The organism is Marinobacter sp. (assembly GCF_039977835.1).
Taxonomy (GTDB): Bacteria; Pseudomonadota; Gammaproteobacteria; order Pseudomonadales; family Oleiphilaceae; genus Marinobacter.
Map to the genome: position 1 here is coordinate 57,672 of NZ_JBDWCL010000009.1, position 57,671 is coordinate 115,342.

The 57,671-nt window shown below is 54.5% G+C and carries 41 protein-coding genes and 1 tRNA gene (2 of these 42 cut by a window edge); 17 read left to right on the plus strand and 25 right to left on the minus strand.

What is annotated here, in order from left to right; all coding sequences use genetic code 11:
- From ABJM11_RS04180 to ABJM11_RS04200, 5 genes are all read right to left on the minus strand, one after another.
- Nucleotides 1-1,323, minus strand: the 5' portion of a protein-coding gene (locus tag ABJM11_RS04180) for a DUF6351 family protein (protein WP_348293014.1). It extends 1,038 nt beyond the left edge of the window; the window shows 1,323 of its 2,361 coding nt (coding positions 1-1,323); it begins with the start codon at nucleotides 1,321-1,323; its stop codon lies beyond the left edge, outside the window.
- 94 nt (nucleotides 1,324-1,417) lie between these two features.
- Nucleotides 1,418-4,486 (minus strand): EAL domain-containing protein, encoded by a 3,069-nt coding sequence (locus ABJM11_RS04185; RefSeq protein WP_348300279.1) that lies wholly within the window; start codon nucleotides 4,484-4,486, stop codon nucleotides 1,418-1,420.
- 343 nt (nucleotides 4,487-4,829) lie between these two features.
- A complete protein-coding gene (locus tag ABJM11_RS04190; RefSeq protein ID WP_213476822.1) occupies nucleotides 4,830-5,660 on the minus strand; it encodes a trypsin-like serine protease in 831 nt (276 codons plus the stop codon).
- 82 nt (nucleotides 5,661-5,742) lie between these two features.
- Nucleotides 5,743-7,857, minus strand: a complete 2,115-nt coding sequence (locus tag ABJM11_RS04195) for a helicase-related protein (protein WP_213476823.1) — start codon at nucleotides 7,855-7,857, stop codon at nucleotides 5,743-5,745.
- Entirely contained in the window at nucleotides 7,854-8,696 is an 843-nt protein-coding gene (locus ABJM11_RS04200; RefSeq protein WP_213476824.1) for a DUF1837 domain-containing protein, read from the minus strand. Before ABJM11_RS04200 ends, ABJM11_RS04195 begins: the two co-directional genes overlap by 4 nt.
- Before the next feature lie 229 nt (nucleotides 8,697-8,925).
- Between ABJM11_RS04200 and ABJM11_RS04205 the strand changes: the two genes are divergently transcribed.
- The 10 genes from ABJM11_RS04205 to ABJM11_RS04250 all read left to right on the plus strand — a co-directional run bounded on the left by ABJM11_RS04205 (nucleotide 8,926) and on the right by ABJM11_RS04250 (nucleotide 28,564).
- Entirely contained in the window at nucleotides 8,926-9,294 is a 369-nt protein-coding gene (locus tag ABJM11_RS04205; protein ID WP_213476825.1) for a hypothetical protein, read from the plus strand.
- 4 nt (nucleotides 9,295-9,298) lie between these two features.
- Nucleotides 9,299-10,261 (plus strand): DUF932 domain-containing protein, encoded by a 963-nt coding sequence (locus ABJM11_RS04210; RefSeq protein WP_348293016.1) that lies wholly within the window; start codon nucleotides 9,299-9,301, stop codon nucleotides 10,259-10,261.
- Nucleotides 10,262-10,347: 86 nt separating this feature from the next.
- On the plus strand, nucleotides 10,348-11,349 hold the full coding sequence (locus ABJM11_RS04215) for a lambda-exonuclease family protein (RefSeq protein ID WP_348293018.1): 1,002 nt from the start codon (nucleotides 10,348-10,350) through the stop codon (nucleotides 11,347-11,349).
- Between the two features lie 56 nt (nucleotides 11,350-11,405).
- The gene (locus tag ABJM11_RS04220; RefSeq protein WP_213476828.1) at nucleotides 11,406-12,293 is read left to right on the plus strand and encodes a hydrolase or metal-binding protein; all 888 of its coding nucleotides are present in this window, start codon (nucleotides 11,406-11,408) and stop codon (nucleotides 12,291-12,293) included.
- Between the two features lie 273 nt (nucleotides 12,294-12,566).
- Entirely contained in the window at nucleotides 12,567-15,155 is a 2,589-nt protein-coding gene (locus ABJM11_RS04225) for an AAA family ATPase (protein ID WP_348293020.1), read from the plus strand.
- The gene (locus ABJM11_RS04230; protein WP_213476830.1) at nucleotides 15,148-16,617 is read left to right on the plus strand and encodes a DUF262 domain-containing protein; all 1,470 of its coding nucleotides are present in this window, start codon (nucleotides 15,148-15,150) and stop codon (nucleotides 16,615-16,617) included. Before ABJM11_RS04225 ends, ABJM11_RS04230 begins: the two co-directional genes overlap by 8 nt.
- The gene (locus ABJM11_RS04235) at nucleotides 16,607-18,595 is read left to right on the plus strand and encodes a DUF262 domain-containing protein (RefSeq protein WP_213476831.1); all 1,989 of its coding nucleotides are present in this window, start codon (nucleotides 16,607-16,609) and stop codon (nucleotides 18,593-18,595) included. Before ABJM11_RS04230 ends, ABJM11_RS04235 begins: the two co-directional genes overlap by 11 nt.
- An 87-nt stretch (nucleotides 18,596-18,682) precedes the next feature.
- Nucleotides 18,683-21,556, plus strand: a complete 2,874-nt coding sequence (locus ABJM11_RS04240) for an SNF2-related protein (RefSeq protein ID WP_348293023.1) — start codon at nucleotides 18,683-18,685, stop codon at nucleotides 21,554-21,556.
- A gap of 98 nt (nucleotides 21,557-21,654) precedes the next feature.
- On the plus strand, nucleotides 21,655-25,206 hold the full coding sequence (locus ABJM11_RS04245) for a site-specific DNA-methyltransferase (RefSeq protein WP_348293025.1): 3,552 nt from the start codon (nucleotides 21,655-21,657) through the stop codon (nucleotides 25,204-25,206).
- 10 nt (nucleotides 25,207-25,216) lie between these two features.
- Nucleotides 25,217-28,564 (plus strand): DEAD/DEAH box helicase family protein, encoded by a 3,348-nt coding sequence (locus ABJM11_RS04250; protein ID WP_348293027.1) that lies wholly within the window; start codon nucleotides 25,217-25,219, stop codon nucleotides 28,562-28,564.
- Nucleotides 28,565-28,627: 63 nt separating this feature from the next.
- Here ABJM11_RS04250 and ABJM11_RS22455 read toward each other — a convergent pair whose 3' ends face one another.
- Together ABJM11_RS22455 and ABJM11_RS04255 are read right to left on the minus strand one after the other, a co-directional pair.
- Complete coding sequence (locus ABJM11_RS22455) at nucleotides 28,628-29,329, minus strand: inovirus Gp2 family protein (RefSeq protein WP_407069957.1); 702 nt, start codon at nucleotides 29,327-29,329, stop codon at nucleotides 28,628-28,630.
- Nucleotides 29,330-29,527: 198 nt separating this feature from the next.
- On the minus strand, nucleotides 29,528-29,716 hold the full coding sequence (locus ABJM11_RS04255; protein WP_348293029.1) for an AlpA family transcriptional regulator: 189 nt from the start codon (nucleotides 29,714-29,716) through the stop codon (nucleotides 29,528-29,530).
- 389 nt (nucleotides 29,717-30,105) lie between these two features.
- Here ABJM11_RS04255 and ABJM11_RS04260 point away from each other — a divergent pair, with 389 nt between their 5' ends.
- Nucleotides 30,106-30,963 (plus strand): hypothetical protein, encoded by an 858-nt coding sequence (locus tag ABJM11_RS04260; protein ID WP_348293031.1) that lies wholly within the window; start codon nucleotides 30,106-30,108, stop codon nucleotides 30,961-30,963.
- A 17-nt stretch (nucleotides 30,964-30,980) separates the two neighbouring features.
- On the opposite strand, the gene ABJM11_RS04265 is transcribed toward ABJM11_RS04260, so the two are convergent.
- Nucleotides 30,981-32,201 carry a phage integrase central domain-containing protein gene (locus ABJM11_RS04265; RefSeq protein WP_348293033.1) on the minus strand — a complete coding sequence of 407 codons (1,221 nt, stop codon included), beginning with the start codon at nucleotides 32,199-32,201 and terminating at the stop codon, nucleotides 30,981-30,983.
- Between the two features lie 194 nt (nucleotides 32,202-32,395).
- Nucleotides 32,396-32,472 (minus strand) — tRNA-Arg (locus ABJM11_RS04270).
- Nucleotides 32,473-32,559: 87 nt separating this feature from the next.
- Here ABJM11_RS04270 and ABJM11_RS04275 point away from each other — a divergent pair.
- Both ABJM11_RS04275 and ABJM11_RS04280 read left to right on the plus strand, forming a co-directional pair.
- On the plus strand, nucleotides 32,560-33,267 hold the full coding sequence (locus ABJM11_RS04275; RefSeq protein ID WP_348293034.1) for a TIGR04283 family arsenosugar biosynthesis glycosyltransferase: 708 nt from the start codon (nucleotides 32,560-32,562) through the stop codon (nucleotides 33,265-33,267).
- A complete protein-coding gene (locus ABJM11_RS04280) occupies nucleotides 33,254-33,892 on the plus strand; it encodes a TIGR04282 family arsenosugar biosynthesis glycosyltransferase (RefSeq protein WP_348293036.1) in 639 nt (212 codons plus the stop codon). The genes ABJM11_RS04275 and ABJM11_RS04280 overlap by 14 nt, the downstream gene beginning before the upstream one ends.
- A 6-nt stretch (nucleotides 33,893-33,898) precedes the next feature.
- On the opposite strand, the gene ABJM11_RS04285 is transcribed toward ABJM11_RS04280, so the two are convergent.
- Nucleotides 33,899-36,751 (minus strand): insulinase family protein, encoded by a 2,853-nt coding sequence (locus ABJM11_RS04285; RefSeq protein WP_348293037.1) that lies wholly within the window; start codon nucleotides 36,749-36,751, stop codon nucleotides 33,899-33,901.
- 25 nt (nucleotides 36,752-36,776) lie between these two features.
- Nucleotides 36,777-37,076: a hypothetical protein gene (locus ABJM11_RS04290; RefSeq protein WP_348293038.1), complete on the minus strand. Its 300-nt coding sequence runs from the start codon at nucleotides 37,074-37,076 to the stop codon at nucleotides 36,777-36,779.
- A gap of 376 nt (nucleotides 37,077-37,452) precedes the next feature.
- On the opposite strand from ABJM11_RS04290, the gene ABJM11_RS04295 reads away from it, so the two are divergent.
- Entirely contained in the window at nucleotides 37,453-39,438 is a 1,986-nt protein-coding gene (locus tag ABJM11_RS04295) for an SDR family oxidoreductase (protein WP_348293040.1), read from the plus strand.
- 55 nt (nucleotides 39,439-39,493) lie between these two features.
- Here the strand turns inward: ABJM11_RS04295 and rnt are convergent, their stop codons facing one another.
- Together rnt and pyrC are read right to left on the minus strand one after the other, a co-directional pair.
- Complete coding sequence (gene rnt / locus ABJM11_RS04300; protein WP_348293041.1) at nucleotides 39,494-40,150, minus strand: ribonuclease T; 657 nt, start codon at nucleotides 40,148-40,150, stop codon at nucleotides 39,494-39,496.
- A gap of 58 nt (nucleotides 40,151-40,208) precedes the next feature.
- Entirely contained in the window at nucleotides 40,209-41,246 is a 1,038-nt protein-coding gene (gene pyrC / locus ABJM11_RS04305; protein WP_348293043.1) for a dihydroorotase, read from the minus strand.
- Nucleotides 41,247-41,468: 222 nt separating this feature from the next.
- Here pyrC and ABJM11_RS04310 point away from each other — a divergent pair, with 222 nt between their 5' ends.
- On the plus strand, nucleotides 41,469-42,329 hold the full coding sequence (locus tag ABJM11_RS04310; protein WP_348293104.1) for an OmpA family protein: 861 nt from the start codon (nucleotides 41,469-41,471) through the stop codon (nucleotides 42,327-42,329).
- A gap of 29 nt (nucleotides 42,330-42,358) precedes the next feature.
- Here the strand turns inward: ABJM11_RS04310 and ABJM11_RS04315 are convergent, their stop codons facing one another.
- Nucleotides 42,359-43,285 carry a histone deacetylase family protein gene (locus tag ABJM11_RS04315; protein ID WP_348293044.1) on the minus strand — a complete coding sequence of 309 codons (927 nt, stop codon included), beginning with the start codon at nucleotides 43,283-43,285 and terminating at the stop codon, nucleotides 42,359-42,361.
- A gap of 172 nt (nucleotides 43,286-43,457) precedes the next feature.
- Here ABJM11_RS04315 and ABJM11_RS04320 point away from each other — a divergent pair, with 172 nt between their 5' ends.
- Nucleotides 43,458-46,202 carry a GNAT family N-acetyltransferase gene (locus tag ABJM11_RS04320; RefSeq protein ID WP_348293045.1) on the plus strand — a complete coding sequence of 915 codons (2,745 nt, stop codon included), beginning with the start codon at nucleotides 43,458-43,460 and terminating at the stop codon, nucleotides 46,200-46,202.
- Nucleotides 46,203-46,212: 10 nt separating this feature from the next.
- Here the strand turns inward: ABJM11_RS04320 and rdgC are convergent, their stop codons facing one another.
- The 8 genes from rdgC to ABJM11_RS04360 form a co-directional block, all read right to left on the minus strand.
- Nucleotides 46,213-47,142, minus strand: coding sequence for a recombination-associated protein RdgC (rdgC, locus tag ABJM11_RS04325; protein WP_348293047.1), 930 nt, complete (start codon nucleotides 47,140-47,142; stop codon nucleotides 46,213-46,215).
- Between the two features lie 111 nt (nucleotides 47,143-47,253).
- Nucleotides 47,254-47,454 carry a DUF2788 domain-containing protein gene (locus ABJM11_RS04330; protein ID WP_150993899.1) on the minus strand — a complete coding sequence of 67 codons (201 nt, stop codon included), beginning with the start codon at nucleotides 47,452-47,454 and terminating at the stop codon, nucleotides 47,254-47,256.
- A 25-nt stretch (nucleotides 47,455-47,479) separates the two neighbouring features.
- Nucleotides 47,480-48,250: a peroxide stress protein YaaA gene (gene yaaA / locus ABJM11_RS04335; RefSeq protein ID WP_348293049.1), complete on the minus strand. Its 771-nt coding sequence runs from the start codon at nucleotides 48,248-48,250 to the stop codon at nucleotides 47,480-47,482.
- A 12-nt stretch (nucleotides 48,251-48,262) separates the two neighbouring features.
- Nucleotides 48,263-48,496: a glutaredoxin family protein gene (locus ABJM11_RS04340; protein WP_348293051.1), complete on the minus strand. Its 234-nt coding sequence runs from the start codon at nucleotides 48,494-48,496 to the stop codon at nucleotides 48,263-48,265.
- Nucleotides 48,496-49,245 (minus strand): YciK family oxidoreductase, encoded by a 750-nt coding sequence (locus ABJM11_RS04345; protein ID WP_348293052.1) that lies wholly within the window; start codon nucleotides 49,243-49,245, stop codon nucleotides 48,496-48,498. The genes ABJM11_RS04340 and ABJM11_RS04345 overlap by 1 nt, the downstream gene beginning before the upstream one ends.
- Before the next feature lie 21 nt (nucleotides 49,246-49,266).
- Nucleotides 49,267-49,935 (minus strand): HAD-IA family hydrolase, encoded by a 669-nt coding sequence (locus tag ABJM11_RS04350; RefSeq protein WP_348293053.1) that lies wholly within the window; start codon nucleotides 49,933-49,935, stop codon nucleotides 49,267-49,269.
- Nucleotides 49,932-50,660 (minus strand): bifunctional 2-polyprenyl-6-hydroxyphenol methylase/3-demethylubiquinol 3-O-methyltransferase UbiG, encoded by a 729-nt coding sequence (ubiG, locus tag ABJM11_RS04355; protein ID WP_348293054.1) that lies wholly within the window; start codon nucleotides 50,658-50,660, stop codon nucleotides 49,932-49,934. Before ubiG ends, ABJM11_RS04350 begins: the two co-directional genes overlap by 4 nt.
- Nucleotides 50,661-50,694: 34 nt before the next feature.
- Nucleotides 50,695-52,035, minus strand: a complete 1,341-nt coding sequence (locus tag ABJM11_RS04360) for a TRZ/ATZ family hydrolase (RefSeq protein WP_348293056.1) — start codon at nucleotides 52,033-52,035, stop codon at nucleotides 50,695-50,697.
- Nucleotides 52,036-52,194: 159 nt separating this feature from the next.
- Between ABJM11_RS04360 and mtnA the strand changes: the two genes are divergently transcribed.
- Nucleotides 52,195-53,259 (plus strand): S-methyl-5-thioribose-1-phosphate isomerase, encoded by a 1,065-nt coding sequence (mtnA, locus tag ABJM11_RS04365; protein ID WP_348293058.1) that lies wholly within the window; start codon nucleotides 52,195-52,197, stop codon nucleotides 53,257-53,259.
- On the opposite strand, the gene ABJM11_RS04370 is transcribed toward mtnA, so the two are convergent.
- The 3 genes from ABJM11_RS04370 to ABJM11_RS04380 form a co-directional block, all read right to left on the minus strand.
- Nucleotides 53,248-53,970, minus strand: a complete 723-nt coding sequence (locus tag ABJM11_RS04370) for a helix-turn-helix transcriptional regulator (RefSeq protein ID WP_348293059.1) — start codon at nucleotides 53,968-53,970, stop codon at nucleotides 53,248-53,250. The genes mtnA and ABJM11_RS04370 overlap by 12 nt on opposite strands.
- Nucleotides 53,971-54,004: 34 nt before the next feature.
- Nucleotides 54,005-56,170, minus strand: coding sequence for a carboxy terminal-processing peptidase (locus tag ABJM11_RS04375; RefSeq protein WP_407069959.1), 2,166 nt, complete (start codon nucleotides 56,168-56,170; stop codon nucleotides 54,005-54,007).
- Nucleotides 56,171-56,443: 273 nt separating this feature from the next.
- Nucleotides 56,444-57,671, minus strand: partial view of a 3-hydroxyacyl-CoA dehydrogenase NAD-binding domain-containing protein gene (locus tag ABJM11_RS04380; RefSeq protein WP_348293063.1) — the 3' portion only. 923 nt of this gene lie beyond the right edge of the window; the window shows 1,228 of its 2,151 coding nt (coding positions 924-2,151); its start codon lies beyond the right edge, outside the window; its stop codon occupies nucleotides 56,444-56,446.

Genomic DNA, 57,671 nt, shown 5'->3' on the forward strand with positions numbered 1-57,671 from the left:
GAAATGCGGGTTCATCACCAGCGGAGTCAGCCCACGCCAGGCGGGAATACATTCAGTCATACCCGGGGCGGTGCTGTAACCAAGCATTGTTTTGATTTCCGCAAACGGATCCGGATAGCGGTCGTTGGAATTCAGTCCGACAAGCAGGCTGCGGTTTGCGGTGGTTTGCCACTTCGGATTGTTCCGGTCGGTGGCATCCATGTAGTACTCCAGCAGTTCGCAGTCGCCGACGTGGATGATCTGGGTGACCATGTCCGGGTAGGAATACTGGGGCACGCCGCCGTCCAGCAGGTCCGGATGATTCTGGGAGTAGACATATTGCTGGATGCCGCCGCCGGAACCGCCAATGGCAACCGTGTAGTCCGGTACGCCGAAGCGTTTCACGAAGTGCTCCTTCACCATCAGTGCGGTTTCCCCGCCCACCTGGAGATTGTAGTGGGTGCTCGTGCGGGTGCCGCTGGAATAGATAACGGCATAGCCCTTCTGAAGGGTGTTGGGCTGCAGCGCTCTGCTGTTGCTGATGTCCCCCTGGGAGTGGCCAATACCAACGCCCCCATCGAAATGGAACAATAGCCGGCCGTTCCAGTTCTCCGTGGAAGCGTCCCAGGGATCATCACCCAGCTCTGCCAGGGTAGCAAAGCTGTAGATAAAGCGGTTGATGGTGCCGCGCTCCTGCCGGACGATGAAGTCCACTGTACGCCCGTCAGTAAGCTCCGTGGTCGCCATGTCCTCCGGGCGGCTGCCGTCATCCGGCAACGGAGCCCAGTTTCCGTCAGTGGTTCGGTACTGGAAGGTGACAAAAGGCTCGATCGAGCAATCCTTGCTCAGGCCAATCTGGTTGCCGCTTTCGTCCAGTACGGGAAAGCCGGTGTCGCCATCCGTGTCCACAAGTGGCTGCTTGCCCAGTTCCGTTGTCACGGTGCAGACGAAGGGATATTGCTGCGGTCCAGAGAATATCGGGCCGGTGACGGGGTAAGCGGTGAGCGCCAGGGCATCGAGGGGGCCATACTCCGCGTGGTGCACCTCAAAGCGATTGTCGCCTTCCACCAGCCCGGTGACCAGGATTTCAGGGCCATTGCGCCCACGCCGGATGGTGGGCTGAACCTCAGAGTTGTTCAGCCAGAACTCGAGTTGGTCGATGTCGGTAACACTGTCCGCATCGTCGCCGGCCAGCCCGACCAACACATCCTCGCCGCTGACCTGGTCCGGGTCGCTGGAGAGCACTGTGAGGTGAATATCGGGGGTTTTGCCAAAGCAGCCAGTAAGAAGAATTGCTAGCAGGGCCGCCACTATCAGGCGGCTGGTGGTTGTTATCGTAGTCATGGTGGATCCCTCCAGAATCGACGTCGTTATTCGAATATTCCTTTAATGAATGCTAGTACGGTAAGGAGAAAAAAGCAGGTAACGGGGTAATGGATTATGCTGAGTCAATCCTTCGAGCCTTGTGCCAGGATTCGAAATCCTCCCCCGACATGGGCCGGCAGAAAAAGAAGCCTTGTGCCTGCCTGCAACCGCGGGAACGCAGGTAATCCAGTGCTGCGGCCGTTTCGATGCCTTCGGCAACAACTTCAAGTCCCAGAGTGTTTCCAAGAGCCAGCATTGAATCCGTAACGACACGACTGCTTGTGTCCTGCTCAAGCTGGAAGATAAACGACTTATCGATCTTGATTTTATCCAACGGCAGGCGCGTCAGGTGTGCCAGGCTGGAATGCCCGGTCCCGAAATCATCCAGTAAGATGGCAATGCCCAGGGCCCTGAGCCGCGTCAGGACAGCGATGGCCTCGTCAAGATCGTACATTACCGCGGTTTCCGTGAGTTCCAACTGCAACATAGTCGGGTCGATGGCATGCTCCTGAAGGAGCTGCTCGAAGTGGGCGATGAAGTCCCGATCACGGAATTCTACAGCCGAGACGTTAACCGCAATAGGAATGGCTGCCAGCCCGTTGGCAGTCCATGCAATGGACTGGCGGATTGCCTCTTGAAGGACCCAGCGCCCGATGGGATTTATAATGCCCGTGGCCTCCGCAATAGGAACGAATTGCTCTGGGCCTATCTCCTCGTTACCCAGCCGGAGCAGGGCCTCGACACTCACCACCTCCTGGGTATGGATGTCGATTACGGGTTGGTAGTACAGGTGAAAAGCATCCCTATGGAGCGCCATTTTCAGCTCCTGTTCAATGCTGTTCTGTCGATTGATTCCGACGGTAAATGCTGAGGAATAGAACTGGAAATTGTTTCTGCCGTCCTGTTTGGCCTGATACATCGCCGCATCGGCATGGCTCACCAGGGTATCGATGTCTTCGCCATCCCGCGGGAAAATGCTGATACCGATGGAGGTTGAAACAGACAGGGCCAGCTCTTCCACCTGATAAGGCTCGTTGATTTTCCGGATGATATGACGAGCGAGCTCGCCGGCATCGGCAGATGTGCTGATATCCTGCAACAGAACCACGAACTCGTCGCCGCCCATTCGGACCACCAGATCTTCGGCGCGCAGGCTGCGGGTAAGCCTGCTGGATAGCTCCTTGAGCACCTTGTCGCCTACGTCGTGCCCGTGGGTGTCATTAATGGGCTTGAAACGGTCCAGATCAAGAAACAGTACCGCAGCACATTGCGAAGTCCGCAGATTGTGTGGCAATAAATGGGCGGCATATTCGAACAACATGGCCCGGTTTGGCAGATCCGTTAATGGGTCATGCAGTGACGCGTGCCGTATTTCTTCGTCGGCCCGTTTGCGCTCGGTTATATCCCTGAAAAAGACCGCAAGCCCACCATCAAGGGCAGGGTACGCTCTTATCTCAAGCCAGCCCTGATTCCCGTCGGGAGTTCCAAGGGAGAATTCTAGTATGGCCGGTTTTCCGGTCTCTCTGACCCGGACATACAATTCTTCGACTTCCGTGCCTCGCTGCTCAGGCCAAATCTCCCAGTGGTTTCTGCCGACCACATCAGCAGCGCGCAGCTGGCTGATGCGTTCTGCCTCGGCATTGAAGTGGGTCATCGTCCAGTCAACGGATATCGCCGCAAAGCCTTCGGTCATGCTGTTCAGAATGTATCGGCTGTAGTCCCGCTCGCGGCGAAGTTCCGCCTGCGCACGGGCAGATTCGACAGCGGCCCAGGTCCGGTCTACGACGTCTTCGGCCAAGGCAACTTCCTCAGCGGTCCAATGGTGGACTTCCGAGTCATGAAGCCCCAACAGTACCCGCAACGAGCCGGCTTTCATGACGGGGACCGCCAGGACTGCCTTGATGTCCCTCTCCAGATATGCCCCGGCATAATCCGCAGAGCGCTCGTCAGCCGAGACGTCTCCGAGTACAAACACCTCTCCGGCGCGAATCTGATCCGCCACCACCGGGCCAAACTCTTCCAGCGGCAGTTCTTCCCCAACCATCGATACTGCGCCCGGTCTTGTCCACCCAGGCCTCACCGTTACTATTTCTCCGGACTTAGAAACGTCCCCATAGAAAACCCGGGTTACGCCCAGAAAGTGGCCTAATAAGGTCGTGGCCGCAGCCGTAATCTCATCGGGATCAACGAGCGAACGCAGCCTGTCCGTTAATTTCAGACGAAAACTCTTCCGCCGCTCAATCGCTTTCTGGCGCTTCAGTGTGTCAGCCAATTCCCGGTTGACCCGTTCCAGCTCCTCCTGGGTCTGAACCTGATCGGTGACGTCTGTGCCCTCTGCGAAGATGCCGCTGACTTTACCGTCCGGCCCCCAGACGGGTTGGTAGACAAAGTTAAGGATGCGCTCATTAACCGGCCCCCCGGGCGTCACCTGTACACCATACTTGGTGTTTTTTGCCCTGTAGGCAGTGCCGGTAGCGTATACCTGATCCAGAATATCCTCAAAACCCTGCTCAACCGCATCCGGCAGGGCTTCCCGGATGGTTTTGCCCAACACTGGTCGATGACCAATTAACTGGGCATGGCTGGGATTGGCGATTTCGTATCGATGTTCCGGGCCACTCAGATAAACCATGAAAGCAGAGGCACGGTTGAACATCTGCCTCAGAGGATCGAATTCGGGATGGAACACAGGCGGGATACATTTTTGGTCCGTGGCTGCAGTGCAGAAAGCAACAACACCACCAATACCCAAGGGGGCAGTTTCTTCCTCGAGTGGAGTAAGATTGAATGTCCAATGACCGTCTTTCTGCTGGCCGTTGAGGGTATAGGGGAGCTTATAGCTGAGTTGTTGGGCGGCCCCCTGGCCCTTCATAACCTGTTCAACGTCTTTGCCGATGAGCGGCCACGCCTCTTTCCATGCCTCTCGTGCGGGCCGACCCAGGGAGCGGGGGTGTTGTTCGGGCCCAAGCGCTTGCCGGAAGGCATCGTTATAAAGACACGCTGCTTCCCGGCCCCACAAGATCACCATAGGTTGGTCTACGTAAAGCATGATACGCATGGCCGTGCGAAGAGATTGGGGCCACTGGTGAGGTGAGCCAAGGGGGCTCTCGCACCAGTCATGGTGACGTATCAACATACCCATCTCGCCACCACCGGAGAGAAATTCCAAAGCGGAGATTGCAGTCCTGTTTGCGTTATCTGACATAATCCCTTGGGGGTTCTGGGTATGGGCTGTTAACACAGAATAGCATATCGAAACTGGGGCAGAAGTTTACATATTTTAAGAATAGGGGCGTTCTTTAGAGCTTTTTTCGGCAGGTGGGGGTTGGTTCAGATATCGGTTCTGAGGGCTTGGTGGTACCCCCGGCAGGACTCGAGCAAGACAGTAAAGTATTGATTAAATAGAATAAAAATAATCGGATTAAGAAATATACCCCTAAAAATACCCCCAAATTCGTGATATTTCTCGCAGCAGAGGCGTGACGTCAGAAGCGTCCCTTGCCTGCATTTATTAGAGCTGCGTAAATTGTAGAGAGCTTAACGGCCACCAGCACTTTCTGAGCTCTGTGGAATTCAATGAAAATGCCGATCAGCTTACCTTGGCACCAACTGTCGGCACGAATGCTAGCAAAATCTAACCCCTTAATTGAAAAAAGACCACCTCCACTGACTCCTATCGGCGACCAGGAGTTGACTTTGTTACCTTCCTCGTCTTTAGAATACTTACCACAGAAATCTAGGAGTAAATGGCTCGTAGCGCTTGCACCAACGGCGGAGAAAAGGTCGGCCTCGTGCTTGAGGAACGACGAATAGATAAAGGGGACCTCTTTTACAGTTTTTGCGTTCCGATCAAACTTTTTGTTTTTCGAGTTGGGATAGCCCAACGCTAGACAGAATTTTTGTGGCTCTCTTTGGGAATGAGTAAGACATTCTTTCTCATCGATGTAATCCAAATGCCCAAGCGATGCTTCGAAATCCTCGCTCACTTTGTGTACTGCAAAATCCAGTTTGTCGTTACCTCTATGGCCACTTGGAGGCTCAGTAACAAGGAAATCACCCACTATTTCAACCAAATTTTTCTCGCCACTTACATAAAGCGTTGTCTGTTCATTGTTGTCAATTACGTGCGCAGCAGTAACTACGTATTTTGTTCCCCCGAACTCCACTAAAACACAACTACCGATATGTTCCGGTTCGCCATGCTTTGTACTTCCGAATATAGGCCTCACGGAGCGAAGAAATTTTCGTGCAAGCTGATCAGAGCACGTATTCATTCGTTCTCTAGCAATATCTCTTAAAGTGACGACCTGAACCATTCATCTACCTTTTGCTCTTACTGAATTAGCTTACCCTATTAACGATAGTTTGCTAATTAATTCATTACACATTGAAGTGCGCTCACAGCCCAGCTTGGAGATCTTGCAGCATATCTCGCTCAAAGCGGGACAAAAAGGTTAGTTGGCTCGGTTCGAGCTTACGCACTTGATCAAGAGCCTCGTCCAAGTCATCACTTAAGCTGAGAGCCTTCGTTAGCTTTTCACCTATCTGAATAGGTAGCCCGTACTCTTCCATTGCCACTACTGAGGGATTTCTGAATAGGCACTCAAGTTGGTGGGCGAAATAGCTGTAATCGCCGCTATGTGAAAATCGAGCGGTGAACACATGATCTTGGATAGTTGAGAGTGCCATTAAAAGCCTGGGGAGTTCGAATCCAGCCCAGTTTCTATCAAAAGAAAATATCCGTTCCACTGCCTCATTCGCACTCTTGGCAGCATATTGGCCTGGTATGAGTTCGTTTTCTACTCGTTCACGAATGCTTTTTCCCTTCATTAGGTCCCAAGCTTTAAACGTTAGCTGTGGGCCGGAAAATACACCGCTTTTGCCTCGACCTGATGTTAAAAACTGCCAAATTAGTCTACACGCAGTATCAAGTTCTTTATATGCTGGACGACCACTCCATATGAGATCCTTGGTTTTCTCGGGACTGAGTGACCATAAATGCTCAGCTAGCGTTATTTGATCGGCTGGGTCTATAGAGCTATTAATCTTTAAGAGGTCGATTGGTAGGACGCTTTGATCAAGATATCCAGCAATCCGGTTTTTCGACTTAGTGTTTAGGTCGACTTCGTCCATTTGTATTAAAAGACTCTCCGGGACGTTGTCACCTTGAGTAAAAACAGGGAAATCAACTAGGGGCAGCTCCTCCTGAGGGGGTTGGTTAAACAAATATACATTACCTATAAAGTGCTGAAACATTCGTCCTGATCGCCCACGAATGTTGTTAAAAGTAAAAAAGTTATACGGTTGGTTACCGATATTACGGTCGACCACGATAACATTTTTTGCTGAAGTGTTTACGCCCTCAATTAGTGTAGACGTGCAGACCAAGAATTTTATGTGACCTTCATTAAATTCTCTAACAATATATTGCCCTAAGGACCTAGGCAATCTTCCATGGTGCAAGCCAATACCGAACTTGAGAGCTCGCTGAAAAATCCATTCGGGGTGGAAGTGATTAGATAGCCACTCATATTCGTCATCGAAACTTTTTTCCGACGCACTGATACCGGAGTCAACTAAGCTCTCGACAATTTCATTAGCTCGCTTTGGCGATTGACAATAGATAAGCGTCTGGCCGGAGATATCTTCGGCTAGCTTCTTAAGCCGTTCAGTATCATCTCCCTCGCCGTCGACTGTGTGTAACTCTGTTACTACGGTCGAAAAGTCGGTGTGAATAAAGGTGCAATTGAAGCGTGTTTCTACGCCCGTTGGTATCTGTCTGATAGAGGGGCCAAGCAAGTAAAATTGGCCACCTCCTTTGAATAATCGATAGAAGGCTTGATTTAAGGCCACTGTCCTTGTGTCGTCTTCTTCAAGGTTATCTATCTTGTAGAATTCATCTATGACAAAAAAGTCTATTTGCGGGAGATCGGGATAAGCTATTAACCTTTCAGCGGTGAAAACAAAAATATTCGACTCTGACGATCTTTGTGTAACTTGAGTAACTATTTTTTGTTCGTAATTTGCTTCAGCTAAGCGGCGGCGAGTTTCATCGATTAGTGCTATTGTCGGAACGACTACAGCAATATTTTTGTGTCGTCCGGTTGATATAATTGCATCTAAAATGCGGCTTTTTCCAAAACTGGTTGGCGCGCTTAGAATTACATTCTCGCCGACATCTAATCGTCGAAAGACCTCCGCTTGCACTCGGTTGAAGACAATTTCGGATTGGTCTGTTGGTCTGTGAAGTTCATATGCGATTAGATCACGTATATTGAGATTTTCTCGAGTCAAATATGGAAATAGGCCTACTTGCCGCGTGAAAGCGTCTAAGATATGCCGAAATTCACCAAAGGCATCTTTTTTGTCAAGTGCTCGAAGAACCAACTCTCGAGCTACAGTTTCTTCTGCGTCATTATTGATGTATGCGCTTATTTCATGAAGGAGTTCGAACCCACTCGATTGAATGTGATTCCGGTTCGAGAGTGCTTCTACGATTTCGTCGTAATTCATAAGTTTTTCCAAGCTTCCAGCTTTTGATGCAGGCAAGTAACGAGTGACTGCTTGTCACCAAGTGGCATGAGGAAGAGCTCAATGCTTACGTTTGGCAGTGTTTGCTTTGCAAATTTTTCGTAGTGATGGCGAACTTCCGCCTCAAATTGCGCACAATACTCGGAGGAACACGCTTCATATTCTCCAACGCATTTACTGTCGTAGGTGAGGAGTACTGGGATAACCGCTTTTGAGAAAACTTCATCGAGCGAAGTATTTGGAGAGAGCAACGATTTTAACTCTTGAGAATGAGGCCACTCGTCATCGATCTTGCCAGTAATCAATAAAAATTCGTCTTTTAAATAATTGCTCTGTGTGTGGTCGTGTAATTCCTGAACGACATCATTGATCGCTTGGTTTATGTCTTTATAGAATTTTACCTCGCCTAGCCAGAGCTCTAACCCTTCCTCTCCAGGAACCACATGCACTGCATCAAATCCTTTGACGGTGTCATTTCGGGCTGTCTTGTAATAAATTTTGCTTATTGCGGGGAGAGACCCGAAAACTTGACGTACTGCGGCATGGAGAAATAGTTCGCCGAACTCCCCACGTTTTTGAAATTTTTCAGTTGCGTATACGTTTGCAGCTGCATGGCGCATCAGCCGAACGATATTGGATGAATCCATTCCTTCTAGCTCTTTGTGTGTCAGAGCAAACTCTGGCAACCACTCCATTGCATGGTCAGCAAGCTGCTCTGTCCGCCACTCTCCAAGTTCGTAACCTACGCAAAGCCCAAGTAGTCCTGGAGAAACTGCAGCGTCGTGTACCCTGACTTTGAGAAATGGTTCAGGTGTTTTCATGCTTTACTCGGTGATGGGGAAGAAACGAAAAGTAGATTTAACATGTTGATCCTAGGTTAGAATTTCTTCTCCGTCCATTCCTGGAACCCAATCCGTTCGGAGTCGGACAGTAAATGAACAGAACTCACCCTCGTTAGATCTTTCATTCCACTCGGTCTCAAACCTATATCACCTCTGTGAACCAAGGCACCAACGGTGCCTTCTCTCCCAATTCACAGAGGTAATTCCCATGTCCGAACAATGCCCCAGATGCCTGTCCACCCGGATCGGCAAGAACAACTACGGCAAGAAGGCGGCTGGTGTGGTCGGCGCTGCCGCTGGCGTTTATGGCGGCTACGCCTCCGCAATTGCAGGTGCTCGCACCGGTGCTGTCGTCGGAGCGATGGCTGGCCCGGTGAGTGGTATCGGTGGTGCGGTGATCGGCGGTTTGCTGGGCGGTGTCACCGGTGTCTCCGCTGGCATCATCCTGGGCGATGTGCTGGATGAAGTCGTGCTCGATAACTACCGCTGCCTGGAGTGCGGTCACTCGTTCAGCATCGAACCTGACCCGGAAGACGAAGACTCCAGTAATCCTCCCTCCCAATTCCCAAAGGAGTAACCTCATGGCCCATCTGATCGAGCAAATGGCCTACGTTGGCCAAACCCCTTGGCATGGCCTGGGGAATGAACTGACCTCCAATCAACCGCTGGAAGTCTGGGCGAGGCAAGCGGGACTGGATTGGCAGATCGAAGAGAGCCCCGTCCGGTTTGTCACCAACTCCGGTGGCACCCTGGGTGAGATCCTGTCCTACCCGGATTCGAAGGTGCTGTATCGCTCGGATACCAAAGCGCCGCTATCGGTCGTCGGTAATCGCTTTAAGGTAGTTCAGCCGGAAGAAATACTGGAGTTCTACCGGGATCTCACCGAGGTTTCCGGTTTCGAACTGGAAACGGCTGGCGTACTGAAAGGCGGCCGGAAAATGTGGGCGTTGGCCCGCACCGGTCAATCCGGCGTGCTGAAGGGCAACGACCAAACCAATGCCTATGTCCTGCTGGCAACGGCTTGTGACGGCACGATGGCTACGACGGCTCAATTCACCAGCATTCGGGTGGTGTGTAACAACACCCTAGCTGTTGCTTTGAAGGATTCCACGGCAAACGCAGTGAAGGTGAAGCACAACACGGCGTTCGATGCGGACCTGGTGAAGAAACAGCTTGGCATCTCCGTCTCCGCCTGGGATGACTTCATGTATCGCCTGAAAATCCTGAGCGAGCGGAGGGTGAGAACGACCGAAGCCAGAAATTACTTCCTGAAGGTGTTCACGGACGATTCCGGTACCGGCGTTGGCAAAACCAACGAACGCTCCATGGCCAAAGCCCTTTCTCTGTACGAGGGTGAGGGCATGGGTGCCTCGCTGGCTTCGTCTGAGGGAACGGCTTACGGATTGTTGAACGCGGTAACCGAGTTCATTGACCATCAACGCCGTGCGAAAAGCGTTGATCACCGGCTTGATTCAGCCTGGTTCGGTAACGGTGCCGCCATTAAGAACCGCGCCCTCGAACAGGCCGTGTCACTTGTGGCCTGAAGCACTTCTCACAACCCTAAAACCGCCATAAAGCCCACCGGAGCCTCGTGCTCTGGTGGGCTTTTTTATGTCTGGAGGAAAACACCATGGGCATGAGCGCAAACGTCATTTCGAAGCAACGGCCAGCGCTGCGACTGGTTTCAACCAAGGGTCTCAGCCGCGACGAATGGCTGAAAGTCCGCAAACAAGGCATTGGAAGTAGTGATGCCGCTGCGGCAGTGGGCCTGAACCCTTACCAGTCGCAGTTGGAGCTGTGGATGGTCAAAACCGGTCGCGATGCCGGCCTGCCTAAACCCAATTCGGACGATCCGGCATCCCCTGTCTACTGGGGCCATATCCTGGAACCGATTGTGGCTGAGCAGTACCGCCAGCAAACGGGACGTAAGGTTCGCCGTGTAAACGCCGTCTTGCAACACCCTGATCCGGACAAGCAATGGATGTTGGCCAACCTGGATTACTCCGTGGTGGCTGAGGATGAGGTTCAGATCCTCGAATGCAAAACAGCGGGCGAGTTTGGTTCGCGACTCTGGAAAGAGGGTGTGCCGGACTACATCCAGTGCCAGGTACAGCACCAATTGGCCGTAACCGGCAAGCAAGCTGCGGATGTGTGCGTGTTGTTGTGTGGCCAGGAGCTGAAAATCTACCGAATCGAACGAAATGAGGAGCTCATTGAGGCCCTTTATGTCCTGGAACGCCAGTTCTGGGATTTCGTGGAGACGGACACACCGCCACCGGTAGACGGCAGCGATTCCGCTGAGCGGGCGTTACGCCATCTCTACCCCGTGGACAAGGGCGAAACCCTGGACTTCAGCCAAAGCAAGGATCTATCGGCGGCCTTCAATGAGCTGCTTGCTATCCGCTCGGAGCTGGAAGCGCTGAAGCAGACGGAATCCCACCTGAAGCAAAGAATTCAGCGCCAAATGGGTGACGCATCCAAAGCCACATTCCCCGGTGGCAGTGTGAGTTGGAAACGGAGTAAGGATTCCGTTGGGCTGAACGTGAAGCAGCTACTGAAAGACCAGCCGGAGTTGCTGGAGCAATACCCCCTCACCAAGCCGGGTAGCCGGCGATTCCTCATCCACGCCTAATGTCCCATGGCCACGCGGGTAGCGCGTACCCCTTGGCCTTTTTCAGGAGAAGCATCATGATTAAAGGGTTAGCCATCACACCCCCAGTGCTGGGGCGAATTAGCATCGGCCGGGTAATCGAGAAAAACGGCATCCGGCTACCGCAGAAAGACGATCAATTCACCATCACCTCCCAGATCCAGGAAAAAGGCGGCTGGGTACTGCACCCCCTGGACGAAGAGCTGAGAAAGGACGCTCCCACTAGCAAGCTGCGAACCATTCCGGTACGCATGCTGTTCAACGAGGCAGATCTCAACCTGCGCGCTGAATACACCATGTTTGACCGTAAGAGCGGACGTCCCATGTGTGTGGGTGACGGTCATACCTGCAAGCGCCTGACGCAATCCGGTGTACAGTCATTGCCTTGCCCAGGGCCAACGCTGTGCGAGTTCGGCAAAGGTGGTCTGTGCAAGCCCTATGGGCGACTGAATGTGAAGATCGGTGACGACGATGATCTCGGCACCTTTATCTTCCGCACAACGGGTTACAACAGCATCCGGACGCTGGCGGCCAGACTGAGCTACTACCAGGCAGTTTCTGGGGGTTTATTGGCATACATGCCGCTGGAACTGAAGTTGCGGGGTAAAAGCACTACACAGAGTCGGCGAGCGCCAATTTATTACGTGGACTTGGTGATCAAAGAAGAGCTATCACTGAAGGAAGCGGTGTCGGAGGCGAAGGAAAAGGCCGCGCAGGTGGCAGAGGAGGGCATTGATCAGTCGGCGCTGGATGCTGCGGCTGCCAAGGGATTTGGAAACGCGTTATTTGAGTATGATGAGGATGAAATAACTGAAGTTTTGGAGGAGTTTTACCCTCTCTCGTCACATGGAAGTACGACAGAAAGTGCGGTGACAGCCTCTAAACTCATGAAAGGTTTGGAGTCTCAGCACTCGGTAGCAGGATAGAGAGCGACGAGTGGCCCGTTGGGGCCACTCGTCGGAGTACTGGTGAATTTATTTTTTGTTTCAAATAGTGAGAGCCCAGAGATCAAGCTGGATACCGTGGTGTTTACCGTAAATAAGTAGATTGCGGTGGTAGTTTGACCATGTGTGAATTCAAATGCGGTGAGGTTGTCCACCATTTGAGAGGATGGTTACATTTTCAGTACATGTCAGCGTAAACTGGGTATCAGACTGATCGGAAACGACTTTGAAAGCAATACAAGGAGGACGCAGTCTGTGCCTGATGTGGATGAAACAACTATCGAGTGGCTCCATGGTCAGCAAGACTGGCTACAGCAAGCAACCGAGACACTGCTAACTGATGGATGTCTATCCGACGCGAAGCTCGACGAGTTGGTTGCTTATCTAAAAACCTCTGAGGGACAGGAGGTTACGAACCACCGCCAATTCGATGGCCTGACCACTCATGCAGCCGCTACCGGGGAGTTGCGACTCACTGAGATTGGCGACATTAGCGGAATTGAAAATCTGGCACCCAGGCAGCCTCTGAACTTCGGTAAGGGGAACCTTTGTGTGATCTATGGGCATAACGGGTCAGGCAAATCCGGTTACACGCGCCTGCTAACGAAAGTTTGCGGAAAACCACAGGCAAAAGACCTTAAGCCCAATGTGTTTGAAGCGCCGCCTGCTGAGCGCCATTGTAAGGTTAGCTATTCTGAAAGCGGGATAGCAAGCGCTCTGGATTGGCCAGCGAATAGCGCTCCGATTGATGCCCTTCGGTCTGTAGATATTTTCGACGCCGAAACTGCCGTTGCCTATCTCACTGAGGAAACAGCAGCCACCTACACGCCTCCTTCCGTTGCTCTTTTTGAGGAGCTGGCCAGTGTATGTAACCGCATCAAGGAGAGACTTCAATCTGAGCAGGAAGCCCTGTTTAGTGCGTTGCCACGGTTGCCTAACGAATATGCGGCAACGCAGGCGGGCACTGATTATCGCGGGTTGAAGTCGACCATGACCGAGGTAGATATAGAACCCATCATCCAATGGGCATCCCGCGACCAGCGAACCCTGGATCAATTGGACGAGCGTTTAAAAACAGCAGATCCAGGACAGTTAGCTCGCAGCAAACGAAATACTAAACAGCAACTCGAGCAACTCGTGGCGAAGCTCAAAGCTGTGATGGCTGCACTCGGCAAAGACCGCCTCGATTCGATTCGGTCGTTCAGAAGTGAAGCGATCAATAAACGTCGTATGGCGAGAGAGGCAGCTAAGGTAAAGTCTGCCGAGTTGGAAGGCGTCGGCACGGACACTTGGCGTGCATTATGGGAAGCTGCACGAGTTTATTCCCAAACCCCCTATCCTGGGCAACAGTACCCCGTTACAGACGATGCACGATGCGTCTTGTGTCATCAAGAACTGGGGGAGGAAGCGCAGCGGCGGTTACTGGATTTTGAAAGTTTCGTGCAAGGCCGTTTGGAGACCGAAGCTAAGGTAGCGGAAGAATCCTATCGGCAGGCTTTGGCGGCCCTGCCCTCGGGGCTGACAGAGGAACAGTGTGCAACAGCATGCCAAGCGGCCGGGTTGAGCGACGGTCCATGGGAAACACGGCTCATGGAATCGTGGCGTAAGATCGTCAAAACGCGTGCTGTTCTTTTGGACCACGAGGCGAAAAGCAATGCAGAACCCCTGGAATGGCCGACCGATATCATTGAAGAACTGAGCAATCGGATTCAATTGCTTGAACGTGAAGCCGCACAGCACGATGAAGACGCGAAACACTTTGATCGTGCCCAAGCCACCAAAGAAAAGTTGAACCTAGAAGCTCGAAAGTGGACCGCGCAGCAGGCTGCAGCGGTTCGTGCCGAACTTGAACGCCTTCGCAAAGTGGCGCTCTACGAAAAGTGGAAGCGTTCAACGAATTCCCAAGGTATTTCGCGTAAAGCGGCGGAAATTGGTGAGCAGGTTATTACTCAGATGTTCGTGGATCGTTTTAATCGCGAATTAAAAGCATTGGGCGCCTCCCGGATAAAGGTTGAGCTTTACAAATCGCGCACGACAAGGGGGAAATCGCTCCATAAGCTTCGGCTGAAGGGGGCGCAAACCGGCCGAGACTTACCGGAGTCGGTATTAAGCGAAGGTGAGCGTCGGGTTGTGGGGTTGGCAGCGTTTCTCGCGGATGTCGCAGAGCAGCCTCACACTGCCCCCTTTGTCTTCGATGATCCTATTTCTTCACTGGATCATGATTACGAATGGCATGTGGCAGTTCGGTTGGCTCAGTTGGCGCAAACGCGGCAAGTGCTTGTGTTTACACATCGGCTATCGCTATACGGAGCGATGGAAGATGCTGCCAAAAAGGTTGGTGATGCTTGGAAAAATGACCATTTGCAGCAGCTTTGTATCGAATCCTTTTCTGGCACTGCAGGACATCCGGCAGATCAAGCGGTATGGAATGCCAATACCAAGAAAGCCAACAACATCCTATTGCAACGGCTCGATGACGCTAGGAAGGTAGGTGAAGCCTCAGGAGCTGAAGCCTACAGGGGCCTAGCTCAAGGTATATGTAGTGACTTCCGAAAATTGCTGGAGCGGACTGTTGAAGACGATCTTCTGAATCAAGTTGTGAGGCGCCATCGCCGCAGTGTCACGACGGACAATCGGTTAGCCCCGTTGCCGTTGATTAGCCATGAAGATTGTCAGTTTATTGATGACATGATGACCAAGTATTCCTGCTATGAGCATAGTCAGTCGTCGGAGGTGCCGGTCTTTATTCCAGAGGCAGATGAGTTGCGAGCCGATATCGAGTCACTGAAAGCATGGCGTGAGAGCTTTCGAAAGCGCCCCGAAGGAAGCGTTGCCAGTGCCTGAGTCTGGTCCCGTTACGGTAAGCGTGCGAAGTTTCGTCGAGTTCTTTGGTGAGTCTTCTTTGCCGGTGGCAGTCGACACATACCAGCGCGGCTTTGTGTGGGACCTGGAGAAGGTAACGCAGCTTGCGGAGGACCTGGTGGCGTACGAGGAACTGGGTGAGGAGGCTCCACCTTATTACGTAGGCACGGTGCTGGTTCACCGCAGTCCGGCGAAGGGCAAGCGCTTTATTATCGACGGACAGCAACGGTTGACTGCTCTGACCATCCTGTATCGTCAGCTAACCGGTTCCCTGCCGGAACAGTTTGCCATGACGTACTCTTCGCGATCGGCGCGCCGCATTCGCTCGGCGGCAAAAACCTTTCAACAGCTGCGAAAACCCGGCAAAGAGATCTTTAAACGGATTCGGTTCACCATTATCGAAGTCGATCGGGTAGATCTGGCCTTTACCTTCTTTGACACGCAGAACAATCGGGGTGTGCCCTTGCATGCGACCGATTTGCTCAAGGCCTATCACTTGCGTGCAGTAGAGGGTGAAGCGAGAGAACGACTGCAAACGCTGTGTGCCAGCGGCTGGGAGCAAGTCCAGCAAAGCCGCACTGCGCTCGGCCCGGAGGTAGAGGTCAAGGACTCCGCTCCGCGCCTGTTCAACCTGTTTCTGTGGCGGGCAAGGTGTTGGACCGGCAAGCAACTGCGACCTGGTGGCCATGACGCACTAATGGAGGCTTTCCAAAAGGATACCTGGCCGCTGACCGGCCCGGAAGATGGCATTCCGCTCTACCGTTCCCGTCAGAATCGCCTGGGCACCCATCTACGGCTGGGTGAGGCCGGACAACGGGAAATCCAGACTCACCCCATCACCTTGAGTGCACAGGCGGCCGACCTGCCTTTTGCTATTCGTCAGCCAGTGCACAAAGGGATCGGTTTTTTCCTCTATGCGGAAAAGTATGGTGCCTTGTTGCAATGGATGCTGGTGGACGAAACCTCTTCTTCGCAGCGGGTCTGTTTTCGGAGAATCCACACCGACCTCATGAGGGCGAACTCAGTTTATCTTCGGGAAATTTTCGTTCTCGGGGCGCTGATGTATGCGGATCAATTTGGCGAGGAGCAGCTGTGGGAGTTTGCACTCTGGTATGAACACGCGCTTGGAGCGATCCGACTGGAGAAACAGCAGGTGCGTTACGAAGCGGCAAAGAATTTTTTTCGCGATGATGCGCTCAACCTGCTTGACGTTATTGCTGGGGCCTATCTTCCAGATCAAGTCATAGGGCATCTGAAGCGACACCATCGTCATGACAGGATCTACGCTGACGAGCAGATCGAAACCGGAAAAGGCGTGCAGGGGCGCTACAAGCAGGCAGTATTGCGCTATTTCAAGATGCCATCCCTAAGCCTGAAGGGGAAAGCAGGATGGATAGAGCACTTGGTCAGCATGGATCAGGAGGAGGCCGGCCATGGCGTATGATTCGCAACTTATCAGCCTGGCAGAAATCGTTGAGAAGGAAGAATCCTGGACTTTCAATGTGCCCATCTATCAGCGCCTCTACGTGTGGGGAAGTGACGAGGTGAAAACCCTGCTTGATGATCTCGTCAACGCCTATGAGCGGGATGAAGACTTGTTTTTCCTGGGGGGGACTCTGGTAGTCGAACAGCCATCTAATCATGGACGGAAGTTTGAACTGATCGACGGGCAGCAACGCTTCACCACCCTGTGGATGCTTTGTCATGTCTGGCGCCGGGCGCTTGAGCCCTTTTTGACAGTCAAAGAGGGTGGAGAGAATCTTCTGCGTCTGGGCTTTGCCATCCGTCCGACGGTCAATCGTTACCTGAAATCTTTGGTTCTAACCGGGCATGATGCGGAGACAGAAACGGCGAGGGAAACCCACAAGATGCGAGAGGCTGTTGCAACCATGGAGGCGCTCTTCAAGCGCCGAGGTCTTCCCCATGGTGTCAGCTTGGACGAGCATTTGGCGGGCCTCAGTCGGTTTGTTTTCGAGAAAGTTAAGCTGGTCTTTACCGTGGTTCCCACCGAGACCGATTTGAACAAGCTGTTCGAGGTGATCAACAATCGTGGAGTGCAACTCCAGCACCACGAGATTCTCAAGGCTCGGATGTTGGACGCCCTCTCAGACCAGGAGCGGCAGGCTTATGCCATTTTATGGGACAGTTGCGCCGACATGGGAGAGTTTGTGGAGCGCGGATTGGCGGCCAACTCCGCGCTAAGCGCTAAGGATGTCGCGCAGCTCTGCGACGCGGAGGCGATGGTTCGTGATGCCGAGCCCCTGGCTAAGGCTGTGGCGGTACTCAAACGGCTCAATGCTACCGTCCAAGATCAGGGGGCGGCCGATGCTCTCGGGCTGGACGAGATTTTGATTTCTCATGAAGAGTGTGGGGAGTTAGATAATAAGGATAAAGGAGAGCCCCAGGAGGGAACGACATGGATGCGAAGCATCGTCGGCTTCCCAATGTTTTTGCAACATGCTCTTCGTATCTGGCTGATCCGTGAGGGCCGCCCGGATCTTCCGCGCATTTTGGATCGGGAGCTCCTGCAGCTGTTTGAAACGCATTTTTTTTATGACGGGAAGGAGATCGAGCAGGCGGAACGCTGTCGCTCCTTCATCAAGTTGCTCTGGGAGCTGCGCTACCTTTTTGACAAGCATTTCATCAAGTGGGTCGACCGTGGTGATGAAGAAATCCACATGATCAGCCCGCTCAGTTTAAGTAAAAGCGACGGAGCGCTTAGTTTGAGTCGTGGTCGGGAAAGCGAGAAGCAACAAGGATTCGGCTTGCTCCAGAGCATGCTTTATCACTCGCAGGAAATCACGACTCACTACTGGATCACGCCCCTGCTGAACTTTATCCATAAAGGCCCGCAAGAAGCAGAGAATTATTATGAATACCTCCGGCACCTCGACACCCACCTTCTTGGATCAACCATAGAGGGAAGTCTGATTGAGCGGACAAAAACGTTTCTGGACAAGCCTTGGTCACGCCATGACTTGAACCACGAGCAGGAGCTCAGGAAGGAACATGGCGTCGGATTTCGGCACTACTGGTTCTATAAACTGGAATTTGTTCTTTGGTATCTGTATCGGAACGAAAATGCTGGATGGCGTGACTTTCGTTTCACAGCCAAGAACTCTGTTGAGCATATTTCTCCCCAAAATCCAGTAAAGCAGGACGACGATCGCGTGGAGAAAATGCGGCATCGCTTCGGCAATTTAGCGCTTGTCTCTCGAAGCTTGAATTCCGAATACAGCAACCTGCCTTTCAACGAAAAACGGCAAAGGTTCATTAACAACAACAAATCGACAGTGGATTCGCTGAAGATGAGCGTGATCTACAGGCACGAGACCTGGAGCGATACCTTCGCTCAAGAGCACGAGAACGCTATGATTTTAGCTTTTGACAAATACGCAGCAAGTTTGAAGTCAGGGGGGTAACGTAGGTTGCTCCTAGTAGTGAGTTTGATTCTTGCCTTTAGCCAGTACAGTTGAAACCGCTTGCTCCTCAAAAAAAGGAAGTACTCCATGCCTATAACGGACTACCACGCCAAGTATTTTGCCTACGAACTCACCAGGCAGCGTCGTGGTGGTGACGTTGGTCGTCTGACCCAGTCGCTATTCGATGCCTCAGTCGACCTGAACCCCCACCAGATCGATGCAGCGCTCTTCGCTTTGCAGAACCCCTTGGTAAAAGGTGTGATCCTGGCGGACGAGGTCGGCCTGGGTAAAACCATTGAGGCTGCCCTGGTGCTGGCACAGTACTGGGCAGAACGTAGACGAAGACTGATCGTCGTCTGTCCTGCGGCTTTGCGTAAGCAGTGGGCAAACGAGCTGGCAGAGAAATTTCATCTGCCCTCGCAGGTTCTGGATGCCCGAACCTATAAGGAGTTGCGTAAGCAGGGTGTGGCAGACCCGTTCGACCAGCCCGGTGTTAACGTCATTTCTTACAATTTTGCCGCGAGAATGTCGGAGAAACTACGGCTTACACCGTGGGATCTGGTGGTATTCGACGAAGCCCACAAACTCCGTAACGCCCACCGGGAAAGTCATCGTACTGGCCAGGCTATCAAAGAAGCCTTCGGCGCTTGCAATAAGCTGCTGCTGACGGCAACGCCACTACAGAATTCCCTGATGGAGCTGTACGGCCTTTCGACGGTCATCGACAGCCAACTGTTTGGTGATGCGCTCAGTTTCCGTCGCCAATATCTGCGCGGTGGAGAAGACCTGGAAGGACTGAAAGAACGGCTTCAGGAGTTCACCAAACGGACCTTGCGTAAACAGGTTCTGGAGTACATCCGCTACACACAACGACGTGCCATCACGATTCCCTTTGCTCCATCGGAAGATGAACTTCGGCTTTATCATCTTGTGTCTGCCTACCTGCAGCGTGAGAACAGTTACGGCGTCCCCCAGCGGCAGCGCCACCTGGTCACTTTGGTGGTCAGGAAACTGCTGGCATCCTCCACAAGTGCCATTATCAATACGCTTGAGACGATGATCGATCGGTTGAAAAGGCTGGAGCAAACTCAAGAAGATGAAGACAACTGGCTGGAAAAACTGATCGGTAGTGAGGATGTAGAAGAGGACCTCCTTGATGAAGCCGCTGACGGGGAGGGCGAATACCAGGTTGAGCAACCGGATGAGCCCATACAGCTGGACCGCCTCCGTGGAGAGATTGCTGAACTGGAACAGTATCTGGATCTGGCACACAGAATCACTGAAGACGCTAAATCTGCAGCTCTGCTGAATGCGCTGGAGCAGGGCTTCAGCCACATGACGGAGATGGGCGCGGAGCGTAAGGCCGTCATCTTCACCGAAAGCCGGCGAACTCAGGATTATCTGCTCAAGTACCTGGAACGGCATGGCTACCTTGGTAAGGTCGCCACATTCAGTGGTACCAATAATTCCAGCACTACGCAGGCGATTTACAAGCGCTGGCTCACGCGTAACGTAGGTTCTGATCAGGTTACCGGTAGCCCTGCAGTTGACCGGCGCACAGCGATTATCGATCACTTCAGGGACGATGCAGAAATACTCATTGCCACCGAAGCCGCAGCAGAGGGCGTGAACCTTCAGTTCTGCAGCCTTGTCGTCAATTATGATTTGCCCTGGAACCCTCAGCGAGTAGAGCAGCGCATCGGGCGCTGCCATCGCTACGGTCAGAAATTTGATGTCGTCGTCATCAACTTCCTCAACCAAAAGAATGAAGCAGATCGGCGAGTTCTTGAACTGCTCAGTGAGAAGTTTCACTTGTTTGATGGCCTGTTTGGTGCGTCAGACGAAGTGCTGGGCCGAATCGAGTCCGGTGTCGACTTCGAGAAGCGCATAGCGGCCATTTACGACACTTGCCGGTCTCAGGCCGAAATCGAACAGGCCTTCAATGATCTTCAAAAGGAGCTCGAAGAAAGCATTAACCGGCGAATGCAAGAGACTCAGGAAAAGCTTCTGGAGCATTTCGATGCCCAAATCCATGACTTGCTGAAGATCCAGCGCGAAAGAGCAGAGCAGCAGCTCGACCGGGTAAGTCGCCTCTTCTGGCAGCTCACCAGGCATCAACTTGCCCCCTTCGCAACCTTTGATGAGAACCGCCTGGCATTTGAGTTGAACGAAAGTCCGTTAACCAAGGTGGCCACCGGTGCATATGAGCTGATCCGAAAGGGCGAGAAACCGTCAGAGCACGCCCACCTATACCGGTTAAGCCACCCCCTCGGTGAGTATGTTTTGGACACTGGCCGCAGGTTGGAAACGCCGGTAACGGAAATGGTGTTCAATCTGTCTGGCCACGAGGCGAAACTTTCCGCACTCCAGAATCTTCCGGAAAAATCCGGCTGGCTTGAACTGAATTTGCTTGAGCTGCAAAGCTTTCAGCGCGAAGAGCACCTGGTTTTTACCGCAGTCACGGATGCCGGACAGCTGCTTGATGAAGAGCAATGCGAACTCTTTTTCCGGCTGCAGGGTGAGGTGCTGAGCAATGACGCTGACGGCCCCGTTCAGCAACCGGGGCGGCAGCTAAGTGAAACCGTTACCAGGCAACTGGATGCCCGGCTCAGCCGATTGCTCGACGAGAACAACGAATACTTCCAGCGTGAGCGGACCAAGCTCGAAGCCTGGGCGGATGATCAATTGTTGAGTGCAGAGCAAAAGCTCGAGGACACAAAAGCTCAGATCAAGGAAGCAAAGCGCCAGTCCCGCCTGGCAGAAAGCGTTGAAGATCAGAAGCATGCTCAAGAAGAGATCAAGCGTCTCAGTAAGTTGCAGCGCCGGCAGCGACAGGAAATATTCGATGTGGAAGACGAGATAGAAGCCCGCAGGGATGCCTTAATTGATGCGCTGGAGCGCCAGATGCATCAGAGCAGTAGCACCCATCACCTGTTTCGAATTCGATGGCGCCTAGCCTGATCTTTAGCTGTCAGTTCGATTAACAATCTTCCAGCTATTTGTGGGAGAATCCTCAGCATTTCTGACCTGCCAAGTTCGATTTTTAAACAGGGAATACCATGAGTAACGCGACACAGCAGTTAAAAGCCCAGCAACGTCGACAGAAATTTGCCGACCTTTTGCGCGAAATGTTCCAGCTGAATCAGCCAGAACTGGATTTCGGGCTCTATCGCATTATGCATGCCCGTAAAGACGACATTAATCGGTTTATTGATCAGGACCTGCCGAGAATCACGCAGGAAGCATTTAGCCAATACGCCAGCCAGGATCAGGCACAGCTTGAAGCCGAGCTGGAAGAGCACATCAAGAGCGCGAAAGGCCTGGGGATGGACCCGGACGCGATTCCCAAGGTGCAGGAGCTCAAGCAGCAACTACAGGGTGGATTTGATCTCGCGCGGGAAGAAGGCGAAGTATACGACGCATTGGTCACCTTCTTTAGTCGTTACTACAACGAAGGCGACTTCCTGTCGCGCCGGGTATACAAAGACGGCACCTACGCGATTCCCTACCAGGGGGAAGAAGTGGTGCTGCATTGGGCCAACAAAGACCAGTATTACATCAAAAGCAGCGAAACCTTGCGGGATTACAGCTTCCGCCTGAACCCGGATGCTGGCCCTGGCGAAGATCCCATGCGGGTTCATTTCAAGCTGGTGGATGCGGAAGCCGGTGCAAAAGACAACAACAAAGAATCCGGTGATAGTCGTCGAGTTTTCGTGCTGGACGCAGAGCACCCGTTTGAGCTGATCACCGGTGAACCAACCGAGTGCGGTGACCAGCACACCGAACTGCAATGTCGGTTCGTGTTTCGGCCGGCAACGGAAAGCGACTGGACAGAAGGCGAGAAGAAAAAGGCGACAGCTGCAGCCCAGAAGAAACCGCCGACACAAGATGCGCTCCGAGCGATTGCTGAAGAAAGGCTTTTGGGAGCGGCCTCGGATGTGCCGGAGTATTGGAAGAGTGCGCTGGCAAAGTCCTACCGTAAGGCTGATGGTAAGCAGGCTGATTATTCAATGCTGGCAGGACAACTGAACAATTACACCAAGAAGAATCTGTTCGATTATTTCATCCATAAGGATCTTGGCGGGTTCTTGACTCGGGAGCTCGATTTTTACATTAAGAATGAGTTGCTGGATTGGAATGATATCGCCTCATTGAAAAACGATACGGCGAGACTCGCGCCCCTGATAAGTAAGATTGAAGTGATTCGTTCTCTAGGAGAAAAACTCATTGCGTTTCTTTCGCAGCTCGAGAACTTTCAGAAGAAGCTGTGGTTAAAAAAGAAGTTTGTAACACAGACAGATTACTGCCTCACATTGGATTACTTTCAGGGGCGAACAGAGCTACTGGATAAGGTTCTAACGAACGATAGGCAGCTACAGGAATGGGAATGGCTATACAAAGTAGATATCGAAGAGATTAAAAGAATACGGGACGCCGAAGGCTGGGTAGCTGTGCTCGATAAACCAGAGTTTCGGTACATGATGCTTGATACCTCGTTTTTTGAGTGCTCTTTTAAAGCAGATATCTTGGCTGGACTAGAGGAACTAGATAAGTCCTGCGATGGTCTTCTCATTCATTCTGAGAACTTTCAAGCACTTAATCTTATTCAGGAAAGTTACAAATCAAAAGTGAAGTGTGTCTATATTGACCCACCTTACAATACAGCTAGCAGCTCTATCCCATACAAGAATGACTACCGTCATTCTGCGTGGGCAACCCTTATGAATGATCGAATTGAACGTTTGAGCCATCTATTGCCTCGCGATGGCGCTATATTTGTAAGTATAGATAAAGCGGAAAGGACTGTTTTAGAGCACGTAATGGATGCCGTCTTCGGTGAGGATAATAAAGTAGAAGAATTGATATGGGCAATGAACACTAATAATAGTCAGGCCCCTAACTATTCAACGAACCACGAATATGTGTTGGTGTACGCTAAAGATCGAGTCAAGGCTGAGCAAGACTTTTCTATGTTCAGGGAGCCAAAGCCTGGTTACGAAGAAATAATGTTGTTGGTTGGTGAGATAAACCCAAGCTACCCTCGCATTTCTGATGCACAAAAGGAGCTTCAAAATTTATTTAGGAAGCATAAAAAAGAGCTGAGAGAGCAATTGGAAGAAGAAGGTTACGATTGGGATGCTGAAAAGAGCAATGACCCTTGGAAAGGAATTTATAACTACAACAAAATGGAATATCGAGATGCCGACGGAAAGATAGTGGATGAGAGCCTTGCGAAAGAGGTCGGTGCCAAGCTTTTGGTATGGCGCGAAGATAATATATCTATGCCGGCGACTAAGCAGGCTGATAGCACTCGTGATCCGGCTCATCTGAACTATAGGTATTACAACCCGGTTCATCCAGCTACCGGAAAGACGTGCCCCCATCCAAAGAGTGGTTGGAAGTTTCCATATGATCGAGCTGAAGGATCAGATCGGAAGACATTTAAAACATTGGATGCTGATGGAAGAATATCATGGGGATATGATGAGTCTAAAATTCCCCAGCTCAAGCGATATTTGCATGAGGTAGAATCAAATATATCTAAAAGTATATTTTCAGACTATTCAGATGGCGAGAAGCAAACGTCTGCTATGTTTGGGAGGTCTGGTATGTTTCTTGCTCCTAAGCATGCAGATTTTGTATCACGATTTATACTTCAGGCGGCAAAGGAAAATAGCATCATTTTAGACTGTTTCGGTGGATCGGGAAGCACTGCCCACGCAGTTATAAAGTTAAATAAGGCAGATAACGGGAAAAGAAAATATATCCTTGTAGAGATGGGGGCGTATTTCGACACTGTCCTCAAGCCAAGAGTAATGAAGGCTGTTTATTCTCAGGACTGGCGCGCAGGGTCGCCTATTAAGTACACAGGTGTGAGCCATGTCATCAAAACTTTGAGGCTAGAAAGCTACGAAGATGCATTAGGTAATCTTGAGCTCTCGCGGTCTGGTATGCATGGTCAGCTATTCGGTGCTGAAGACGGTGATTCAATCGATTCGGCTCGAGAATCCTATATTTTAAATTACATGCTAGAGGTAGAGACGAGAGAGTCTCGATCTCTTCTGAATGCACGGAAGTTTGTTGAGCCGACAGAATATAAACTTGATGTTCGGTCTGCAGGCGGTGATGAGACGAAATCAGTAAACGTCGATCTCCTTGAGACGTTCAACTACCTCTTGGGCTTGGAAGTAGAGCATATTGCTGCACCAATCCACTTCGAGGCTGAGCTGAACCAAGGTAACTATGGCCGTTGGCAGGCGAAGGTTAAGCACAGTGAAACCGGCAAGTGGTGGTTCCGAACCGTCTACGGCACGAACCGGACAGGGCAACAGGTGCTGGTGGTATGGAGAAACCTTCCCTCGGTCATTGATGGCGAGGCCGATGGTATCCAGAAGGACAATGCCGTGCTGGATGCAGTACTGATCGAGAAGCTCTCTATTCGTCTGACCGAGAGCCAAGACGACGAAATCGATGTGTTGTACGTGAACGGTGATCACAACATTAGTATTCCCCGGTCCCGAAAGGGTGAACCCATGGAGCAGGCGCGTATCCAGCTGATTGAGGAAGCTTTCCATCGGCTGATGTTCGCTGACACCGAAGCGGTTCACTAAGGGGAATATCATGGCAGCAAGGAAATCCGCCAAGGGCAGCAAGCAGACGTTGCCATTCCGCCACCACCTGGTGCTCAACCAGTGGTTGTTCTCCCTATTCGGCTTCGACTCGCTCAGTGGTCAGTTTGATGTGGGAAATCGGGAAGCGCCAACGCTTGAGGCGTTTCGCGATCGTTTCCAGCTGATCGGTGAAACCAGCGGCCGCAATGCCGAGGGGGAGCACCTGCTGATTCAGAGAATGCGGGAAAACCTCAACGAACATGCCAAGCTGAGCGATGAGCAACTGCTGGAGTACGACCGCCGCATTAAGCAGCTGACAGATACCATCAATAACGCACGCCTCGCCTCCGGTGAGGAGCCGATTGAATGGAAGTATTTCCAGTACTTGATGCTGCTGTTCACCGAGATCTACCTGGACTACCTGTTCACCAAACCGGATGAGTTGCTGGAGGCGCTCAACGAACAGATTGAGCGTTGGAATGATCACTGGGTTGTGGATCAGGGCTTTAATCACAAACCGCTGGATTTACTGAACCCGGAGGATGATCTGTGGCCGCAGCTCAACATGGTGGCCTATTGGAGCGCGACGGGCTCCGGTAAAACCCTGATCATGCACGCGAACATTCTGCAGTATCGCTTCTACCTGCAGCGGTATGGAAAAGCCGGGGATATCAACAAGATTATTCTACTGACCCCCAACGAGGGGCTTACCCAGCAACACCTGCGTGACCTGGACAAGTCCGGAATCAGGGCCAGTGAGTTCTCTGCCCGTGGTGGCGACCTGTTCGCTCAAGATGTGATTGTCATCGACATTAACAAGCTCCGCGATAGTGAGAAGAAGAAGACGGTTGCGGTCGACTCCTTCGGCTCCCGCAACCTGCTGTTGGTGGATGAGGGCCATCGGGGAACGGCCAGTGGTGGTGGCAGCTGGTACGACTATCGGCAAAAATTGTGTTCGCTGGGTTTCTCCTTCGAATACTCCGCTACGTTTGCCCAGTCAGGCTCCAAACACGAGAACCTACGGCAGACGTATACCAAGGCCATTCTGTTCGATTACTCCTACCGACATTTTTATGGGGATGGCTACGGTAAGCAGTCTCAGATTCTGAATCTGCAAGCAAATCCCAATGCCCAGGATGAATTCCGATATCTGGTTGCCTCGTTACTGAGTTACTACCAGCAACTACGGTTGTTCGAAGAGCAAAAGGCCAGCTTCAAGCCCTTCAACCTGGAGAAGCCCCTATGGGTGTTTGTAAGCTCTAAGGTAACGGCAACGCTGTCCAGCGGCGAAGCTTCAGACACCGTTCAGGTGCTGGCATTTATCGACCAGGTATTGCACAAGCAGGAAGAAACGGTCGCCGCGATCGATTACCTGCTGAAGCGCGGCATGGTTGCCAAGGGTGGTACCGATCTGTTGCATGGGCGGTTCAATTATCTGAAAGAACTGGGTGAAGGCGGGGATGCGCTGTACCAGGATCTACTGGACAGGGTATTTAATAGTAGTGGCGGTCGACTCCACATCGAAAATATCACCGGCATCCCTGGTGAGATCGCGCTTCGGGCTGGCACGTCAGACACCCCGTTCGGTGTCATCAACGTGGGGGATGATGCAAAGCTGGTCAAACTCTGCGAGAAGCACGACCTGTTCACTCAGGATTCTCGCTTTAGCGAAAGCCTGTTCCATGGCATCAACACCGACAGTTCACCAGTCAATCTGCTGTTGGGCTCGAAGAAGTTCACCGAGGGCTGGAGCAGTTGGCGCGTTTCCAACATGACGTTGATGAACGTCGGTAAGAATGAGGGTGCCCAGATCATCCAGCTGTTCGGTCGTGGCGTGCGCCTGAAAGGCTGGAAAACAACACTTAAGCGCTCAGCCGAGCTGGCAACCGGCTTGAAAGAAGCTGGTATTGAGCGGCCTGAGCACATTGGTGTCATGGAGACCCTGAACATCTTTGGGGTGAAGGCCGATTACATCGCGCAATTCCGGAAAGAGCTGGAAGACGAAGAGATCCCAGTTAACGAGGGCCTTGAAGAATTCGTGCTTCCGCTGAAGCCGATGAAGGACCTGCGCAAGGACCTTCATGTTGTGCGAGTAAAGGAAAGCATCGCCAATAAGGCCATTGGCGGTTCCGGTACGGCTTTTCAGGAGCTCGCCGAACAGGTAGTTCTGAAGGCTCCGGACGATTTGAAGCAAACTGAGATCGATTACTTCTGCAATCCGCCGAGGGTAAGCCTGGATTTCTATCCCCAGGTTGGACTGTTCGCAACCGACAAGAAGGGCGTTCAGAACACCGGTGCCAAAATTCAGCGTTTAAAGCCGACTCATATTGCGCTGCTCGATATGCAACGCCTTTATTTCGAGCTGCTGGCGTTCAAACGAGACAAGCGGTGGTCAAACCTGACCATCACCCCGGAAGTAGTAGAAAAACTCCTGACTGATAGCCGGTACGACTGGTACCGGCTCTATGCCCCAGACGAGGCGATGGAGCTCGGTCGACTGGATAAGATGTCACTGTGGCATGACATGGCGATATCCCTCCTTAGAAAGTACTGTGAGTTGTTCTATGGTTTCCGCCGCAAGCAGTGGGAGGCAGACAAGCTTGAGTACAGGCCTATTACGGAAAATCGGAAGTACCTCCCGGGCGTGAGTGATGCCACACCAGAGGGCAGCTACATGGTCACTCTTGACCGGGTACGCCATCAGTCGCTGATCAAACAACTCTCGAATTTGAGGGATAGCATTGCTAACGGCGAGGTGGACGTTTGGGATGGCAAGATCGCAGAGGGTCTGGAGTTTATCTGGTGCGAGCCGCATTTCTATCAGCCGCTACTTGCATCCACCCAGGGTCTAGATTTTCAGGTGACTCCGGTATCTCTTAATAAAGGGGAGGCCGATTTCGTTCGCGACATCCAGGTGGCAACTAAGACTGGGGCTTTTGAAGGCTACGAGGTTTACCTACTGCGCAACCAGACCGGCCAGGGAGCCGTGGGAGTATTCGTTGATGGTGGCTTCTATCCGGACTTCATCCTTTGGCTGGTGAAAGGCCAGTCCCAGAAAGTCGTCTTCGTTGATCCGAAAGGCCTGCGTCACCACAAACCGGACGATCCCAAAGTTCGCTTCCATGAGACCATCAAGGACATTGAATCAGATCTTCGTAAGCAGCGTCCGGAAAATGCCGGAATCGAGCTGCATGCGTTCCTGATCTCGGAGACACACTCGTCTCAGCTTGTGAGTCAGTGGAGGGATGCTGCCGGTCAGGCTGTGACAAGAGAGATTATGGAAAGTTGGAATATCCTCTTCAGAGAGGAGGATGATCGATATGTCGAGAAACTGGTCGAAAAGATTTCTGGTTCATAGACCGATGTAGAACCCTGCTGATACCTGGAAGCCGGCTGCACGCAGCCGGCTGATTCCGTTTCTTCATAGTCCGCGTCTTACTGACCAACTCAACTTCGCTGATGCGCGCCTGCTCGTCCCGAAGTTGTGGCTTGCCAATCCCCACATCTTGCTCCTTTGTTTTGCCAGGTAACTGGCGCGCTTAAACAGCTCATCGTAGGGCTCGCCTCGGCGAATGTGGTAAAGGTGGTTTCCCGGCACGTAGATGAGCCCGTCACCCTCTACCTGAGTGCAGCTCAAGGAGCTGCACCAGGCCTTGCTTATCATCCCGTATAAACCGGTGCTATCCATTCCTAATTGGCCAAGGCCTCGGAATGTTTGCTTATTGAACAGCAGAATGCAGTGATAATGCGGATGATTGTTTGTATTGAACTCTCGGCACCATATGAATCCAACATTAGTGGGGTGGAACCGTTTGCCCTGGCGTGTCAAAGAGTAGCCGTAGGCTTGTATTCGTGCTTTTAGTGAATCAATGAATTTGCTGAATAATGGGCGGCCTGTGGGGGATTCCCAGTTATAGTGTTTCGGTAGGCGAAGGTCTATTCGAACTGCTATTGAGTGAGGATGGGTCAATAAGAAATCGCTAATGGTCTCATCGATTCTCTGGAGATATTTGGTTATAAAGAAACCATGACCTGGTATAAGTTCCATTTTATTGAACCTGCCCTCTTTAGTGAGAGGCAGGTTCGATATGCATTCTTGTGGTGATATCGTGTCAAAGTTCATTTTTATTACCTCTTATTAATTCCATGTATTTAGATCTATTATTTATTTAATTCCCTCAGTGAATAGCTAATAGTATTTAAAACCTACATAGGCTTGCCGAGGTGTTGAGTCAGAAGGCTAGTCTTTTTATAGGTCGCGACTAAATAATCTTGGAATATTCGGTCTGCAAAAATGAGGGAGGCAATATTTGGCTGTCATTCAGCTGATTGCATCCCTTTCTTGGATCTTATCTGCAATCCAACCATCTATTTCTGAATCTACCCAACCGACTGATCGCCCCCCCAGGTCAATGGGCTTGGGGAACGTACCAGCGTCGATGTATTTGTAGATAGTCGAGCGTGCGAGGCCAGTCTTTTCCATTACGTTTCTGAGTCTGAGTATTCTCATGGCAATCTCCTGAACGGTTTGTCTCAGAAGATCCAGGGAGGTCAGTAGAAATTTATGGAAACGACGTTGCGGCATAGAGCTGGACGGCTCGAATAGTGCCTTGGGTTGCTCGTCTAAAGTCTGGGGTCTGCCCGCTGACAACAACGTCAGAGCTCTTGTCAGCCTAGTCTCTTAGGCTAAACCCTCTCGAACCACCACCGGCAGTGCTAAATTCCATCGAAAAGGCGACCTATTCGGCGCGAAAAGCCTAAAATTCTGAAAATGAACTACGAGTAGTGTAATCTAGATATGCTCTAGAAAAATTCTAGACTACGCATAGTGCAAGACTAAAAAATGGCTATTATGCCGCTAACCGACCCAGATAAAGTTTAGATTGGGGGGAGCAGTACATGACGGATAACCTTAAGTTCGGTCAGTATCTACCTAGGCCTTTTCGGAATTTTAACGAGAGGGATATTGTTTGGCTTTGGCAGCACCTAAAGACAAAGCATGGTTACGAGCCTAGTCTTAATTACGCTGCTGATATTGATGGCTTAACTGCTGATATGGGCCGTTATTTGCGGAAGGATAGGGGGTCTTTGTTTAATTACGCAATAATCGAGGCTAAGATGGTTTCGATGGTGAAGGATGACGATCTTAGGTTTATTGATAAACGAAATAGTCGTTTTGTAAGTTGGCTTATTTATTCCCTGAAGTCTAAGTTTGGCTTTGACTTTAGTGATGCTGTGGCAAGCTCTTTTCTTGATGACTGGAGCTTGTTTTTAGCAATTTTAGATTGTAGCAACAAGCCATTAGGAAACAAGAAGGCGGATTTGAGAGAATGCATAGAGGGCTGGTCTAATTATGCCCTCCCTGATCGTATCTTCGATTGGTTTGACGAGAAGGACGATGAGCAGAGTTCGTGGTTATTGGCTCATGCAGCGGGGTCTAGTTTGCCGAAGTATATTGCTGGCAGATTAAATTATCCTACCAACACTAAACAAGAGTTTCTCAAATTTAAGTGCTTGTTAGATCAGTCAGACTGGGATCAAGAGATTAAAAAGTTGTATTTGAATGATCTAAAACGTAAGTGGCGGGCTCGGGGCAGAGTCAAAAGCAAAGGAAAGGTTCAATCTAATGTCTTGGTTGCGGAAAGTACAAAGGAGGGGATCGAGAAATTGAGAGAAGAGTATGGTTTGAAAACACGAGGGGAAGTCATAGATAGGCTCGTAAGTAAGGCCTTGCGTGAAAAAATTGACATTGGATAAAAATGATTGGCTGGGAGCTATTGACGTGCTCTGATTTTAGTTAAGTAATCGGCCCAAGCCTTCATCATTTGTTTTCTTTCCTTCAGGCGAGCGGAGCGATTGTAAGCAGCGGCCACCTGATTGCGCTGCTTGTGCGCAAGCTGCAGCTCAATGACTTCCGGTGGCCAACCCTGCTCATGTAGCAGTGTCGAAGCTGTTGCGCGAAAGCCGTGCCCGACCATCGTAGAGCCATCAAAGCCCATAGACCTCAGGGCAACGTTGATGGTGTTGTCTGAGAGCGGACGGCCCGATTTCACAGACTCGAAAACCAGGTGCTGGTGGCCGGTGATCGCCTGGAGCTCCTTCAGGACAGAAACCGCTTGTTTGGGCAGGGGGACAATGTGGTCCGGCACTAAGCCGGCCCGTTTTGCCTTCTGAGTGCCTTTCATGCGTTTACCTGGCACGACCCAAGTGCTCGACTCCAGGTCGATCTCTGCCCACTCAGCGTTCCTGAGTTCACCGGGTCTCAGAAACAGCATCGGAGCGAGCTTCAGTGCCGCTCTGGTCGATGCGTGGCCACTGTAGGCGTCGATGGCCCGTAATAGTGCCCCCAATTCTGCTTCGGAGGTTATAGCAGCTCTGTGCTGCGTAGGTGCCGTCTTCAATAGGCCTTTCAGTGTGGAAGTCGGATCTGTTTCAGCTCGCCCTTCTGCGACGGCGTACCTGTAGATCTCACCAATGCGCTGGCGTATGCGGTGCGCTGTTTCGTGTTTGCCCTGGTTCTCGATTTCGCGAAGCGTTTCCAGAATCTTGGCAGGCTTGATGTCTGCGATGGGCAGGTGACCTAGTTTTGGGTAGGCCCAGGTCTCCAGTCTTCTGCGGGCTACTCTCAAGGTGCCTTCGGAGAGCTCTCCTTTTTTCAGCTTCAGCCATTCTTCCGCAACAACCTTGAAGGTGTCGCTTTTCTCCTGCTCAGTGGCTTTTTCCTGCTTTTTGATCTCATTGGGGTCTACGCCGTCAGCGATTAATGCTCGTGCCTCAGAGCGCCTCTGCCGGGCGAGCTTTAGTGGAACGTCCGGGTATACCCCCAGAGCCAACGTTTTTTCTTTGCCGCCGAACCGGTACTTCATGCGCCAATACTTGCCTGACGGCTGGATATCCAGGTACATGCCTGCACCGTCCGAGAGCTTGGTGCGCTTGCCATACTTTTCGAAGCTGGCAGATTTGATCTGTCTGTCGGTCAGCTTGTCCGTCGCCATTGGGGGTATCCTGCAGCGGTTGGGGGTATAAAACTTACTATAGCGGGGTGCATTTCAGTTTGCACCCCCAGATGTACCCCCAAAGGTTGTGGCTGAGCATGGATGTCAATGGATGTTCATGGACTAAGAATGAGGTAAAAAGTGTTTAAAAACGGTAGGTTGTGGAGGTTGGTGGATCTTGATGGAAGGGTAACTGGTACCCCCGGCAGGACTCGAACCTGCTACCTTCCCCTTAGGAGGGGGACGCTCTATCCAGATGAGCTACGGGGGCATCTCTGCAAGAAGGGCGGTATGATAGCGGCCTGAAGCCTGCGGCTCAAGGTGTGTTGCGGATTCGTCTTTTATTCCGGGAGGTGTTTTGTCTGAATCGCTTTTGCTGAGTGTTATTGTGCCTGTATGGCGCGAGGCCGCCTCCATTCAATCTTTTCTCCGCTCCCTGCAGCCAGTGCGCGAGGGGGGCCATGAAGTTATTGTGGTGGACGGCGGTAGTGACGATGGAACAGCAGAGCTGGCGGCTCCCTGGTGCGAGCAGGTACTCACCGGAGGCAAAGGGCGGGCCCTGCAGATGAATGCGGGGGCAGATGCGGCGCGAGGTAATGTCCTGCTGTTTTTGCATGCTGATACGGCGTTGCCGGATACTGCGATTGATCACCTCCAGCACTTCTTTAGTAGCCAGCAACAATGGGGGCGTTTTGATGTGCGGCTCAGCGGCCAGCGGGCTGTTTTCCGGGTGGTGGCCTGGTTCATGAACCGGCGCAGCCGGCTGACCGGAATCGCCACGGGGGATCAGGCGATGTTTGTTCGCACCTCGGTGTTCCGGGCGCTGCAGGGGTTTGCGCCAATTCCGCTGATGGAAGACGTGGAACTGAGCAAGCGGCTGTGCAGCCTTTCACGGCCTTATTGCATCAGCGATCCAGTCACAACGGACAGTCGACGATGGGAGCAGGAGGGTGCCTGGCGCACCATTTTACTGATGTGGAGGCTGCGTTGGCGGTACTGGCGGGGAGAATCCTCGGAGTCGCTGGCAGCAGCCTATCGGGCGGATGTACGACATGCAGATAGTTGATCCGGATTCGGTTCTGGTCATGCAGTTTGCCAAGTGGCCGGAGGCTGGCCGGGTCAAAACCCGCCTGATGCCGGAACTTGGCGCGGAAGGGGCGATGAATGCCCATGTGCGGCTCAGCCTTGCCGTTCTTGAGAATCTGGTAGCCAGTGGTTACGAGGTCCTGTTTTTATGGGACAGGCCGTTGGATACGGTTCCTGACGCTGCCTCTCCCATCATTGATCGGCTTGAACACCATGGGGTGGGCTGCGCCTGGCAGCAGGGTAATGTTCTGGGCGAACGTATGGCCCTGGCACTGGAAAGCGGTCTTCAGAGGGTGAGGAAGGCAGTGATTGTGGGTAGTGATTGCCCCTCGGTGGATGCCGAACATGTTCGCCTGGCGGTGGCTGCGCTGGACGAAGTCGATGTGGCGCTGGGGCCGTCGGACGATGGCGGCTATGTGTTGATCGGTGCCCGAATGACGGTGCCTGGCATGCTGGCCGATGTGGCCTGGGGTACCGAAAATGCCCTTGAGCAGACGTGCGAGCGACTCAGACAGGCCGGATTAACGTTCGCGCTGCTTCCTGAAAAATGGGATGTGGATGAGCCTGAAGACTGGCGTCGGTTCATTGGCCAGTCTTCAGGCTGACCTGCCTCAGGCTTCCGGTACGGTGGGGCGTTGCATCAGTTGTTCGATGGCGGTGGTATTTTTCGGGGCATCGTCAACGGTAAACACGCGCAGGGCTTTCTGCCGCTCAATTACCTGGGCCTCCAGGATTTCGATCAGGGTTTCACGGCTTACGTTGTTAATGGCTTTTGCCAACCGCTCCCGCGAGTCAAAGTCGGTTTCACTCCGGTCAATCTCGCGCCAGTAACGCTCTGATATCTCGCCGAGGCGCCGGTCCTGTTCCATCAACTTGCTGATTACGGCCTGTTTCTCCCGGTTCAGGTCCTGTTCAGTCATTTCTGACAGAGTCCCTTTGAACGTTTGCGAGAATTCCCGCACTGCCTGGTCAATTTCCTCGCTGCTGGCTTCCGGAGACTGCACTACAAAGCCAAGTGCAGGGGTTTCCAGCATCTCGAAGGGCGTGGCGTATACGATGTAGCCAAGCTGGCGGTTGGTGCGAAGTTCTTCGTAGAACGGGCTGCTGATAATCTGGCCCAGCAGGCGGAAGGCGGCCCGTTCTTCAAAGCTGGTATTCTCGCCCTGCACATAAAGGGTGTAACCGGTATCCGGGTGGTCTACCTCCAGCGGCAACGACGTTTCTTCCGGAGGCAAAGAGCGTACCTGGCTTCGTTTTACGGTTACCAGCTCACTCTCATCCAGCACCATGGCGTGAATCCGTTTGGTGATGTTCAGTGCAGAGGCATGGCTCATGTTGCCGTGGGCGAGCAGTACCGGGTCCACCTGCGCCAGGAATGCGTCGGCAAAGGATCTGAGTTCATCCAGCGTCACTTCCCGCGCCGCCCGGAGTTTTTCTTCCGTGCCCCAGGCGCCTTCGATCAGCAGGGTCTGGATGAATTCGGATGTCTGCTGAACCGGGCGTTCCTTGGCCTGGTTCTGCAACCGGTCGATCATGTTCTGGCGGGCAATATTGAAGCGTTGCTCGGTCAGATTCGGGTCCGCTACCTGGGTTAACAGACGCGCCATAAGGGTGTGCAGCTTGTCGCTATAACCGCCAACCCGGATGGTTATGCCACGAAGATGCGGGTAAATGCTGTAATCCAGCCCTGCCAGCTGGGCCGGGTAGGCCCAGGCATTCACATTCGTGTTGATGGCGTCCACCAGTAATGTGGAAAGAACATTGCTGCGGGCCGATGCCCGGGTTGCCGGTGTGCGCAGGCTGAGGTAGACATTGGCTTTGGGTGTTTCGAAACGGGTATCCCGCGCATACCACACGTCCATGCCGCTGATGCTTCCCATGGAAACCGGCTCGTCCATGGTCGGCCCGGAGATCATCCCCAGTTCTTCGGGGATAAACGGGTTCTCCAGGGGCAGTGCAAGGCTGGAAGCCAGCGGGTTACCGCCCGCAGTCCGAACGACCGAGGTCTCAAACGGTCTGATTTTGAAGGCCGTGTCGTACCACTGAGTCAGGCTGGGGGTCTCGATTTCCGGCTCTGGCTCAAGCACCGATACGAGTACATTATCTGGCGTCAGCTGGGCCAGGATGGCCCGGTACTGATCCGGTGAATAGTCTTCCATCATCCAGGGCGCCCGCAGGACGTCTTCCGGCGCCACGTGCCGCATTTGCCGTGACAGGTGCATGACTTCCTGGACCGGCTGGTTTTTCTCCCGGAACCGGAAATCAATCTGCGCCAGTTGTTTCATTTCTTCGAAGCGCTGACGTGCGATGCCGTCATTACGTATTTTGGCGATGTAGGCAAAGGTGAGTTCGAGGATTTTCTCCTGTTCTTCCAGCCCCTGCGGCGTCAGCGACATATTCAGTTCCAGCGTGGCTTCTTCGCCGGTATCCATCCCGCCACCCGCAGAGAGGCTTTCCACAAGTCCGGCCCGCTTCAGTACGTCGAACAGGCTTCCGGGTCCTTCATGGCCCAGCAGGCTGGCGACGTAGTTGGCGGGTTTGTCGCGATAGTTTTCCTCTTGCGAAGGAATCGGGAACGTCAGCGTCAGGCTTCGGATGTCCTTGAGGGCATCCACTGTCACCCTGGCAGGCAGTGTGTTCGGGCTGAACAGTGGCTCGTTGTGGACTTCCGCCGTCAGGTTGCGGTTTTCAATCCGGTCGAACCGCGCCCGCACCATGGCTTCGAGTTCATCCAGGGATTGCGGGCCATAGACGGCCAGTGTCATCAGGTTGGACGAGTAGTGTTGCTTCCAGAATTCGATCAGGTCGGGCCGCAGGGGACGTTCTTCGGTATTCTCCAGGGTGGTGAGGTTCCCCACCGCAAACTGATGGAAGGCATGTTCGGGGTTGCTGATGGCTTTTTTCACCGAGTAGAAGCGGCGGCCGTCGTCTTTCTGCTTGGAACTGAACTCGGAGTGCACCGCCCGGCGTTCGCGGTCCACCAGCTCCGGCGTGAATAGAGGAGCGGAGAACTGTTCCGCGAAGCGGTCGAGGGCATCTTCCAGGTGCTCTGCCTGCACATCGAAGAAATAGTTGGTGTCCTGGAAGGCCGTAAAGGCGTTGTGGCTGCCACCGTGGCTTTTGATGAACTGCTGGTACTCGCCGGGGTCCGGGTATTTTTCAGTGCCCAGGAACAGCATGTGTTCAAGAAAGTGTGAGAGGCCCTCCCGGTCTGCCGGGTCATCACCGCTGCCCACGGCGACGTTCATCGAGGCCGCCGCCTTGCCGGACTCCGGGGAGGAAATCAGCAGCACCCTGAGTTCGTTCTCCAGCTGGACATAGCGGTATTCGTTGTCGTCATTCGGGCTTTTGATGGGCGACGTATTGGCCAGTACCACCGAGCTGAAGGCCAGAAGGAGTGTCAGCGCAAAGCTTTTCTTAAGGCCGGGGAAACCATTGGCAAATCGACGAATGCCTGGACGCATAGAGCCTCTCTTTTCGATGAATGATTCAGTGAATCAGTTCGTTGCGGGTGCTTTCCGGTTGTTGATCCAGCGTTTTTTTCGCCAGGCTGGCAGCGGCGTCTGCGTCAAGCTGCCCCGAGGCGATGCGCTCAAGTACCGTGCCCATCACGGCCACCGACTGGCGGTAGTCTGCGAATTCGGCCTGAAAGGCGTGATCTATGGCGTGGTAAACGGCCTGGATTTTCTGTTCTCTGGTGCCGGAGTCTGCTGCTGTGTCATTGATGGCCTTCAGGCAGGCTCGGGCAATGGCAATATAACGTTCAGCGTTGGGATCGTCTTGATTCATAGTCGGGATTCCGCAAACCGGGATGTTAGGACAGAAGCTGTCGTGAATGGTTCCGATTATGTCACTGCTCCTGACGGGTTTCATTTCCTCTCTGTAATGGTAGGGATTTACGGGCAGGCTTCACACCATGTGCTAGTCTCAATTTCAGTATGTCGGGCAATCGAACAGGTCAGGGCCTGCTTCCATGCCCGTACTAGAGTAATAGCTCTAAATAAAACAAAGGGTTAAAGAGTAATTGCTCTAAAAAAGTTGGATACATGAGAGTTGCAATTAAGTACAATGCCGGCGTTCCGGGAGTGTATAAGACTTTGGTCTAATATCTCCCTGGCCACAAAGGGACAGACAACAATTGAGCAACAAGCAGGGTGGACTATCAATGAATTACTTTCTGACGGGTGGCACCGGATTCATCGGCCGTTTTCTCGTTGAAAAACTGCTGGCTCGCGGCGGCACGGTACACGTACTCGTGCGCGAGCAATCACAGGACAAACTGGCCCAGCTCAGGGAGCGTTGGGGCGCGGACGAGTCCCGGGTGAAGGCAGTGATCGGCGACCTTACCAGCCCTGATCTGGGCATTGACGCCCAGACGATGAAATCGCTCAAGGGTAACATTGATCATTTCTTCCACCTTGCCGCCGTTTACGACATGGGCGCAGACGAAAAAGCGCAGCAGGCGACCAATATTGAGGGCACCCTCAATGCCGTGGGCGCTGCCGCTGCCCTGGAAGCCGGCTGTTTCCACCATGTGTCGTCCATCGCCGCTGCGGGCATGTTCAAAGGCACGTTCCGCGAGGATATGTTCGAGGAGGCGGAAAAGCTTGACCATCCTTACCTGCTGACCAAGCATGAATCAGAAAAAGTCGTTCGCGAGAGCTGCAAGGTGCCGTTCCGGATCTATCGCCCCGGTATGGTTATCGGCCATTCGAAAACCGGCGAAATGGACAAGGTCGACGGCCCCTATTACTTCTTCAAGATGATCCAGAAGATCCGCCACGCGCTGCCCCAGTGGATGCCGACCATCGGTATTGAGGGCGGCCGCCTGAATATCGTCCCGGTGGATTTTGTGGTCAATGCCATGGATCACATCGCTCACCTGGAAGGGGAGGATGGCAACTGTTTCCATCTGGTGGATTCCGATCCCTACAAGGTTGGCGAAATTCTCAATATTTTCTCCGAGGCGGGCCACGCGCCGCGCATGGCGATGCGGGTGGATTCCCGGATGTTCGGCTTTATTCCGCCGTTTATCCGCCAGAGCCTGAAAAACCTGCCGCCGGTCAAGCGCCTGACCACAGCGGTGCTGGACGATATGGGCATTCCGCCGTCGGTGCTGTCGTTCATTAATTACCCCACGCGGTTTGATGCCCGTGAAACCGAGCGGGTTCTGAAGGGTGCCGGCATTGAAGTGCCGCGTCTTGATAGCTACTCCGCCGTGATCTGGGACTATTGGGAGCGCAACCTTGACCCTGACCTGTTCAAGGACCGTACCCTGCGTGGCACAGTTGAAGGCAAGGTCTGCGTCATCACTGGTGGGACTTCCGGCATTGGTCTGGCGACTGCTGAAAAGCTGGCGGATGCCGGTGCCATTCTGGTGATTGGTGCGCGCAAGAAAGAGCGCCTGATGGAAGTGGCCGCCCAGCTCGAAGCCCGTGGCGGTAACGTTCACGCCTATCAGTGTGACTTCGCCGAGATGGAAGACTGCGACCGCTTTGTGAAAACCGTACTGGATAACCATGGCCACGTGGATGTGCTGGTCAATAATGCCGGCCGCTCAATCCGTCGCTCACTGGCACTGTCGTTTGACCGGTTTCACGATTTCGAGCGCACCATGCAGCTGAACTATTTCGGCTCTGTGCGCCTGATCATGGGCTTTGCACCGGCCATGCTTGAGCGCCACCGTGGCCACGTGATCAATATTTCCTCCATTGGGGTACTGACCAATGCGCCGCGGTTCTCAGCGTACGTGGCGTCGAAGTCCGCGCTGGATGCCTTCAGCCGCTGTGCGGCTGCTGAGTGGTCGGATCGCAACGTGACCTTTACCACCATCAATATGCCGCTGGTAAAGACCCCGATGATCGCCCCTACCAAGATCTACGATTCCGTGCCCACGCTGACACCGGACGAAGCCGCGGACATGGTGGTGGATGCCATTGTCTACCGGCCCAAGCGCATTGCTACAAGGCTTGGTATCTTTGCTCAGGTGCTGCAGGCACTGGCACCCAAGATGGGAGAGATCGTTATGAACACCGGTTACCGGATGTTCCCGGATTCTCCGGCCGCCGCTGGCAGCCGCTCGGGAGAGAGGCCGAAGGTCTCCTCGGAACAGGTAGCGTTCGCTGCAATCATGCGGGGTATTTACTGGTAGGGCATACCCTGAAAACAGAAACCCCGCTTCCAGGAGCGGGGTTTTTTTATGGCCGTTATTCCGGGTGGTCAGGCAAGGGCGGCGGCGGAAAACCGCCAACCTCACGCCACCGGTTGACAATGCCGCAGAACAGATCGGCGGTTTTCTCAGCATCGTACGCTGCCGAATGCGCTTCCTTGTTACTGAACGGAATGCCTGCGAGCTTGCACGCCTGGGCGAGCACGGTATGGCCGTAGGCAAGCCCTGCCAGGGTTGCGGTATCAAACGTGGAGAAAGGGTGAAACGGGTTGCGACGGATATCCGAGCGCAGAGCAGCGGCGAACACGAAATTGTGGTCAAAGGTGGCGTTATGGCCCACCAGGACCGCCCGTTTGCAGTCGTGGGCTTTGACCGCCTTACGGATCGGGCTGAAGATTTCGCTCAGGCCTTCCCGCTCGGGAACGGCTTCCCGTTCGGGGTTCCAGGGATCAATACCGGTAAAGTCCAGGGCTGACTGTTCCAGGTTGGCGCCCTCAAACGGATCAATCTGCTGCAGATGGGTTTCTCCGCGTATCAGCCAGCCGTCTTCATCCATGGTGATTATGACGGCGGCAATTTCCAGCAGGGCATCCCGCTCGGGATTGAATCCGCCTGTTTCCACATCCACCACCACAGGAAGGAACCCGCGAAAGCGGCGGGACATGGGATGGCGTTCTTTGGTTTCGTCAGTCACTTAAACTCCCGGTGTTGCTGGCCAGGTCAATCGGCGTGATATAGGAACAGGTGGTGAATCAGTGCTCGGCGAGGCGCCATCTCAGGCTTTCACCGGCTTTCAACGGAACAATGGTGCCCTCTGCCAAAGGCAGTTCAGCAGGCATTTCCCAGCTTTCCCGCACCAGGGTTATGGTGTCGGTGTTTCGTGGCAACCCGTAAAAATCAGGGCCGTTGAAACTGGCAAACGCTTCCAGCTTGTCGAGAATGCCCAGATCTTCAAAGACCTCCGCGTAAAGTGAAATGGCGCTGTAGGCTGAATAGCAACCGGCACAGCCGCAATCGGTTTCCTTCCGGTCTTTCGAATGAGGGGCCGAGTCGGTACCCAGGAAAAAGCGCCGATCACCACTGACAATTGCATCCAGCAGTGCCTGCTGGTGCCGGTTACGTTTGAGAATCGGCAGGCAGTACAGGTGAGGGCGAATGCCGCCGACCAGCATGTGGTTGCGGTTATACATCAGGTGCTGGGGGGTGATGGTGGCACCCAGGTTGTCGCCCTCGTGATTGCGGACGAACTCGGCAGAGTCCGCGGTGGTGATATGCTCGAGTACAACCCGCAGCAAAGGGAAGGCCTCAAGTGTCGGCGCCAGTACCCGCTTCAGGAAAATTTTCTCCCGATCAAAGATATCGATGTCCTGATCAGTGACTTCACCGTGGACCAGAAGCAACATGCCGCAGTCGCTCATGGCGTCCAGAACCGGGTAAATATTACGTATATCGTTCACACCGGAGGCGGAGTTGGTGGTGGCGCCAGCGGGGTATAGCTTCGCCGCAACCACTCCGGCTGCCTTCGCTTCACGAATCTGATCCGGCGTGGTGGCCTCGGTGAGATACAGGGTCATCAATGGCTCGAAGTCATGACCTTTGGCGGCATTCAGGATTCTGTCGCGGTAGGCCCTGGCCTGCCGGGCGTCGGTCACCGGCGGCACCAGGTTGGGCATGATGATGGCGCGGTGGAAGCAACGTGCCGTGGCGGGCACCACGTCCCTCAGAATGTCACCGTCCCGGACATGAAGGTGCCAGTCATCGGGGCGGGTAATGGTGATCTGATTGGTCATTAACGGTTTCCGGCTTGCCGGGGCCTGTGATGCGGTTGCCCCTGGTAAATTCTGGCGGAATTATATCAGAAGCTGTCGCCGATTGTTTCGGGCCGAAATCCTAAAGAATGCTTTCCCCTGGCCGTTAACAAACCCGTGAACACTTTTTGACGGACAGATGGTATGGCACGACTTCCAGCCTTCCTGCGTGGCGCAGTGATCTCCAGTGCATGCTCGTTGCTGATGGCCGCCAATGTGGCGCGGGCCACCACCTATGGCGCCGGTATCGAGAACAGCCAATGGTACCTGTCGGAGTCTGTGTTTGAATGTACGCTGGTGCATCAGGTGCCGGGTTATGGCCGGGCCATTTTCCGTCATCGTGCCGGCGAGTCGCTGTCTTTCATCCTTGAGTCGGAAACCCAGCTGATGCGCCCCGGGCGCGGGACGTTGGCTGTGGAGGCTCCATCCTGGCGCCCGGGCAAGGCACCCCGTTCGCTGGGCCGGGTAAATATAGATGATGGTCGCCGGCCGGTATCACTGGATTCCCGTCAGGCCATGATCATGGTTCAGGGGCTGCTGGAGGGAATGGACCCGACGGTGACCCGTGAGTCCTGGTACGACGGCAGTCCGGTTCGTGTGAAAGTCTCCAACATCAACTTTGCCGGCCAGTTCTCCGGGTACCGTTCCTGCACATCCGGCCTGCTGCCGGTGAACTATGATCAGATCAAGCGTTCCCGTATTCCGTTTGCGGCCGGCAGTACCAGCCTTTCCGAAGGCGACAGAAGGTTGCTGGATAACATCGTGGCTTACGTTATGGCGGACACCACGGTGGAGCGAATTTTCGTAGACGGGCACACCGACAGCAGCGGCAGCCGTATCAACAACCGGGCCTTGTCGGAAGAGCGGGCCAATGTGGTGGCCGATTACCTGATCGGGGAGGGCATTGATACCAATATGGTGACTGTCCGGGCTCATGCGGATCAGTACCAGGTGTCAGGCCGCCCGGCCGACAACCGCCGCACCACCATTCGCCTGCAACGGGAAGGCGAGCGCCCGGACTTGCAGCAGGCCAATGGCTATGATGCTGCCACACCTAATACCTGACACCTGGAACCCGAGGCGCCACTGGCGACTCAGCGGATAGTATTGAGCACTTCGAGGTGCGCATTCACGCTTTCCGCAAGGGCTCTGAGGTGATATCCCCCCTCAAGTGTTGAAATAACGCGGTCGTTGGCAGAGTCGGCGGCGATGCTGGTGATCATCTCTGTCAGCCAGCGGTAATCGTCCACTTCCAGATTCAGTTCCGCCATGGGATCAAGGCGATGGCCGTCGAAACCGGCTGAAATCAGCACCAGTTGCGGGCGGAAATCCTGTAACCGTTTTACCCACGCCGCTTCCACCGTTTTACGATACTCGTCAGCCGAGGTGCCGGCCTGAATGGGTGTGTTGATAATATTTTCGGCCTGGCGGTGCACGTGGGAATGGGGGTAAAACGGATGCTGGAAGCTGGAGCACATCAGGATACGCTCATCACCGCCGACGATATCGACGGTGCCGTTGCCCTGGTGTACGTCAAAATCGATGATGGCTACCCGTTCCAGGTGGTGGAACGTCAGGGCGCGCATGGCGGCCAGGGCAATGTTGTTGTAAAAACAGAACCCCATGGACTTGCTCCGCTCGGCGTGGTGCCCCGGCGGCCTTGCACAGACGAACGCATTGGTAAGCTGGCTGCTGAGCACCATGTCGACCGCTTCGATACTGGCGCCGGCCGCAAGGCGGGCGGCCCGAAGCGTATCCGGCATCATTGCGGTGTCCGGGTCGGTAAACACCCGGCCCCTGGTGGGTTGCATCAGATCCAGCTGATGCAGGTAGCGTTCGGGATGCACGGTCAGCAACTGATCCCGTGTGGCTTCATCCGGCCTCACCCAATCCAGCTCCTGCTCCAGACCGCTATCTGCAAGGTAACTTATAATCGCTGCAAGCCGTTCCGGGGACTCCGGATGCTCCGCCCCCATATTGTGTTTCATGCAATCGTCGTGAGAGAAAAATCCCGTTGTCATGCTGATCCCGAACGCTCTGGTTGTGCTTGTATTTTGTTCAATATTATCAGGGATAGGGTGGCGCTGCCGTGTTTCTTTGGTCTTATGGTGGTGATAGACGTTTTACATCATCAGACAAGCGCCTAAGATAGAGTGTACATCCGCCCGGTCGACCCGAAGCAAGGAGCGTAGCTTGAGTACCCGATACCTGGAAAGCCTTTTCAACCCCTCATCCATAGTGGTTATCGGCGCCTCGGAACGGGCAGAGAACCTCGGCGGTATGGTGTTGCGGAACCTGCTGGGCGGTGGCTATCCGGGCCAGTTGCTGGTGGTTAACCAGAACGATTACGACAACGTGCATGGTGTGCCCTGCGTAAAGAAAGTGTCCCTGATGGGGTTCAGCCCTGACCTGGCGATTATCTGTACGCCCCCGGATACGGTGCCGAAAGTGATAAAACGGCTGGGGCAGGCGGGTGTTCGTACCGCGATTGTGATGACCGGCGGCATGTCCCGCAGCCACAGTAAAACCGGGCAGCCGTTGATGTATTCAGTTCGTGATGCGGCGCGGGAAACCGGCATCCGGGTGCTCGGGCCCAACACCATTGGCCTGATGGTTCCGGCCCGAAGCCTGAACGCAACTTACGCCCATATGGGTGCGATACCCGGTAAGGTTGCCTTCGTGGGCCAGTCCGGCACCATTGCCAGCTCGGTGATTGACTGGGCCTTTGCCCGGGGGGTGGGATTCTCCTACTTTCTGACCCTTGGCGATGGCATGGACATCGACCATGACGACCTTATCGACTACCTGGCCCAGGACAGCCAGACTCGCGCCATACTGCTGCACATTGAGAACATTCCCAATCCGCGGCGCTTCATGTCGGCTGTTCGTGTGGCTTCCCGCACCAAACCGGTGATTGCCGTTAAAAGCGGCCGGGTGCCCGAATCGGAATGGTTCCACCACGAATTACCCGCGGGCCTGACCCGCAGTGATCCCATCTATGACGCCATGCTGCAACGTGCCGGTGTACTGCGGGTGGACGGGCTGGGGCAGATGTTCGATGCCCTGGAAACCCTTACCAGAATGCGCCCATTGCGACGGGAAACCCTGGCGATTATGGCCAATGGCGTTGGCCCGGGTGTGCTGGCGGTGGACCGGCTGTCCTATCTGGGCGGCGAACTGGCGGAACTGTCCGGCAAGTCCATTGATTCGCTGGCGCAGTTGCTGCCCCCTTACTGGACGCGCAAGAACCCCATCGACCTTGGCTACAATGCTTCGCCGGAGCTTTATGCCCAGGCGATCAAAGTCCTCGCCAAGGACCCGGAAGTGGCCAATATTCTGGTAATGTACGCGCCGAGCCTGACTCAGGACAGCTTGCAGATTGCGGATGCGGTGGTGCAGGCGGTGAAGGGCACGCGGCTGAACGTGTTTACCTGCTGGCTGGGGCAGAGCACGGTACTGGACGCCCGTGATGAGTTCTACCGGGCTGGCGTGCCGTCTTTCTTTAATCCGGAGAAGGCGGTAATGGCTTTCATGCAGCACGTGCGTCACCAGCGTGTGCAACGGCTGCTGACGGAGACGCCCGAGTCCTTTACCGATCACCTCGCTGATCACACGCAAACACGCCGGGTAGTAGTCGATGCCATGCGCTCGGGGCGTAACCACCTTTCCAATCGGGAAGCCCGGGATGTGATCCGGGACTACGGTATCAACACCATAAAGACGATCTACTGCGACGATATGGAAGAAGTGCTGGAAGCCTTTTCGGTGGAACGCAGGCCGGTGGATATCACCCTGATTCATGAACGGGCCTGTCATCCCCTGGTTGAACTCAGCCCCGGCCAGCGCCGTTACAAGGGCACAGTCCAGAAGCTGAACAGCGAGGGAGCCATCATGGATTCCTGTCGGTTTCTGATGGAGGAGTACCAGAAGTACTACCCTGACAGTGGTTTCCTGGGATTTGCGGTTCAACGGTCCTACCAGCACGTTGGAGGTATTGAATTCAGTGTTGGCATTACCCGGGACAAGCTGTTCGGCCCGCTGGTCGTGTGCGGGGCCGCGGGTGCCCAGATCAACGTGATGACAGACCGCCAGATTGCCCTGCCGCCATTGAACATGGTGCTGGCGCGCGAACTCCTGCGTCGAACCTACATGTACAAGTTGTTGAAAGAGCACAGTCTGAAACCGGAAGAGGACATCCGCGCGGTATCGGAAACGTTGGTGACGCTGTCCCAGATTGTGATTGATATTCCCGAGATCCGGGGGCTGGAAATCTCGCCCCTGTTGTTCAACGAGCAGGGCGCAGTCGCTGTAAACGTGGCGATTGATCTGGCAGACAAGCCGGGACGGCCTATTATCCAGCCTTATCCGAGGGAGCTGGAGGAGTGGATATTACTACCCAAGTCCGGTCGGCGGGTGATCATCCGTCCGGTACTGGCGGAAGACGAGCCAGCCCACCGTGCCTTCCACGAGCTGCAGTCTCCGGAATCCATCCGCTATCGTTTCTTCCAGTACCGTAAGCATTTCTCCCGTGAAGACGTGGCCCAGATGGTCCAGATCGACTATGACCGGGAAATGGTGTTTATCGCCAATGCGCCGCGTGAGGATGGCGAGGGCGAAGAAACCCTGGGCACTGTGCGGACCTGGACAGACGCCGACAACCTGCGGGCCGAGTTCGCGGTGATGGTGCATGACAGGATGAAAGGCGAGGGCCTGGGCGTGGCCCTGATGCAGAAAATGATCGATTACTGCCGCGCCAAGGGCACGATGGAAATGGTGGGTAATGTGCTGGCGGATAACCGCCCGATGTTGCGGCTGGCAGAGCACCTGGGCTTTGAGATCCGATACAACCCGGAGGAGGAAGTCATGGATCTGACCCTGGTACTCAATGAGCCCGAGAAGGACTGGCAGCGGGAGCGTCTGGAGCAGACCTCCCACTGACGGTCAGTTATCAGCCTTCTTCGACAATCGCGGAGCGGTCTTCTCCGCCCAGTGCCTCGAGCAGCCCGGGGATGAGCCTCGCCAGTTCCAGTGTCATTAGCGAGAAGGCTGCATCGAAGCGGGCGGCGGCATCGTCCGCATCCACATCGTCGAGCTTTTCCTGCAAGGTATCGCCGAATTTCAGTCGGCGAATGCCCAGCTCCTCATCCAGTACGAACGACAGATTGTCATCCCAGGTAACGGACAGCTTGGTGACCTGCATGCCCGCATCCAGATGGCTGCGGATTTCATCGCCCTGAAGATCCAGGCCCTTGCATCGCACAACGCCGCCGTCCTCCGAAGTATCCTTCAGCTCGCACTCTGTGCCCAGTTCGATGCTGGCGGGCAACTCGATAGACTCGTTAAGCCAGCCGGTAAAGGTGAACGCGGGCGCCTGTTCCACCGCAGGTGGGCGAACGGGCAGCGAACCCACGCTTTTGCGCAGTGTGGAGGCCAGGTCTTCCGCCTGCTTGGCGGAACCGGCGTCGACTATCAGAACACCGTCAGCGGGGGCGAGGTAGGCGTAACACCGGCGGTTCTTGGAAAAGGCCCGGGGCAGCATTTCCAGCATCACTTCTTCTTTGAGCTCGTCCTTTTCCTTGCGCCTTACCTTGCGGTGTTGCTCGGCCTCAATCATTTCTGCTTTTTCGTCCACCAGCTCCTTGATCACGGAGGCGGGTAACAGCTTCTCTTCTTTTCGCAGGGCAATGAGATGGTACCCACCGGCGCTGTGAACCAGCAGATCGCTGTGTTTGCCCATGGGCGATACCCAGCCCTGGCGTGACGTTTCCTGGGGACCACAGGGCTTGAAGGCATCGGCCTGAAGCTTTTCTTCCAGGGCTTCGGCGGTTATTTCAAATGGCTTGGTAAAACGGAATACGCGGGCATTACGAAACCACATTGTCCGGGTCCTTGTTGGTTATTGGGTGATGTCGGTATTGAAGAAGGGGAGGGATGATACGGCCACCGGTCAGTGGCCGTAAAGTGACTGCTTAGAAATCTGGCCCCGGCGTCAGATCTGCATGATTTCAACCAGTACGGTTTTTACGATAAAGCCCACCACACCGGCCCCCAGAATCGTAAACAGGGCGATGGTGCCAAACCGGCCAGCCTGGGACTTTTTGGCCAGGTCCCAGACAATAAAGCCCATCCAGACAATCAGGCCGGTCAGCAGAACCAGCATGGAAAGCTCCGCAAATACTGCTTCGTTCATTAATCACTCCAGGTTTGTGAGAGGCTTACTGTTCGTCCCGCAGAAACACCCAATTGTCCGCGCTGGACTGTTCCTCGCTGAACCGATAGCCCTCAAGATCAAAACCCTTGAGATCGTCGGCCTGGGTAATGTTGTTCTGGATGGCATAACGGCACATCAGGCCCCGGGCCTTCTTGGCGTAGAAGCTGATCATCTTGTACTGGCCGTTCTTCCAGTCCTTGAACTGGGGCGTGATCAGGCGAGCGTCCAGCTCTTTCTTGCGAACGCTCTTGAAGTACTCGTTGGACGCCAGGTTCACCAGCACTCCGTCGTCGGCCTTCAGCAGGCGGTTGAGTTCATCCGTAATCCTGTTGCCCCAGAAGGCGTACAGGTCTTTGCCCCGGCGGTTCTCGAACTTTGTGCCCATTTCCAGGCGGTAGGGTTGCATCAGGTCCAGGGGTTTGAGCACACCGTAGAGGCCGGACAGAATCCGCAGGTGCTTCTGGGCAATCTCGAACTCCTTGTCGCTGAAGCTTTCCGCATCAAGGCCGGTATAAACGTCGCCCTTGAAGGCCAGCACCGCCTGGCGTGCATTTTCTGGCGTGAACGGTGTGTGCCAGGTGCGGAAGCGTTCCGCATTGAGCTGGCCCAGTTTGTCACTGACGCCCATCAGGTTGCTGATATCGTGGGGCTCCAGTTGCTTGAGCTGGTCAACCAGTTCACAGGCATCGTCCAGGAAATCCGGCTGGGTGGCCTTGGTGGTGGCCAACGGGCTTTCGTAATCCAGCGTTTTTGCGGGGGAAATAACCATCAACATGTCGGACAATCCTCATCGGAGAAAATTCAGTACCTGATCCCTGGTAAATGGCCAGTCCAGTTCCTCGCCGGTGTCGTTACGGCGCAGCACCGGAATGCGCGTGCCGTAACGTTCCACCAGTTGCCCGGACTGGGCAATGTCCACCGCGTCAACGGGGATCGGCTCTGGCATGGGCGTATTGACCAGCAGCGCTTCGGCCAGCTCACAGAGGTGGCACTGGGACGTGGTATAGAAAGTCAGTTCCATTACTTTGGCTGTGCGTCTATCTGCTGGCCATTGACGTCTTTGCTTTCCGGCCCCATCAGGTACAGGTAAACCGGCATCAGGTCCTCCGGTGTGGGATTCTGCTGCGGGTTCTCGGCCGGATACGCGGTGGCTCTCATATTGGTACGGGTCGCACCCGGATTAAGACTGTTCACCCGCACATTGTGGCGGTCGTCGTCCAGTTCTTCGGAAAGCATCTGGCTCAGTCCTTCAATGGCGAACTTGGAAACCGCATAGGCACCCCAGTAGGGCTTGGCGCGGCGGCCGACACCGGAGGAGGTGAAAATGACAGAGGCGTCCTCAGACTTGCGCAGCAGCGGGATCATTGCCCGACTAAGCAGGAACGGCGCCGTGGCGTTCACGTGCATGACCTTGTTCCAGATTTCCGGGTCATAGAGTTCAATGGGGCTGCGTGCGCCAAGGATGGCGGCGTTGTGAAGCAGGCCGTCAAGATGGTCGAAGTTGTCTTCGATGGTCATCGCCAGTTCTTCATAGTCTTTGACGGCAGCCCCTTCGAAATTGAGCGGCACGATTGCAGGCTTCGGGTGGCCCGCGGCCTCAATTTCGTCATACACGGATTCCAGTCTGGAAACGGTACGGCCTACAAGGATCACCGTGGCGCCATGGGCCGCATAGGCTTTTGCTGCTGCCCGCCCGATGCCGCTGCCGGCACCGGTTACCATGATGATGCGATCTTTCAGCAAATCAGCCGGTGCTTGATAGTCCTGCATTCTGTGTCTCCGTTTGGAACTCTATTGTAACAGTTTTGCCAGATCGCTGACGGTGTCAGCCACAATGTCAGCTTGCCACAGGTCAACCGCCTCTGGCTGTTCGATATAACCGTAACGTACTGCGATGGTGGTCATACCCGCATTGCGCCCGGCTTCAATGTCCCTTTCGTGGTCGCCGACATACACACCGGTAACCGGGTCTGCCTCGGCTTCCCGGCACGCCAGGAGCAGGGCCTCCGGATGGGGTTTGCGGTCGGTGACATGATCCGGGCAGATCAGGGTAGAGCAGCGTTCCGTCAGGTCCAGGGCCTTGATCAATGGTGCCGCAAAGCGTACCGGTTTGTTGGTGACAATGCCCCAGGGGATATTGCGGGCTTCCAGGTTTTTCAGGATGGTATCCATGCCCTCGAACAGGGCGGTTTCCACGGCGACACCTGCCTCATAAAGGTCGAGAAACGCCGTGTGTTTTTCCAGATAGTCAGGGTGCTCCGGTTCAAGGCCAAAACCCACCCGGATCATGGCCCTGGCACCATTGGAGACCGAGCGGCGGATATATGGTGCCGGCAGTGCCGGCAGTCCGTGGGCCTGCCGAAGATCGTTCAGGCAACGAATGAAATCCGGCGCGGTGTCAATCAGGGTGCCGTCCAGATCGAACAGGACAATTGAGGGTTGTGAAAGGGTAGCAGTCACGACGGGCTTGTTTCCTCGCGTGTATCCATGGCATGCATCATGTAATTGACGTCCACATCCCGCCCCAGGCGATAAACCTTTGTAATCGGGTTGTAGGTCATGCCCGTCAGTTCGCGAATATCCAGCCCGGCGTGGCGCAGGTGATCAGACATTTCCGACGGGCGAATGAATTTGCGCCATTCATGGGTGCCCTTGGGCAACAGCCTGAGTACATATTCGGCGCCCACAATCGCGAACATGAATGACTTGGGGTTGCGGTTGATGGTGGACACGAACAGGTGCCCGCCGGGTTTCAGCAGGGCGGCGCAGGCCTTGATCACCGATGCCGGGTCCGGCACATGCTCCAGCATTTCCAGGCAGGTAACCACGTCGTACTGGCCGGTGTGTTCCGGGTCGATCGCAAGCTCTTCAACGGTGATCTGGCGGTAGTCCACCTGGATGCCGCTTTCCATGCCATGGAGCTTTGCGACCGCAAGCGGTGCTTCGCCCATATCTATGCCGGTAACGTGGGCGCCTCGCTGTGCCATGCCTTCGGATAAAAGCCCACCGCCGCATCCGACATCCAGAGCCCGCTTTCCTGCAAGGGGCGCGCGCTCGTCTATGTAGTTGAGGCGCAGCGGGTTGATGTCGTGCAGGGGTCGGAACTCGCTGGTAGGGTCCCACCAGCGGCTGGCCAGTGCCTCGAATTTGGCGATTTCATTCTGGTCTACGTTCTGATTGCTCATAGTTGGCTCTGTCTGCTAACGGAAATAGAGGGCGTCAGCTGTTCTGCTGTTCGCGAATACGGTCCGCCCAGCCCCGGACGCGGAGCATCAGGTCTGGTACGTCAATACGGGTCAATGTGCCTTCCTGTACCTGGGGTACGCCGTTGATCCAGCTATGGCTTACCTGGCGGCCATGGTTGCTGTAAACAAGGTGTGAGGCCGGGTCGTAGACCGGTTGCAGGAACGGGTCGCTAAGGTCAACAGCAATGAGATCGGCCAGTTTACCAGCCTCCAGAGACCCGAGCTCATGGGCTCTTCCCAGTGCCTGCGCGCCCCTGATGGTGGCCATTGCCAGCGCTTCATGGGCGGAGAGTGCCGAGGCGTCGCCGGATACCGCTTTGGCCAGCATGGCCGCGGTAGTGAGCTCGCCGAACAGGTCCAGGTCGTTATTGCTGGCAGCGCCGTCAGTGCCAATGGCGACATTGATGCCGGCCTCGCGGAGTTTCTGCACCGGGGTCAGCCCGCTTGCCAGTTTGAGGTTGGATTCGGGGCAATGAATTACCTGGGTCCCGGTCGTTTTCAGCAATTGTATATCCGAGTCGTCGATCTGTGTCATGTGGACACACTGGGTTCCTGGCCCCAGAACCCCCAGCTCGGCCATTCGCCGAGTCGGCCGTATGCCGGTCTGCTCCAGGGCATCGGTGACTTCAGAGGCGGTTTCATGCAGGTGTATCTGGATCGGTACGCCGGTCGCCTGAGACAGCGCCACTGCTTTCGCAAGCGGAGCGTCCGATACGGTATAGGGGGCGTGAGGGCCAATGGCCGGCATGATGAACGGATCGTTCTGCCACTGGCGAATAAAGCCTTCGCCCTTGGAGAGATATTCCTCTGGCCCGGAGCCCCAGGGTGTGGGGAAGTCCAGAAGAGGGAAGCATACCTGGGCGCGCATGCCGGCGTCCCTGGCCATCTGGGCAACGATTTCCGGGAAAAAGTACATGTCGGAAAAGGTGGTGGTGCCGGTACGCAACATTTCCGCCATCGCCAGCTGGGTGCCGTCGGCAATGAATCTCTCACTGACAAACGCTCCTTCGGCGGGCCAGATATGGTCATTCAGCCAGGTCATCAGCGGCAGGTCATCCGCCAGACCACGGAACAGTGACATGGCGGCATGGCCATGCATGTTGATCAGGCCGGGAAGAACAACATGATTCGGCAGATCAATGGTTTCCTTGGCACGGAAGCGGGTATCGGCTTCTTCCCGGGAAACCACGGCGGCAATCCGCTCGCCCTGGATGAGCACCGCCTGATGTTCCAGAACCTCGTTCGCGGGCGCCACGGGGATAACCCAGCGTGCGTTGATCCGAATATCTGCTGCGGTAATGGTGTCTGCCGTCATTTACCCTGCCTTGGCCGGGCCGCCCGGTGTCCGTCCGTGCAGCCGAAGAATGTAGCCCGAAAGTATAGCGACCACCCGGGCCGAGAACTACCCTGGGGGCTGAGTTTGGGGCGCGATCACGGGTATACTGCCTTTTTGTAATCTCTCTGGAGTGACTGAATGAGCAAACCCCCTGTTTCTTCCGCCGGGCGTTCCGTTGGAACCGTTGCCATACGCTGGCATGGCGGCAGTCTCGAGCTGCTGGATCAGCGCCTGTTACCGGATCAGGAGCATTGGATTACGTTGGAAGGTGCCTCCGGCGTTGCCCAGTGTATCCGGGACATGGTGGTACGCGGTGCCCCGGCCATTGGCATCAGTGCGGCTTACGGGGTGGCCCTGGCCGCCCGCCACGCCGGTGGTGGCGACTGGAAAGCCGAGATCAAGCAGGCGATACGGGAGCTGGCAGCCTCGCGGCCGACGGCCGTAAATCTGTTCTGGGCACTTCAGGAAATGGAGCGCGAATTTGCTGCCTGTCATTCCCTGGATGAAGCCGTCAGACGGCTTGCTGATACCGCCGTTCGTATTCACGAGGAAGACCTGGCTGCCAATCTGACCATGGCGGATAACGCCCTGGAGTATATGGCGGCCAAAAAACCATTTTCCGTGCTCACTCACTGCAATACCGGGGCGCTGGCCACCGGGGGGTACGGAACTGCTCTGGGCGTGATCCGCCGGCTTCATGAAACGAAGCTGCTCAAGGAGGTATTTGCGGACGAGACCCGCCCCTGGCTACAGGGCAGCAGGCTGACCGCCTGGGAACTGTCGCGGGATGGTATTCCCGTCACCCTGAATGCCGACGGGGCTGCGGCTGCGATTATGGCTGCCGGAAAGGTGCGCTGGGTGATTGTCGGGGCGGATCGCATTACCGCCAATGGCGACGTTGCCAACAAGATCGGCACCTACAGCCTCGCTGTCCTGGCCCGTCATCACAAGGTGGGATTCATGGTGGTCGCGCCCTCAAGTACTGTGGATATGTCGCTGGAGTCCGGTAAGGATATCCCTATTGAAGAGAGGGAAGGCTCAGAGCTGAAGCAGATTAGGGGGATGGACATTGCGCCGGCGGGGGTAAGAGTGTTCAATCCGGTGTTCGATGTTACGCCGGCGAGCCTGATTGATGTGATCGTGACAGAGCAAGGGGTTGTCAGCACGCCCAATGTAACCGGAATGAAGACTCTATTCCGCTGAGTTGTCCGTTTTCGACCGCAACTGCGCCATTTCCTTTTCCTGCTCTTCGATGAAGTGCAGCGACATCTCGAAGCTTTGGCGGGTGAAGTCCAGGACCTTCTGGAATCCCTCGTCAGAGAGCGTGCGGGCATCGTCGTGGCTGCGGAAGATATTGATGAACTGACGCTCTCGCTCGAACTGCAGGGGCAGGCGGCCGACACCCCAGTCGTTGAGCACACGCCAGACTTCCGGGTTGTAATTGCGGGTGGTGCGAAGAATGAACGGGATGGGGTCGTTGCGGGCTATCAGTGCTGCCAGCCGGAGTATCAGCTCAAATGACAGGGTGGTGGTGCCGTTCTCGATGGCTTCCAGAACCGATTTGTCTTTCAGGTTCAGGGCTTCGCTCATTTCCGACAGGGTCAGCCCGGCCACTTCGCGGATGTCTTTGAGGGATTTTCCGGCTACCAGCATCATGCGTAGCTGGTCCTGGGAGTTCATCAGCGCCCGGCCAACTCTCAGGGAGGTATCGGTAGACCTTGCCGCAAATCGCAGCGCCGAACCGGTAAAGCCGGCAATGCGGTCAATGAGGGACTCTGATTCCTTGTTCTCTCCGGGGCTCGCTGAGCCCTGGACCTGTTCGACCTCTTCCATGGATCTCATGGCATGCATGGCATCCATAAGCATGCCTTCCAGCAGCCGGGCCCTGTTCCGGTCTTCTTCCCTCTCAGCCATGGCTAACGCCCGTTAACGGAGGAACTTGGGCCGCTCAGCGTGCCTGGGCCTGAGCAGCTATCTGTTTGGTGTCCAGGATGGACGCCATGCGCTGATCAAGCTCCAGCATGTCGGCCATGATGTTGCCGCCCTCATGAACGATAAAGTCCATTTCCTCGTCGGTGCTGTCGAGGTCAGCTGCCTGCTGGTCCTGCCAGTCATCCAGCTCTTCCAGGCTATCGAATGGCTCGCCGCCATGAATCTCGCGGCGGGCATTGGCAATGCTCAGTCGCGTACGCTCGATCTGCGACTGGTGCTCCTTGCGGGCGTCGATGTTGAGGCTGACTGAGGTCTGTTCCCGCTGCTGTTTGAGAAACTCGATCTCTTTCTGCAGCAACTGGAATTCGGGGTGGTCTTCAAACCGGTTGTCATGGCGTGTGCGTAGCTCGTCAATCACGCTGCTGAAGTCATAGTAGCGGGTATGGGGTACGGCTTCGATCTGGTCCCAGGGCAGGGCATGGTCCAGGGCATCTTCGCCGATGCGGGTCTTGTCGACCCGTGAAGGGATCTCGATATCGGGAATCACGCCCTTGTGTTGCGTGGACCCGCCCGAAACCCTGTAGAACTTGCTCTGGGTAATCTTGAGCTGGCCATGGTTCAGTGGGCGCACTGCCTGCACCGTGCCCTTGCCAAAGGTTTGGGAGCCTACCACCAGGCCGCGGCCATAATCCTGAATCGCCCCAGCGAAGATTTCCGAAGCAGAGGCACTCATGCGGTTGACCAGAACCACCAGCGGGCCGTCGTAGGAAACCGAAGGGTCCTCGTCGTTCAGTACCTGCACATCGTTGTTGGAATTGCGGATCTGAACCGTGGGGCCTTTCTCGATAAACAGGCCGACCAGATCGTTGGCTTCGTGAAGGGCGCCGCCGCCATTGTTACGGAGGTCCATTACTATACCGTCAATGCCCTCGGCCTTGAGCTCGTCAATCAGTTTGCGAACATCGCGGGTGGTGCTCTTGTAGTTCGGGTCACCGTTCTGCATCGCCTTGAAATCGGCGTAGAAGGTGGGGATGTGGATCACACCGATGCGGAAGGTGTCATTGCCCCGCTCAAATTCGATCACTTCCTTGCTGGCGCTCTGCTCTTCCAGCTTCACTTTGTCGCGTTTTATGGCAATGGTTTCGGTGACGGTCTCGTCGGGGGCATCCGCCGGAATGACTTCCAGGGTGACGGTGGATTCCCGCGGCCCGCGAATAAGGTCCACTACTTCGTCAAGGCGCCAGCCAATCACGTTGACCACTTTGTCTTCATCCTCCTGGCGGACGGACACAATACGGTCAGCCGGTTCCAGCTGCCCCTGCTTGGCGGCAGGCCCGCCCGGTACCAGGCGCACCACTTTGGTGTACTCGTTGTCTGACTGCAACACGGCCCCGATGCCTTCCAGCGAGAGGCTCATGTTGATGTTGAAGTTCTCGGAGGTGCGCGGTGAGAAATAGGACGTATGCGGGTCCCACATGCCGGCAAAGGCGTTCATGTAGGCCTGGAAGGCATCCTCGCTGCGGGCCTGATAGGCGCGCTTTAACTGGCCTTCGTAACGACGGCGAAGAGCTTCTTCGATACCCTCATCGTCGCTACCGTTGAGGCGCTGGGCGAGTACCGCGTTCTTGATTCTCTTCATCCACAGTGCGTCCAGCGCTTCCTTGTCGGCCTCCCAATCGGCCTCGGAGCGATCCAGCAGGATGCTTTCTTCGGCCTTGAAGTCGAGCTTGTCGATACCGTCATCAATAACGCCCAGGGCAAACTCAAGGCGTTGGATAACGCGCTGCTGCACCAGGTTGTAGATGTCGAAGCCGGGCTGAAGCTGGCCGGTTTTCAGGGCCGATCCAAGCCCCAGGCGTATGGCATTGAGTTTCTCGATGTCCTTTTGAGTCAGGTAGATGCGCTGACCATCCAGGTATTCCAGGTAGGCATCAAACACGTCCCCGGAGAGGGCGTCGTTAATGCTCATGTCGCGGAAATGGGTGAACTGCAATTGTCGCGCAATCAGGATGTTGGCCCTGGCCTGTTCAACCGTCGGGGATACAGGCACGTAGGCTTTGTCGGTATCCACCTTCGCTGATACCGGCAGGGCGAGAGCCAGCGCCAGCGTCAGGATGGCTGCCTGTGTGCCGGCTTTGCTGGAGTTGCTGCAACGGTTGAAAAATCGTTCCGCGATGCTCATAAGCTTGTATACCTGACGGTGGGTGGCGATACGAAGATCAGCGGAACGGGCATTAGTGCAGCAACCGCTGGTGAAGGCCATACGCATTCTGGATATCGCCGGATTGGCTCATGATTTTATTGTAGGCAAGCGCAGGTGCGGTTGCCATAGCGTTGAAGTATCGGTTCGTGACAATCTGTCCATGAAGTGGTCAGGTACGTAAGCGGGAAAGCGCACCAACCGGGCTGGAACCCTTGCCGGAGTGAACAGTTCCCCGGCAAGGGGAGGCAGGTGTCAGTTGATGGTTGTGTTGGTCTCTGCCTTTTCCAGCAACAGGGCCGGTGGTGAGAAGCGGTCACCAAAACGCTCCGCGAGATTTTTCGCCCGTTCTGCGAAGGCTCTCACACCGTACTGGTTGATGAACTGGATGGCGCCGCCAGTCCAGGGCGCAAACCCGATCCCGAAAATGCTGCCGATATTGGCGTCTTCAACAGTCCGCAGCACACCTTCCTCCAGGCAGCGAACGGTTTCGATCGCCTGAATGAACAGGATTCGGTCCTTCAGGTCTTGCAGGTCCGTCTCCCGGGCTTTTTTCTGGTCCACAAACAGGGTTTCCAGTTCCGGCCACAGGTGTTTCCTGCCCGACTCAGGATACTCGTAGAATCCAGCCCCGGCGGCCTTGCCCTTGCGGTTGTGGCTGGCAACCATCTGGTCGATCACCGCCTCCGCGGGGTGGGCATTCCAGGTCTTTTCGGCTGCTTCGGTGTCTTTCTTGCTCTGATCCCGGATGTGCTGCATCAGTGTCATGCTCACCTCGTCAGAAATGGCGAGCGGGCCCACCGGCATTCCGGCAAGAACACCGGCATTCTCGATGCTGGCCGGGTGAATGCCTTCGCCCAGCATGGCAATGCCTTCGTTGACAAAGGTGCCGAACACGCGGGAGGTGAAGAAGCCGCGGCTGTCGTTTACCACAATGGGGATCTTGCCGATCTGCTGCACGTAGTCAAAAGCGCGGGCGAGGGTGTCGTCGGAGGTTCTGGCACCTACGATGATTTCCACCAGTTGCATCTTGTCAACCGGGGAGAAAAAGTGCAGGCCAATGAAGTTGTCCGGCGCTGCTGAGGCCTCCGCCAGTTGCGTGATGGGAATGGTGGAGGTGTTGGACGCAAAGATACCGTTACTGGCCAGCCTGGCCTCCGCTTCCTGAGTCACTTTTGCTTTCAGCTCGCTGTCTTCGAAGACGGCTTCGATGACGAGGTCGCAACCTTCAAGGTCATCGGCGGAACTCGTGGCCCTGATACGGTCAAGCACCTCGGTTTTCTGCTCTTCGGTCATGCGGCCGCGGCTGACTTTCTTTGCCAGCAGTTTTTCCGAATAGGCTTTGCCTTTCTCGGCATTTTCGGTGGAAACATCCTTTAGGACCACGTTGATGCCGCGGGTCGCGGTGGAATAGGCAATGCCCGCGCCCATCATGCCAGCCCCCAGGACCCCAACCTTGCGGAAGGTTTCCTTTTCCACGCCT

Coding starts and splice junctions, on each gene's coding strand:
- ABJM11_RS04185 (WP_348300279.1), bottom strand. CDS start 4,486: ATGGGTATGTTGATACGTCACCATGACTGGTGCGAGAGCCCCCTTGGC.
- ABJM11_RS04190 (WP_213476822.1), bottom strand. CDS start 5,660: ATGGTTCAGGTCGTCACTTTAAGAGATATTGCTAGAGAACGAATGAAT.
- ABJM11_RS04195 (WP_213476823.1), bottom strand. CDS start 7,857: ATGAATTACGACGAAATCGTAGAAGCACTCTCGAACCGGAATCACATT.
- ABJM11_RS04200 (WP_213476824.1), bottom strand. CDS start 8,696: ATGAAAACACCTGAACCATTTCTCAAAGTCAGGGTACACGACGCTGCA.
- ABJM11_RS04205 (WP_213476825.1), top strand. CDS start 8,926: ATGTCCGAACAATGCCCCAGATGCCTGTCCACCCGGATCGGCAAGAAC.
- ABJM11_RS04210 (WP_348293016.1), top strand. CDS start 9,299: ATGGCCCATCTGATCGAGCAAATGGCCTACGTTGGCCAAACCCCTTGG.
- ABJM11_RS04215 (WP_348293018.1), top strand. CDS start 10,348: ATGGGCATGAGCGCAAACGTCATTTCGAAGCAACGGCCAGCGCTGCGA.
- ABJM11_RS04220 (WP_213476828.1), top strand. CDS start 11,406: ATGATTAAAGGGTTAGCCATCACACCCCCAGTGCTGGGGCGAATTAGC.
- ABJM11_RS04235 (WP_213476831.1), top strand. CDS start 16,607: ATGGCGTATGATTCGCAACTTATCAGCCTGGCAGAAATCGTTGAGAAG.
- ABJM11_RS04240 (WP_348293023.1), top strand. CDS start 18,683: ATGCCTATAACGGACTACCACGCCAAGTATTTTGCCTACGAACTCACC.
- ABJM11_RS04245 (WP_348293025.1), top strand. CDS start 21,655: ATGAGTAACGCGACACAGCAGTTAAAAGCCCAGCAACGTCGACAGAAA.
- ABJM11_RS04250 (WP_348293027.1), top strand. CDS start 25,217: ATGGCAGCAAGGAAATCCGCCAAGGGCAGCAAGCAGACGTTGCCATTC.
- ABJM11_RS22455 (WP_407069957.1), bottom strand. CDS start 29,329: ATGAACTTTGACACGATATCACCACAAGAATGCATATCGAACCTGCCT.
- ABJM11_RS04255 (WP_348293029.1), bottom strand. CDS start 29,716: ATGAGAATACTCAGACTCAGAAACGTAATGGAAAAGACTGGCCTCGCA.
- ABJM11_RS04260 (WP_348293031.1), top strand. CDS start 30,106: ATGACGGATAACCTTAAGTTCGGTCAGTATCTACCTAGGCCTTTTCGG.
- ABJM11_RS04265 (WP_348293033.1), bottom strand. CDS start 32,201: ATGGCGACGGACAAGCTGACCGACAGACAGATCAAATCTGCCAGCTTC.
- ABJM11_RS04280 (WP_348293036.1), top strand. CDS start 33,254: ATGCAGATAGTTGATCCGGATTCGGTTCTGGTCATGCAGTTTGCCAAG.
- ABJM11_RS04285 (WP_348293037.1), bottom strand. CDS start 36,751: ATGCGTCCAGGCATTCGTCGATTTGCCAATGGTTTCCCCGGCCTTAAG.
- ABJM11_RS04290 (WP_348293038.1), bottom strand. CDS start 37,076: ATGAATCAAGACGATCCCAACGCTGAACGTTATATTGCCATTGCCCGA.
- ABJM11_RS04295 (WP_348293040.1), top strand. CDS start 37,453: ATGAATTACTTTCTGACGGGTGGCACCGGATTCATCGGCCGTTTTCTC.
- pyrC (WP_348293043.1), bottom strand. CDS start 41,246: ATGACCAATCAGATCACCATTACCCGCCCCGATGACTGGCACCTTCAT.
- ABJM11_RS04310 (WP_348293104.1), top strand. CDS start 41,469: ATGGCCGCCAATGTGGCGCGGGCCACCACCTATGGCGCCGGTATCGAG.
- ABJM11_RS04315 (WP_348293044.1), bottom strand. CDS start 43,285: ATGACAACGGGATTTTTCTCTCACGACGATTGCATGAAACACAATATG.
- rdgC (WP_348293047.1), bottom strand. CDS start 47,142: ATGTGGTTTCGTAATGCCCGCGTATTCCGTTTTACCAAGCCATTTGAA.
- ABJM11_RS04330 (WP_150993899.1), bottom strand. CDS start 47,454: ATGAACGAAGCAGTATTTGCGGAGCTTTCCATGCTGGTTCTGCTGACC.
- yaaA (WP_348293049.1), bottom strand. CDS start 48,250: ATGTTGATGGTTATTTCCCCCGCAAAAACGCTGGATTACGAAAGCCCG.
- ABJM11_RS04340 (WP_348293051.1), bottom strand. CDS start 48,496: ATGGAACTGACTTTCTATACCACGTCCCAGTGCCACCTCTGTGAGCTG.
- ABJM11_RS04345 (WP_348293052.1), bottom strand. CDS start 49,245: ATGCAGGACTATCAAGCACCGGCTGATTTGCTGAAAGATCGCATCATC.
- ubiG (WP_348293054.1), bottom strand. CDS start 50,660: ATGAGCAATCAGAACGTAGACCAGAATGAAATCGCCAAATTCGAGGCA.
- ABJM11_RS04360 (WP_348293056.1), bottom strand. CDS start 52,035: ATGACGGCAGACACCATTACCGCAGCAGATATTCGGATCAACGCACGC.
- mtnA (WP_348293058.1), top strand. CDS start 52,195: ATGAGCAAACCCCCTGTTTCTTCCGCCGGGCGTTCCGTTGGAACCGTT.
- ABJM11_RS04370 (WP_348293059.1), bottom strand. CDS start 53,970: ATGGCTGAGAGGGAAGAAGACCGGAACAGGGCCCGGCTGCTGGAAGGC.
- ABJM11_RS04375 (WP_407069959.1), bottom strand. CDS start 56,170: ATGAGCATCGCGGAACGATTTTTCAACCGTTGCAGCAACTCCAGCAAA.